This is a genomic window from Vibrio sp. (genome assembly GCF_984391705.1).
The window spans coordinates 1-41,781 of sequence record NZ_CFHWOM010000037.1; the positions used below are offsets into that span (position 1 = coordinate 1).

Below are 41,781 nucleotides of genomic sequence, written 5' to 3' on the forward strand. Positions count from 1 at the left end.
CGTACACGACGGTCTTGGCGAGCGTAACCAAAGTAAGGGATAACTGCTGTAATACGGCCCGCTGAAGCGCGGCGCATTGCGTCAATCATCACTACAAGTTCCATTAGGTTGTCGTTAGTTGGTGCACAAGTCGATTGGATGATGAAAACATCACTACCACGAACGTTTTCGTTGATTTGTACAGCGACTTCGCCGTCAGAAAAACGAGAAACAGTTGCATCACCAAGAGAGATGTATAGACGATCAGCAATACGTTGGGCTAGTTCAGGTGTAGCGTTACCAGCAAATAGCTTCATATCAGGCACGGTGGAAACCTCAGGGTTGCGTCCAGTTTTTAGATAGATTGTGTGTGGGCTAAGCGGTACTTAGCCAAAGTCTCATGTAAAGGTGAAATATTTCGCCCTTTCGCAACAAATGCGGAGACAGTGTCAGGAAGTTTGTCGAAGACTTTTTGTGCGTCTTGTTTGCTGGAAAATTCAGCAAAAATGCACGATCCGGTCCCCGTCAATCTTGACGGCGCGTATTGTAGCAGCCAAGAAAGTTGCTTATCAACCTCTTGGTACAGCATTCGAACAATTTTTTCGCAATCGTTTCCGTAATCGCTATTAAGAAGCGTTGTCAGCTCTCGCTTTGGAGTGTTTCGGGTTAAATTTGGATGAGTGAATATGTCTACTGTTGCTATGCTCACATTTGGTCTAACAACCAGATACCATTTTTCATCCGGTGTCGCTTTGGATAGCTTTTCGCCGACCCCTTCAGCAAAGGCTGCAAAGCCGCGAGTAAATACAGGCACATCGGCCCCAAGTTTTAGACCGATTTCAGCCAATTGGTCGTCTGATAGACCAGTTTTCCAGAGATGATTTAAAGCGACAAGCACGGTTGCTGCGTTAGAAGAACCACCACCAATGCCGCCGCCCATAGGTAACACTTTATTCAATTCGATGTGGGCGCCAAATGAACAACCTGTGGCGTTTTGCAGTGCACGGGCTGCTTTCCATATTAGGTTATCTTCAAGAGCTACGCCTGGAATATCTGGCGTTAAGGTAATGATGCCACTGTCGTTTGCGGTGATGGTAAGGTCGTCCCCATGGTCAAGAAACTGAAATAGGGTTTGTAACTCGTGATAGCCATTGTCACGGCGACCTGTAATGTAAAGAAAGAGGTTGAGCTTAGCTGGTGAAGGCCAATGCGTTGTTTCCGTGATCATTAATTTAAATCCCACTTCGATATAACAATGTTAAGTGTTGTGTCGTTTTGTTTTAGCTTGAGCTTCTGTGGCAGAGGTAAGGCGATGCCATTTACTTGGACATCACGATAATTAAGGTATTCAAGTTGCCATTGTTGGCCATTCATCGTTTTGTTTAGTACTGCTAACGTATTGGTGTCGTTGAGCTGATACCCATCGGCATCGGTTGGTTTTCCTAGTAGCCAATCATTGAGTTGTTTTACTGGGATGGTTAAACCAGTGAGTTGATAGATAAGCGCCTCTGCACTGGGTGATGAATAACTTTGGTCATCGTAAGTATCGACAGATGCTCCGGCAGGTGTGACTTTTAAATTAAGAGCCGTTTGACCAAGAAAAGTCGTTAGGCGCAGTTGGCTCGAAGAAGGAGAGTGCTGCCAGCGAAAATTAAGTGATTGGCGTTGTTCTGGAGAAATATAGCCCAGTTTGCCGTTTGATTGGTATTGTTTGATGGCCGCGAGTCGCTGTTGGTGGGTTTGCCATTCAACATTCGTGGTACTGGTTTCAATACTGGCACAGCCGGATAAAACGACAGCGCTCAGCAAACAAATCCAAAGAGGGCGAAATTTCGTCATCATGCGGGTATTTTGTCCAATTTAAGCCTTGCGTTGGGCGTCACTATATCACTGAAATCACGAACTAATGAAAACATATCCTTAATACCCTTTAATTAAAGTGGGGCATCAAGTAAAATTCCGTCCTTATTTGTCCACATCTGATTCAGAGAACTCGCGATACATGTCTTTGCTTGCTATAGGTATCAATCACAATACGGCCTCGGTAGAACTGCGTGAAAAAGTTGCCTTTGGACCGGAGAAGTTACCTGAAGCGTTAAAGCAGCTCAGTGAAAACCCGGTAGTAAATGGTAGTGTGATCATCTCTACCTGTAACCGCACCGAGATATACTGCGATGTGAAAGGGGCTGGGAAAAGTAAGATCATCGATTGGCTTTCACAGTTTCATGAAGTGAGCCCTGAGTCCCTAAAACCAAGTATTTATACCCATGAAGAGCAAGCGGCGATTCGCCATTTGATGCGTGTCTCATGTGGGTTAGATTCGCTAGTTCTTGGTGAACCGCAAATCCTTGGCCAAGTTAAACAAGCTTACTCCGATGCTCGCGATGGCAAAGCGGTTGACTCAGCGATGGAGAAGTTGTTTCAGAAAACATTCTCAGTAGCAAAACGCGTTCGTACTGAGACTGACATTGGTGGCAATGCTGTATCAGTTGCTTATGCCGCTTGTACGCTAGCAAAACACATTTTTGAGTCGTTAGAAGATTCAACGGTATTGCTTGTTGGTGCTGGTGAGACTATAGAGCTTGTTGCTAAGCACTTATCGGCTAATGGCTGTAATAAGATGATTGTGGCTAACCGTACCAAGGAACGTGCTTTACCTCTTGCAGAGGAGTTTGGCGCCAAGATTATAGGTTTACCGGAAATCCCTGACTATCTATCGCAAGCTGATATTGTGATCAGCTCTACGGCAAGTCCGTTGCCGATAATCGGTAAAGGGATGGTTGAAACGGCACTGAAAGCTCGCCGTTTTCAGCCAATGTTGTTGGTTGATATTGCAGTCCCTCGTGATATTGAATCACAGGTTGGTGAACTGAATGACGCCTACTTATATACGGTGGACGATCTGCAATCGATTGTGGACAACAACATTGAGCAACGAAAGATAGAAGCAATCCAAGCTGAAGCGATTGTCAGCGAAGAAAGTGCTGCCTTTATGTCATGGCTGCGTTCATTGCAGGCAGTGGACAGTATTCGGGATTATCGTAAAAGTGCCAACGATATTCGTGCTGAATTGCTTAATAAAAGTATTCAATCTCTTGCTGCTGGTGGCGACCCTGAAAAGGTGTTGTTGGAATTAAGTAACAAACTCACCAACAAGCTGATCCATGCACCGACACGAGCGTTGCAAACAGCAGCAGAGCAAGGCGAGCCAGCTAAGCTCGCTATCATTAGACAAAGTTTAGGTCTTGAAGACTGATAATTTTTTCAAGACTTTTAATTACGAACCTGAGTTAAATAAAACTATGAAAGCCTCGATTCTAACTAAGCTAGAAACACTGGTTGAGCGTTATGAAGAAGTTCAACACCTGCTTGGTGACCCAGATATTATTGGTGACCAAGACAAATTCCGTGCCTTGTCAAAAGAGTACTCTCAACTAGAGGAAGTGACTAAGTGTTTCCAAGCTTACCAACAAGCTCAAGAGGATCTTGTTGCTGCTGAAGAGATGGCGAAAGAAGACGATGAAGAAATGCGTGAAATGGCGGCTGAAGAAATTAAAGATGCCAAAGAGACCATTGAACGTCTTACTGATGAGCTTCAAATCTTGCTGCTTCCAAAAGATCCTAACGATGATCGCAACTGTTTCCTTGAAATTCGCGCAGGTGCGGGTGGTGATGAAGCAGGTATTTTTGCTGGTGACTTATTCCGTATGTACAGTAAGTTTGCTGAAAAGCAAGGCTGGCGTGTAGAAGTGATGTCTTCAAATGAAGCGGAGCATGGCGGATACAAAGAAATGATCGCTAAAGTGTCTGGTGATGGCGCATATGGCGTACTTAAGTTTGAGTCAGGTGGTCACCGTGTTCAACGTGTACCAGCAACTGAATCTCAAGGTCGAGTGCATACCTCTGCTTGTACGGTTGCTGTTATGGCGGAAATCCCAGAAGCGGAAATCCCAGAAATTAAAGCGGCTGACCTTAAAATTGATACTTTCCGTGCTTCAGGCGCGGGTGGTCAGCACGTTAACACCACCGATTCTGCAATCCGTATTACTCACTTGCCAACAGGTACAGTGGTAGAGTGTCAGGACGAGCGTTCACAGCACAAGAACAAAGCGAAAGCGATGGCGGTTCTTGCTGCCCGTATTATCCAAGCGGAAGAAGCGAAACGTGCGGCAGAAGAGTCTGATACTCGTCGTAACCTACTAGGTTCTGGTGACCGTAGTGACCGTATCCGTACGTACAACTACCCACAAGGTCGTGTGTCTGACCACCGCATTAACTTGACTATTTACCGCCTAAACGAAGTAATGGAAGGTGACTTAGCAAGTTTGACTGATCCTGTCATCCAAGAGCACCAAGCGGATCAGCTAGCGGCACTTGCTGAGAACAACTAATCGATGTCGGCTGAAAACAGTGTTGAAAACACACTAAAGAAAGCCGTCATGCGACTTCAAGAGAGCGGCAGTGATTCGCCCTCTCTTGATGCGGCGGTACTGCTTTGCCATGCCCTCGGCAAACCGCGTTCATTTCTGCTGACATGGCCAGATAAAATCTTAGATACACCCCAATTAGAACAGTTTGATACGATCTTAAATCGTCGTCTTACTGGTGAGCCTGTTGCGTACATTATCGGTGAGCGCGAGTTTTGGTCTTTGCCTCTCGATGTTGCGCCAAGCACTTTGATTCCTCGCCCTGACACTGAGCGGTTAGTTGAAGTAGCTCTAGATAAAGCGCTGAGAAGTCAAGGGGATATTCTCGATCTGGGAACAGGTACAGGCGCGATCGCACTTGCTTTGGCATCAGAGTTACCTGATAGGAAAGTATGGGGTGTCGACCTAAAAGAGGAAGCTCGCCAACTTGCACTTTCCAATGCTAATAAACTCAATATATCAAACTGTGAATTCCGTTCCGGAAGCTGGTTTGAGCCTATTGATGCTGGTACGCAGTTTGCTTTGATCGTTTCCAATCCTCCGTATATTGAGGAAAATGATCCGCACCTTTCCCTAGGTGATGTTCGATTTGAGCCTCTGAGTGCATTGGTAGCGAAAGATAATGGCCTAGCTGATATTAAACATATCTCAACATTAGCAAGGCAGTATTTACAAGCTGATGGTTGGCTAATGTTTGAGCACGGTTACGACCAAGGTTTAGCGGTTAGAGAACTATTAGTGTCGCTTGGTTATAACCAGGTGGAAACATTCAAGGATTACGGTAACAACGACCGAGTGACAATCGGTATGTGGCCGAACGAGAAATAAGAGAAAACAAAAATGTACGAAGGATTAAAGCACTTCCATCTTCTAACTGTTGCGCTCAGTGCGACACTACTGTCAGTACGCTATGCATTGATGATGGCAAACTCAAAATTGCTGGATAAAAAGTTTTTTAAAGTATTCCCACACATCAATGATACGTTTTTGTTGATTTCGGGTATTTACCTAATCGTGATGACAGGTTTTATTCCTTTCACAGCGGCTGCACCTTGGCTGACTGAAAAAATTACTTGTGTACTGGCATACATTGCACTGGGTTTCTTTGCCTTAAAGCTAGGTAAAAATAAGCTGCTGCGTACATTCTCATTCTTTGGTGCGTTAGGTTGGTTGGCGATGGCAGGTAAAATTGCAGTCACCAAAACGCCTATTTTATTTGGCTAATAGGTAGGTTGTCTTTAATGCTTGAGTTGTTTGATGAAGACTTTGATGCAATGGAGCTGGTGGAAGGCGCTTTGGCTTTAAACAAAGCCGTTGATCCTTCGACCGATGTTCATTGGGCTGAAAATGAACTGCATCGATTACTGCAAGAAGCAGAACTAAACCTAGTCCACGAAGTAAATGAGAAACAGCGTTTTGACGCGCTAGTGCGCTTGTTCTACTACGAATGGGGCTTTAAAGGTGATCAAGATGCCTATTACGACTCTGCGAATGGCTTTATTGATAAAGTTCTAGAGCGCCGTAAAGGTATTCCTGTCAGTTTAGGTGCGTTGTTGCTCTATTTTGGTCGAAAATTGGGCTTTCCAGTCAAAGGGATTACCTTTCCCAGTCAATTTTTAATTAAAGTTGACTGGTATGACGAACGTGCACAATACATTAACCCGTTTAATGGCGAGTTTGTTTCTGAACATACCTTAGGCGCTTGGTTAATTGGTCACAGTGGTCCATTAGCGAAGTTAAAATCAAGTCATCTTGAAGAAACGGATAACCCAACAGTGATTGGCAGGTGGTTAGCATTGCTGAAAAGTGCTCTCTTGCGCGAGCAACGCTATACTTTAGCACTAAGATGTACTGACCTGGCTTTAACGTTCGTTCCTGACGACCCGTATGAGATTCGAGACAGAGGTTTTATCTATCAGCAGCTTGATTGCCACCAAATTGCGTTGACTGACTATCAATATTTTATTGATCAATGTCCAGACGATCCTGCGTCTGAATTACTAAAGAATCAAGTAAACGCCATGAGTACTACTCAGGTTGTTTTACACTAAATCTACTTGCTGCGAGTAGAAACAAATTAATTAAGAGAGAAGAACATGGAACAGAAAATTGTTCACGTTGGTGATATTCCAGTAGCGAACGACAAGCCATTCACGCTGTTTGCTGGTATGAACGTACTTGAGTCTCGCGACCTTGCAATGCAAATTTGTGAGCACTACGTAAAAGTAACTGAAAAACTTGGTATCCCATACGTATTTAAAGCTTCTTTCGATAAGGCAAACCGCAGTTCTGTTCACTCTTATCGTGGTCCAGGTCTGGAAGAAGGCATGAAAATCTTCCAAGAGCTGAAAGATACTTTTGGCGTAAAAATCATTACTGACGTTCACACTGAAGCGCAAGCTCAGCCGGTAGCTGATGTTGTTGATGTTATTCAGCTCCCTGCCTTCCTAGCCCGCCAAACAGACCTAGTTGAAGCAATGGCTAAGACAGGCGCGGTGATCAACGTGAAGAAACCTCAGTTCATGAGCCCAGGCCAAGTGGGTAATATCGTTGATAAGTTTAGCGAATGTGGCAATGAAAACATCATCCTATGTGAGCGTGGCTCGTGCCACGGTTACGATAACTTAGTGGTTGATATGCTTGGTTTTGGCGTGATGAAAAAAGCGTCTAACGGCAGCCCAATCATTTTTGATGTAACACACTCACTGCAAATGCGTGATCCATCTGGTGCCGCATCGGGTGGTCGTCGTGAGCAAACGGTAGAGCTTGCAAAAGCCGGTCTAGCAACAGGCATTGCTGGTCTATTTATTGAAGCACACCCGAACCCAGACCAAGCTCGTTGTGATGGTCCATCAGCGTTACCACTAGATAAACTAGAACCGTTCTTAGCTCAGATGAAAGCGCTTGATGAGTTAATCAAAGGTTTTGAACACATCGATATTAAGTAACTCTCATTTATTGATCGAGAAAGCCGGCACTTAGCCGGTTTTTTTATACCTAAAGCAGACTGACATAGGTGAGTAGAGGGCAAATTAGGCTTTTTATTGGTACGTTATAACATACCAATAAGTCGTTGAAAGTGAAGAGGATTTTATTGGCGTTATCATAATCTGTTGAATGGTTAACCAACTTCACAAACGATTCGAAAGCACATGAAAACGTTTGCTTGTGATCGTTTGATAAAGGCAGTGCAAGTTTGGCGATTTGTTACACATTTAAACGTTTAATTAGGTGATCGATACGACATAAATATGAAAACGCTCTGTTAGGTTATTTCTGTTAATTTAAACTAGTTCAAGTTTTGCTGCTCTTGCGGTGCATTTTCACCGACCGAGTCTATTCATTAAGAGCAGCATGAAAAAGCAGTGGAAATCCCCAAAAAAGTTCAAAAGGTATGACAATGAAGCAAGGCCTGATCGTAAAAAGCGCAATTAGCGCAGCAATCCTGGCGACTCTAGCTGGTTGTGCAACAGCACCTCAGCATGAGTGGGAAGCAGATAAAACCTATAAGCTGACAGTTCTTCACACTAACGACCATCACGGTCGCTTCTGGCAGAACAAATATGGCGAGTACGGCATGGCTGCTCGTAAGACGCTAATTGACCAGCTACGTGCTGAGATCGCAGCAGAAGGTGGTAGCTCGCTACTACTATCTGGTGGTGACATCAACACGGGTGTGCCTGAGTCAGACCTTCAAGATGCTGAACCTGATTTCAAAGGTATGAGCAAAATTGGTTACGATGCTATGGCACTAGGTAACCACGAATTTGATAACCCTCTAGAAGTTCTAGAAAAGCAAATCGATTGGGCTAACTTCCCAATGCTGTCTGCAAACATCTACGATAAAGAGACTGGTGAGCGTATGTTCCAGGCTTACGAGATGTTTAACAAGCAAGGCATTAAGATTGCTGTTATCGGTCTAACAACTGAAGATACAGCTAAAATCGGTAACCCAGAGTTTATCGGTGGTGTTGATTTCCGTGACCCTAAAGAAGAAGCGAAGAAGCTGATCGCTGAACTTGAGAAAACAGAAAAACCAGATCTTATCTTTGCAGTGACGCACATGGGCCACTATGAAGATGGTAACCGTGGCGTAAACGCGCCTGGTGATGTTGCTCTAGCTCGCTACCTAGACGAAGGTTCTCTAGATATGATCGTTGGTGGTCACTCTCAAGAGCCTGTTTGTATGGAAGCGCCAAACGTTGTTAAGAAGAACTTCAAGCCTTCTGATGAGTGTAAGCCTGACGTACAAAACGGCACTTACATCGTTCAAGCACACGAGTGGGGTAAGTACGTAGGTCGTGCAGATTACGAATTCCGTAACGGCGAACTTGAAATGGTAAGCTACGACCTGATCCCTGTGAACCTGAAGAAGAAAGTTAAGATCGACGGTAAGAAACAACGTGTTCTAATCGAAGATGAAATCAAACAAGACGAAGAACTACTTGAGTTCCTACGTCCTTACCAAGAGCAAGGTCAAGCTCAGCTGAACGTTAAGATCTCTGAGACTAACGGCAAGCTTGAAGGTGACCGTAACGTAGTTCGTTTCCAACAGACTAACTTGGGTCGCCTAATCGCAACTGCTCACATGGAGCGTGCAAAAGCTGACTTTGCTGTAATGAACTCTGGTGGTGTACGTGACTCTATCGAAGCGGGCGACGTAACATACAAAGATGTACTAACAGTACAACCATTTGCAAACATCCTGACTTACACAGACATGTCTGGCCAAGAAGTTCTAGATTACCTAAATGTAGTAGCGACTAAGCCTGTTGATTCTGGTGCATACGCTCAGTTTGCGGGTATCTCTATGACAGTAGCAAACGGTGAAGTATCTAACGTGTTCATCGGTGGTAAGCAGCTTCGTCTAGACGAAACGTACCGCTTCACAGTACCTAGCTACAACGCAGCTGGTGGTGACGGTTACCCTAAACTGACTGGCCACCCTGGTCACGTTAACACTGGTTTCGTAGACGCTGAAGTACTAAAAGAGTACCTAGAAGCTAACAGCCCAGTAGACGTAAACAAATACGCACCATCTGGTGAAATGGTTTACAAGTAAGTTGACTCAAACTTATAAATCTCATTAAGCTAAGGCGCTACTCTTCGGAGTGGCGCTTTTTGTTTCTATTACCTTTATTTGTTGTGCAATCAGGAGGGAGCATGACTCCTGCTATCAATCTCGCTAAAAAGAAAAAAATCACCCACACTATCCACCAATATGAACATGACCCACGCGCTGAAAGCTATGGGTTAGAGGCTGCCGAAGTGCTCGGCCAAGATCCGGCGAAAGTATTTAAGACGCTACTATTTAGTCTAAATGGTGAGCCGAAAAATCTAGCCGTTGCGATTATTCCTGTTGACCACAAGCTTAACCTTAAGCAAGCCGCAAAAGCCGCTAAGGCGAAAAAGGCAGAGATGGCCAACCCTGACATCGCGCAGAAGACGACGGGTTATGTGGTGGGTGGAATTAGTCCACTTGGACAGAAGAAGGCATTACCCACTTTTATTCACAAAAGTGCGGAAGCGCTAGAGACCGTTTGTGTTAGTGCCGGTAAACGGGGATTAGAGATTGAGCTGGCGCCAGCGGATTTAGCGATGCTGACTCGCGGCCAGTTCTACGAGTTGTGCATTGACTGATAACAATAGCCATCGCTAATTATGCAAACAAAAAAGGCTGGTGTTGCAACACCAGCCCTCAATAAAAAGCGCGAACCTGACTATTTCGCTTCTTCTTCTATTTGAGCATTATCTACTACGTGGTTTTCACCTAAGTCTTTTGGTAAGACAAGGTTGAGTATGATTGCCACAATACCACATAGGCTGACACCTTGTAGGCTGAACTCACCAATACCAAATGCCATACCACCTATTCCAAATACTAGCGTAATCGCCACAATGACTAGATTGCGTGATTTGTGTAGGTCGACATGATTCTTAATTAATGTGTTCAAACCAACCGTAGCGATGGAACCAAACAGTAGGATCATGATGCCGCCCATGACAGGCATAGGAATAGTTTGTAGAACTGCACCAAGCTTCCCAACAAGCGCAAGTACAATTGCTGTTACCGCCGCCCAAGTCATAATTACAGGGTTGAACGCTTTGGTTAACATTACCGCCCCAGTGACTTCTGAGTAGGTAGTATTCGGTGGAGCACCAACCATTGATGCCGCGATAGTCGCCACACCGTCACCTGTAATTGTACGATGTAAGCCCGGTTTCTTGAGATAGTTTTTGCCTGTTACATTCGAGATAGCAAGCATATCACCCACGTGTTCAACGGCAGGCGCTATCGCTACTGGGATCATGAATAGAATCGCATTAATATTAAACTCAGGCATAGTGAAATTTGGTAGGGCAAACCAAGCAGCCTCTTTGACTGGGGTAAAGTCAACAATGCCATAGCCGAGACTTAAGCAGTAACCAACAACTATACCACCTAAAATTGGTGTTAGTTTTAGGAAGCCTTTAGCAAATACGCTAAGAACAATGGTAGTAAGCAGTGATGCGGCAGAAATTACCAGAGATGCATCGGCATCAATCACTTGAGCACCATCTACTTTTCCGAGTGCCATGTTGACTGCTACAGGTGCTAAACCAAGCCCGATCACCATAATCACCGGGCCAACTACGACTGGTGGAAGCAACTTATGAATGATTTCAACGCCGCGAACTTTGATGAGCGCGCCCATTGCCACATAGACAAAGCCTGCAGCCATTAAGCCACCCATGGTCGCAGGGATACCCCAAGTTTGCACGCCGTAAAGAATAGGTGCGATAAATGCAAAAGAAGAGGCTAGGAAAATTGGGACAGTGCGGCGAGTAACAAATTGGAATAAAAGGGTACCAACACCGGCGCCGAATAAAGCGACGCTTGGATCTAGACCAGTTAACAATGGCACTAGAACGAGGGCGCCAAAAGCTACAAATAGCATTTGAGCACCTTGGATGGCATTTTTCATATTGTTATTCCTTTAGGTGGCGGTGAGTGTAAGTAGTAAATACTCTACAAAAATAAAATTCGCGGGATTTTATCACCAAGCCAAACGATTGCAATCTGAACTGGATCAAATAATTGGGTTTTTATCTATAGGTGGCAAAAATGCATAGCAGGAAAAGTGGGCGATCTCGATCGGTTTCAATAGTCCTTTAGTTGCTCCATTATCAATAGTTGCTTATCATCGACGTTTAACGTGAAAACTGAATCCTAGGAAGAGTATGCGCCATTTAGCTTTATTGGCATTAGGTTTAGTAGGACTACCTGCTATGGCATTAACCAATGTTGATTTGTACCGTTCAGAAGTAGCTCTAGACCAAACGATAGATAATGCCGACGCTAAAGCAAGAGTCGAAGGCATGAAAGAAGTGATTGTTCGAGCTTCTGGCGATCGTAATGCCGTATCTAACCAGGTTGTACAAAAGGCACTAAAGCAAAATGGGCAGTACCTGACGCAAATTAGTTATGGTCAGCAAGAAGGCAATCAAACGTTAAGAATGGGTTTTAGTGCTCCTCATATTCGTTTATTGCTTAGCCAAGCTCAGTTACCTGTTTGGCCTGCAGCTCGCGCAAACTTACTTGTTTGGTTAGTTGAAGAAGGGCAAGCTGATCGTAATATTGTCTGGGAACATGCGGACTCCGCAGTGTTGGCTCAGATGAAACGAGAAGCCGAGGTACGAGGCTTACCATTAACAGTTCCAGTTGGTGATTTTGACGACATTACTGGTTTATCAGTTTCAGATCTTTGGGGTGGTTTTGCTTTGCCTGTTGGTCAAGCAAGTCAGCGCTATCCTGTCGACGCAGTGCTGGTGGTTAAAGCTCAGGCTAACGGGCTGCGCTGGACTTTGTATGATCAAAAGCCAGAGACAGTGGGAGTGACACGTCAAGCCCCAATTTCTGGGTCCAATAGTGGTGCAGATGCTGCGAGTAAGATGGTCAATCAGATAAGCGATTACTATGCGAAAAAAAGCGCAGTAGTTGTGGCTAGTGAATCGTCTGAAACTATCAAAGTTCGTTTTACAGAACTGAATGATGCCGTTGGTTTTTTCACGCTAGAGAATAAACTAAAGAAACTGAGCTCAGTTGCTTCACTTGATATTGTTAAAATTCAAGGCAACGAGGTGACGTTCAATGTTCATTTGCTCTCCTCACAAGCAGAGTTTGAACAAGAAGTTCGACGAGTTGCTCCCGTGACTCAACTAGAAAGCGTGGTTGAGCAGCCTGTTATTCAGCCTGAACCAACAATCGAAGAGCTTGTCTCCGAAACCTCAGCGGATCTGGCGGACTCTACACAAGAAGTTGCCGTTATAGAGCCTATCTCTATTGAAACATTACCAGAAGTCAATCCAGCAGAAACTATTCTACTGTTTGAGTGGCAGGGTAAGCCCTATGTTTATGTCGCTCCAGTTGAAGAGACTCAAATTGAAGAGCCTACAACAGGGCAAGGTGATGCAGAAGCTTCAGAATCGACTAATGTTGAAGGCTAATTTGAATTTCACGAAAAAGGGCTGCCAATTGGCAGCCCTTTTTATATCAATTCACCATATTAAGGCTTAGATTCAAAGCGCGCTTTTTCTTCTTTTTCTACTTTAGATAGGCGTTGAAGTTTTAAGCCGAGCTCTTTACCTCGCGCTCTGGCGTAAAGGATATTGCCGAAGAATGCAGTTGTTGCGAGTAACAGTTCAACTGCCGCTAACCAACGCTCACCCCCGTCAATATATAGAATGGTCAAGCCATGCAAAAAATAGAACATCAAAATGAAATTTGCCCAGGCATGAGTGTATGGCTTACCCGCTAAGATACCAGGTAGTGGTAGTAGCAAAGGGATCGCCCAAGCGATTGCAAGTGTCGTACTGCTAATATGAGGGTGGGGCGATAAGCTTAGTTGCCACAAGGCTATCCATACGAGCAGAGCAAGATTGCCAAACAGTGCGAGCAGACGAAACAGTTTAGTTTGAGGCTGCATCTCATCCATCTTTATGATTCCTTCATTTTGAGTGCGGTTGCTGCTAGGCGCTTACCTAGATTTTGAGCAAGTTCTATTTCATCCAAGCTGAGCTTAGTGTTAGCAGAGCTCACGGTCGTTGCACCATAGGGCGTTCCACCGCTGGTGGTCGTGTGAAGCTTAGGCTCTGAATAAGGAATACCCAAAATCATCATGCCATGATGAAGAAGTGGCAGCATCATGCTTTGTATGGTTGTTTCTTGCCCACCATGTAGACTTGAAGAAGAACTAAAAAGACAAGCTGGTTTATCGATCAGATCCCCTGATATCCAAATGGCGGTGGTTTTATCCCAAAAGTGTTTTAGTGGGGCAGCCATATTTCCAAACCAAACTGGGCTACCCATTGCTAGGCCACCGCATGTTTTTAATTCATCTAGGGTAATCACGGGATCTTGTGGGGTATTGTTACCGTCTATCTCTTCTACCGTACGGAGTAGAGCTTCACAGCCTTCAACGGTTTCAATACCACGAGCTATCTGCCTCGCCACAGCTCGTGTTGAGCCATGGCGACTGTAGTAAAGGACAATGATCTGACAGGTCATAAGATCTCAAGCACTTGCTCTGGCGGGCGGCCATGACGTGCTTGACCGTTGTTTACTACGATCGGTCGTTCAATAAGTTTTGGATTCTCGGCCATCGCTTTAAATAACGCTTCGTCGTCAGCTTGCGATAGGCTGAGTTCCTTGTAGACATCTTCTTTTGTACGCATCATTGCGCGAACATTATCGACACCTAATTGAGCATAAAGTGTCTTTAGTTCTTCCACACTAAGTGGGGTGTCTAGGTATTTTACAACTTGAGGCTCAATTCCTTTTTCTTCCAATAGAGCAAGGGTTTGGCGACTTTTAGAACAGCGTGGGTTATGGATAATCACGACTGACATAGGTTAACTCCTGTTGTTATTGTAATGCTAAGAAACGTTCTCGCTGAACCATTAACTGGTCAATTCGAGCATCATATCTTGCTTGCTTTAAGCTTCCTAACTCTGCGAGTTGGCTCGCTTGAGTGTAATACTGTATGGCTTTATTCCAGTTCGCTTTGAGAGCCAAAATTTCCGCACGCGCAGCCAGATCTTCATCACTGTGACCTAAATGAATATTGGCTTCTGATAACAGGTGCCAACCGTTGACATCGTTCGGGTATTCGTGGGTGTAGCGCTGAAGCACTCGAATGGCATCTTCATTCTTCTCTTGTTTGATCAGGACATTCGCGTAGTTAATAGTAATGACGGCGTTGTTCGGCGTTGCGGCCATTGCCTTCTCGAGCATTGATTTCGCGAGCTCCGGTTTGTTTTGCGCAATGTAAAGGTCGGACATTGCATCAAGATAGAAGTGGTTGTTACGATCGTTTTTAATCAACTCTTGTAAGATTTGATCGGCTTGTTCTAACTCTTTATTGTCTAGGTGAACAAGAGCACGACCATACTGAAATGCAGCTTTAATGTTTGGCGACGCTTTTTTCTCTGTGCGGTCAAACCAATCATGAGCCGCTTTGGCTTGAATGCCAGCATAACGAGCGACAATTCTTGCTCGAGCGAGGTTGTACTCAAGAGATGGTTGAACTCGTGGTGCAGGGTAGTTTTGCGCCCTAGCACGGCTGTCTGTAATGCGGTCTTCAGGAAGAGGGTGAGTGAGCAGCATAGGAGGCGGCTTACTCGCATAGCGATATTCATCAGCCAATCGACCAAAAAAGCGCGGCATCGCTTTGGGTTCAAATCCAGCTTTAGCAAGAGTTGCAATGCCAAAACGGTCGGCTTCCTTTTCGTTGCTACGAGTGTAGTTAATGCCACTTTGCATACTTCCAGCTGTAGTGGCAGTAATGGCCGCCATACCAGCTTGCGGAGAAGCAATTGCGAGCAACAAAGAGCCAGCAAGGGCTGCTAATGTTGCAGGAGATCGGCGCGCTTGATCTTCCATGCTGCGGGCAAGGTGACGCTGAGTCACGTGAGCAATTTCGTGCGCGACTACAGAAGCGAGTTCACTCTCACTTTGTGCATGTAGAAACAGCCCTGAGTGAAGCGCGACATAGCCACCAAAAAATGCAAACGCATTGATGTTTCTGTCGCGGATCATGAAGAAGGTGAATGGTGTTTTTACATCATCCGCGTTGGCAACCAAACGGTGACCTAAACTACTAATGTATTCGTTTAAAACGGGGTCATTAACGATCGGCTGACTAGAGCGAAGCATGCGCATGTATGCATCGCCATAAATAAGTTCCTGATCGATGGTTAGAGTACTACTTGCTGTCGTGCCGATGTCGGGCAACTCTAGTGTGTTTGCGCTAACAGAAGGGGCGCTTATTGCTGCTGCGACACACAGACAAACCATTGAACGCGTGCGTTTAAACATAGATTTCAGATGATACTCCATTGATAACATTGCCAGATTTGAGAGTTATAGCCCGGCAGGTACACTCTTTGACAATTCATCGTTAAGATGGTTTCTTAAGATATTCCATATCTTAAAGTTGCCAACAGGGTGGAAAAGTCAACGGCGTGTGAAAGATCATTCGCCTTAACTTTTTAACACTGACGCGTTTAAAAAAACACTATACAATACCCCCATGATAAGCATCGAGCGAAAGAATGGAACCTAATATTTTGGATTTACGCCAACAGCGTTGTCCATTGGCGCTGTTACTTGCTAAGCGTCACACTAATCAACTAAAGATTGGTGAGGAATGCTGCATTTTAATTCGCGAACATAGCTCTATGAGTGATATTCAAAACTTTCTTCATAAGCAAGCATTTGACCTTTCGATTGAAGAAATGGATGACCACTTTCGTATGCACGTAAACAGACCTAAGGAAATTTGTTGAATGTTTGAAATGGTAAGCCGCTGGTATAAGCGACGTTTTTCCGATCCGCATGCGGTGAGTCTGGTTGCAATTCTCCTGTTCGGTTTTATTACGATCTATTTCTTTGGCAACTTAATTGCCCCACTGCTTGTCGCGATTGTGCTTGCTTATCTCTTGGAATGGCCAGTCTCTCAATTATCGCGCTTAGGTGTCCCTCGAACATTAGCTGTCGTTTTGGTTATCTTGGGATTCAGTAGCCTAATGCTAGTGGCAGTCTTTGGTTTGGTACCAACTATCTGGCAGCAAGTCGGCAACCTAATAAATGATATCCCTACCATGTACCTCGGGCTTCAAAGCTTTATTGCAGAGTTACCGCACCGTTATCCGGAGCTAGAAAACTTCCAGATAGTGGAGTCACTTGTTACCAATGCGAAGAACCAAGCGATTGGTATGGGGGAAACGGTACTGAAAGGCTCGCTCGCATCATTAGTGAGTTTGGCTACATTAGCGGTTTATCTGATTTTGGTGCCGTTGCTGGTGTTCTTTTTGTTGAAAGACAAACAAGAAATGATTGAAATGGCGAGTGGGGTTTTACCTCGTAACCGTCGTCTAGCGAACAAAGTATGGCATGAAATGAATGAGCAAATTTCTAACTATATTCGCGGTAAGGTGATGGAGATCCTAATTGTGGGTGGTGTGAGTTATGTGACATTCGCAATCCTAGACTTGCGCTATTCGGTACTGCTTGCTGTGGCTGTTGGTCTTTCAGTGTTGATTCCATATATCGGCGCAGCAGCAGTCACAGTACCTGTTGCTATGGTTGGTCTGTTTCAATGGGGGCTGACACCTCAATTCTATTGGTTACTGATTGCCTACGGTATCATTCAAGCCCTAGATGGTAATGTATTGGTTCCGGTTCTGTTTTCGGAAGCCGTTAATTTGCATCCGGTTGCAATCATAGTTGCTGTTCTTGTGTTTGGTGGGCTTTGGGGATTCTGGGGCGTATTCTTCGCGATTCCGCTTGCTACGTTGGTGAAAGCAGTATGGAACGCACTTCCTAGCCATGATGATGAGATTCTACCCAACAGCTAGGTGAAGCAACTATCAATTATTTCATTAAAAAAGCTCCGAACTAAAAGTTCGGAGCTTTTTTTTGTCGGTTTTCGCAATCTTCTCGTAAAATTACATTTACACACGTAAAAAATTGTAAGAAATTTCTTAAGTAAACGTTAGTCAGGGCGATAACAAGAAGATTACAACAAATATAATAATTACTGACAATTGAGGGAAGATATGAAATTTAGCCAGAAGATCGTTGCGGCTTCGTCTGGATTGCTGCTAGTTACTGTTGCATTGCTGTCTATTCAGCAGCTGAGTACAGTAAAAGAAGAAGTAGAGGCGCTCGTCGATACTAGCTTAAATGAGATGGTTAATGGTGTGAAAAACACTGTTGTGTCTGAGATGGAAAGCAAAAAGTCTTTGGCGAGATCCACCACAGAAGTCATCGAACTGGATCCAAATAACCAATCTCAGGTAAAGAACATTCTTGAAAAGCCAAATCTGAAGGGCAGTTTCCTTGCCGTTGGTTTTGGTTATGAAAGTAATGGTTTCGTGATCGAAAATGATGATGGTTGGGAGGCAGGGCCGGACTACGACCCGCGTGTACGTCCTTGGTTTATTGACGCTAAGTCAAAAGGCCAACTCGTCGTGACTGACCCTTACGTTGACGTATCATCGAAGAAAGTGATTATCTCTATCGGCACGCCGGTTAAAGAAAATGGTCGCTTTATGGCAGGCATGTTCTACGATCTTGAGTTAGGCGGCCTGGCGGACCTCGTCAACAGTGTGAACTTATTGGATGCCGGTTACCTATTTATTGTGACGGCAGATGGCACAACGATCGCGCACCCGGACGCAAAAAATAATGGTGAGAACCTTTCATCATATTTGCCACAAGCTCAAGTCAAAGAGGGTAATCAACGCTTTGAACAAGATGGCGTAAACTACCTAGTCCACTTTACTAAAGTTCCTTCTGAGAATTGGTACATCGGCGCTATTGTTGATGAAGACATCGCATTTGCTGCCATTGACCACATGCGCAGCAGTTCCATTGTTTATGGTGTTATTGGTGTGATTCTGAGTGTACTTATTCTTACCTTCCTGATTCGAGTGCTCATGCGTCCATTGGATGTGTTGAACGCAGCTATTCAAGATGTTGCGTCTGGACAAGGTGATTTGACTAAGCGTCTAGATACCAATACAGATAAAGAGTTTGCGCAGCTAGCGGAAGGTTTTAACACTTTCACAGAAACGCTTCAAAAGCAGATCCAACAGTCTAAAGCGATTGGTGGTGAAATCTTGCGCGGTACAGAAATGACAGTGCAGGGCTCCCATGAATCAGCGGAAGCAATGCGCAGCCAGTTACAAGAACTTGAGCAGCTAGCAACGGCTATGAACGAAATGGCGGTAACTGCGACTGAAGTTGCTAACAATGCCCAGGGTGCTGCAGGAGCGGCTCGTGAAGCGGATGAAGCAACGCAAGACGGTTCATCGGTCGTGAGTGAGACGACTGCGTCAATTGATACCTTGTCTGCACGTATTGACCAAGCTGTTGAAGAAGTTCAAGGGTTGGAATCTGCTACCGCTAACATTGAAACCATCTTGAAAGTAATCAATGATATTGCAGATCAAACTAACCTACTTGCTCTGAATGCGGCTATTGAAGCAGCGCGTGCAGGGGAGTCTGGTCGAGGTTTTGCTGTTGTTGCAGATGAAGTTCGTACACTGGCGCAACGTACTCAAGAATCAACCACTGAGATTCGTAGTATGATTGAGCAACTGCAAGCAGGTGCAAGCTCTGTATCAGCAGCGATGAATGAAAGTAAGAACACTGCGGTAGATGCAGTGGATAAAGCTCAAGCAGCAGATGGTGCATTGCAACGTATTCGTGATGCAATTCAACGTATTACGGACATGAATATGCAGATCGCATCAGCGGCAGAAGAGCAGAGCCTTGTTGCTGAAGAGATCAATGCCAATACAGTGAAAATCAAAGATCTGTCTACTCAAGTTGCGGACGCGGCAGAAAATGCCAACATCGCGATGCAAGTTCAAACTGAGAATGTTCGAGAGCAAGACGACATCCTAAACAAGTTCATCGTTTAAGATGGTTCAATCGAAAACGCCAGCGATATCGCTGGCGTTTTTTTATGTTCAGAATGACTTATTTTCCTATTGAATCGGGAGGTTAATATCAACTTCGAAATATTGATCTTCGGGATTGACTACTCTATATGAATCAAACCTAATTCTATTATCTAAGCTGTAGCCACTGTTAGGTAACCAAACATTAAAAACGCCTTTATAGTCATGTGCAATATCACTTGGGTTGCCTCTCGCAGTATAAGAGGCAAATTTCCCGCCTCTGATGGTACGGGTGTCTGTGGTTATATGTGGCGGTAAAACAGTATCACTACCTATTTTTATACAAATATCATAAACACACCGACTTTTGTCTGTGATATTCGGGTCGCTGTAACACACATCAATTAACTGTGAATCATCTTGGATAAGACTCTTATGCTCGTCGATGAACTTTGGCCAATGATGAACAAGATCGCCATAGTCACCAATGTAGCGTCGGTAGAGTACTCGTATATCTTTTAGCTCTCGAATCACAGTGTTTTTATTATAGTATTCAAACTCTTGGTATATGATTTTGGTTCCGTCGAAATGACTTACCAAGTCAAATTTCTTATCTTTCTTGAGTTTTCTAAACTTTGCTGGCGAGATCCCAAGGTGCTTAGTAAATGCTGAGCTGTAGTTGGATGAACTGTATCCGTAGCCCAAGCCAATATTGGTAATACTATTGTTGGTATTAGTGCCTAGCACAATGGCACTGTCTTCCATTTTCAAACGCTTTATTAACGAGTAAATGCTTTCGCCAGTAGACTTTTTAAATAATCGACTAAAGTGAAATTTTGATAAATTGCAATGACTTGCAACTTCTTCTACTCCTAGGTCACTGGTTAGGTTGTTGAAAATGTACTCAATGGCATTGTTAATGGTCTTATTTGTTATTTCCATATAAAAGTCGTTTGTATATCAATAACTTGTTTGTTTTCGAATAAAACACTTCACCCTAGTACTCTCAATACTGTTTAAATTTGGAAAGAAGAAAGCACAAATTCAGAAGTAAAGAGCTCTAAAACTTCGTATTATCGTCTATTTGGTAATGATAATGATTATCATATCAAAAAGAAAGGACATTGAGAGAACAGCTTTGAGATCATCAAATGGATTCGTTTGTTGTTTAAATTAGTTGTGGGCAAGTGTCGGGAAATCACGTGTTTTAGGATCAAAAATAGCATGACTCAGTTTTCTCAGTCTGTTCCAGAGAGCAAAACGTTAGCCTATGAAAACATGGGGAAATTTGACCAAGTGGAGATCGTTTGGAGCGACATGGACGTGCCGCGTATCCAAGCTGATAACTATGAAAGCTTAGGGTTTGGTTATGGATATGCTCATGCCCGAGATAGGTTGGTTGAGCTCGTTGGGCAGGCGATCGCAATGCGTGGTCAGCGATCGAAATATTATGGGCCAGAGGCCTTCTCAACCTTAGGTTTTCTCAAAACGACTAATCTCAACTCTGACTTAATGTTCAAACTTAGGGTTCCAGAAGAATGGGTAAAAGAAGAGCTTGAACGATTAAACCCAGAAACCCAAGATTACATTTTGGGCTATGTAAATGGCCTAAATTACTTTGTTGATAACCTCTCTAAGACACAATACCAGCAGATCGTCGGTCAAGAACCCATGGTTCGATTTGAGGTTGATGACGTTGTGCGTTTTACCATGCGTTTTGGAGTAATGAAGGAGTTGATTGAAATTGGCCCGCATTTAGTCACCACCGCCAAAGGTATCAATGTTAGGACGTCAAGCAACGGTGTATCGCCTCATGACGCGCCAGTAGAAGTCGAAGGAGGTTTTGGCAGCAATGCTTGGGCTTATGGTGGCGATGTGGTTGAAGGTGGCGGTGCTATCTTGGTGGGTAACCCCCATTCGGCTTGGCAAAGAAACCCACATCAATTACGCATTTACATGCATCAGTGTCACCTGACGATCCCAGGTGAACTTGATGTAGCAGGCTCTACTTTTTTAGGCTTTCCGCTACCACTGACTGGGTATAATGCCGATGTCTCTTGGAGCATCTTGGATGCAGCGACAGTCACACCTTACGTTCTGCAGCGAATGGAGGTTAAACATGCACGAGACTCGATTCGGTACTTGATGGATGGTGATTATCAGTCTGCGACTATGCGCAGCATCGACATTGAAATCTTGCAAGAATCTGGTGAAATTGCGACGAAGTCTTTCCAGTTTGCGCAATCTCATTTAGGGACACTTTTCAAGCTTCCTCAATCTCCAAACAAACCAGCAGGCTGGTATGCCATCACCAATCCTGGTGAGAAGAATGCGAAGGGTTTGGATCAATTTTTGTCGGCGGCTAAGGCTCGTTCGACTCGAGAGTTTATCGAGCAGATAGAACATAACCGCGGCGTACTTTGCCAACTTGTTGTAGCAGACAAGCATGGCGATGTGGGTTACGTGGTCGCGGGCAATGTTCCACCAGTCACCGACGAAGAGATGAAAGACGCTCACGTCGGTATTGAAGGCGTGGCGTTTAACGTTTTGGATGGAAGCCAAACAAAAAACTCGTTCCGTGATCAAAACCAGAGACCATTACAAGCGGGTAAGTCGTTTTATCCCAACATTGTCTCTCGAGGCATCATTCACAATACCAACAATAGCTATAAGTTCAGCGAATTTGGTCATAAGCAGCCAGACTACCCATCGGTATTTGGCCAGCATAAACAGCAACGTACATTAGCCGCTGCTAGGCTCGACTATGATCCTCGCTTGATAATGTCATATAAGCGAATGGCAGAGATCAGTTCGAACGGCAAGATAAGTGCCTTTCAGGCTCTACAGGTAGTGTTTGATAACCGCAACTACGCTGCTGAGACGTTCCTTGACTGGATTTTGACTCTAGAGCCGAGTGATTGCTCAGAGGCAACAAAGCATGCATTTCAGGTATTAGCAAACTGGGATCGAAGGAACAACGCGGAGAGTCGTGGCGCACTATTGTTCCATCAGCTTTGGAGTAAGCTAGTTCAGGCCAAGCTGGTTAGGGTGACGGGATTTGGTGACCCAGAAGTGGACTCAGAGATCTCAACTACATCACAAAGCCAGAAAGTGATATTGGGAGCACTGGCACAGTCAGTGACAGAGTTAGAGCAACTGGGTTTTGCTCTAGATTCTGAGTGGGGAAGCGTCCTCTATCAGAACGCAGATAAACACCCAATAGCCATGCACGGTGGATCTTACGAGCAAGGTATTCTCAACGGAGAAATGCCTGCGGAATTAACTCGTGACGGCTTCGCCTACATCTTGTTTGGCACTGCCTATCTTCAGCTAACTCAATGGCAGGATGGTGCGATTTCCCCACAGGTGTTATTAGCACATGGTCAGCGTGACGGTGTAGATTCAAAAGCGCGCACACGTCAGTTAAAAATGTTCCTTGATAAAGAGCTATACCCAATGCCGTATAGCTCAACGGAGTGGGAGAGCGTCAACATTGCCAATAAAGTTACGATCACAGGAGCAGACCAAGCTCGCTAATCTAATCCAATTAACTCGTTATGTTTAACGTATCTACTTATGAGTTTACATTATTGATGAAAAATACAATTTTAGTTTTGGTCGCTTTGCTCTCTGTGACCACTTCAACAATCGCACTCGCATGGCCCAAGAGCTTTGTTAATGCAGATGGAAGTACCACAACGATTCCAAGCAAGCCGATTAGGGTGCTATCGACCTCAGTCACTGTCACGGGGACCTTACTCGCCATTGATGCACCTTTAATTGCAACGGCTACGGATACGACTGGCAGATATTTTGGACAATGGCGGTCAGTTGCTAATCAACGTGCTGTAAAGAAATTGTGGCCTGCTGGTAGCGTGGATTTGGAATTAGCCTACCTTGAGCAGCCGGATCTGATAGTTGTATCTAAATCTGGAGCTGACTCGGCGCTTAATCAAGTTGAAGATCTTCGCTCTATTGCCCCAACCATTATTGTCGATTACAGCACTCAATCGTGGCAGGAATTAGCCAAGCAACTGGGTGTTGCCTTGGGTAATGAAAAGCATGTTGAAAAGACGGTCGCTGACTTTGACCAGCTGGTTGCAGATGCTAAGGCTCAATTAAATTTGCCTGATGGGAGAGCGAACATTATTAGCTACCATGGCCCGGGGGTGACCAGTGCAGTAGCAAAAACAGAAGGGGCGCATGGACTATTACTTTCGGCACTGGGGTTTGAGATCGAATCACCGGATGATGGTTGGCATACCGGACCAACCTTTCATAGCGATTTTGTACTGGTTAACTATGAAAAGTTGACCGAACTTAGCGCTGAAACAAGCTTTTTACTTGAAGCTTCTGATGAGCGAGCTCAGAGTTTGATGTCGGATGTGGTATTGGCAAATTTACCTTCGGTGAAAAAACAGCAAGTTTATGGACTAGGGGAGAGTACGTTTCGAGTGGATCTCTATAGCTCCAGAGAGATCATCAAAAATATGCTTGGGCGATTTGGTCGTTAGGTCAACAGCCTCGAGAGTGTCAGAAACGGTATTTCTATTGAAATGAATCAACTAGTTCAACCTGTTGCTCGAAGAAATCAACGACCAGTAAACATGGGGTTAGTTGCTGCTCTTATCAGTTTGCCAGCTTTAATGCTAATCAGCATATTTGTTGGATCCCGAGATATTGCAGTGGCAACAACTCTAGAAGCGCTTGTTCATTTTGATGGCAACAACTCTCAACACCTCATTGTTCATCATTTGCGTATTCCAAGAACCTTGTTAGCCGTAGTTGTGGGCGCAGCGCTGGGTGTTTCAGGCGTCATCATGCAAGCGCTCACTCGAAACCCTTTATCTGATCCAGGGATCCTTGGGGTGAATGCAGGGGCGATGACCATGATTGTGCTGGGCATCTCTCTATTCGGGCTGACAAGCTTATCAACTTATGTGTGGTTAGGATTGTTAGGTGCGGCAATTACTGGGTCTATGGTCTACCTCATTGCTGGCAAAGGGCGAAAGGTCGATACAGTGCGAGTTGTCCTATCAGGCACGGCCTTAACGATTATGCTATTAGCCATTACTAGCCTAATCACCATTAACAGCCATCAAGAAGTCTTTCACCAGTATCGACATTGGTCGGTTGGCTCATTGCAAGGGCGAGGCTATGACGTGCTGTCTCCCGTTTCTCTATTTATTGCGGTAGGTCTGCTGTTGTCATTGGCGTTAGCTAAGCCTCTAAATTCAATTGTATTGGGCTTTGAAAAAGGCGTGACGCTGGGTGTTAACCCGACATTTGTTTGGGTGGGTGCATTTATTGTTGTGACAATATTGGCGGGCAGTGCGACGGCAGCGGCGGGCCCCATCAGCTTTCTTGGTTTGACAGCACCTCATATTACCAAGTTAATTGTTGGCACCGATCATAAAAAACTCCTACCTGCCTGTATGCTGATTTCAGCTTTATTGCTACTTATTGCCGATATATTGGGCCGTCTTGTCGGTTATCCGGATGAAATAAGCGCAGGCATCATGGTGGCATTAATCGGCGGACCATTCTTCTTGTACTTAATTAGGCGTTAGTGTGTTTACTGTTACTAAGGTACTTTCCTCTCAATATTTGTACGCCTTGCGATACAAATCAGCGTCGGTTGTCGTAAACATAAAGAATGTATCGATAGCAGCGATCATGGTTTTAAGTTTATGTGTTCTTACTTTGTTCGCTCTCAGTGTGGGTAAACTACCGATTACTGTTCATCAGGTGCTGGCGGTTTTATGGTCTTCGGAGGGCGCTGAGGCAGGCTTTCAAGCCAAAATACTGTGGGATATCCGTTTGCCGAGAGTGATCACTGCTGTATTTGCAGGCGCAGCACTCGGGGGGGCTGGCGCGATTTTTCAATCTATCTCGCGTAACCCATTAGGTTCTCCCGACATTATCGGGTTTACCTCAGGAGCGGCAGCTGGTGCTCTCATCCAAATCATCTATTTTGCTGGTGGCTCTGTTCAAATAGCGCTTGGAGCGATTGTCGGCGGTCTAGCAACTGCTTTGGTAGTGCTGCTTCTATCTTATCAAGGCGGCACCATCAAGCGACAAAATCTGGTGTTAACGGGTATTGGTGTTGGTGCGATACTCAGTGCATTTAACGGCCTACTGTTGGTTAAAGGAGAGATAGATAGTGCGATTACGGGTAACTTATGGTTGGCTGGGTCGCTTCATGCCAGAACATGGGATCATGCAGTTGCAGTGTTTGCTGGAGTGATCTTGTTGTTGCCGTTAGCCAAGCTCTTTACAGCGGAAATGGCCGGATTAGAGCTCGGTGAGTTACGTGCCCAGTCGATAGGTGTTCGGGTCTTAAAATTACGCCTGATAATGACGTTAATCGGTGTCGCACTCGCGGCATTAGCAACTGCTGCTACTGGACCAATTGCATTTATCGCTTTAGCTGCTCCGCAGCTGATGGTTCGGTTAAGAAACACCTCAGGCTTACCCATAATTTCTTCGGCGCTGATGGGCGCGTTGATACTGCTGATTTCCGACCTTATTACTCAACTAATTCCAATTGATGTGAACTTACCAATAGGAAGAGTGTGCGGAATTATTGGTGGGTTTTATTTACTTTGGCTTATCACCAGAAGCCGATAATTAATAACGTGTTATGACTATTTTGGATTCTGTAATGGATGGACACCCAACACTTCGTGCTGAAAATCTCACGCTTGGATATGGCTCAAAAATCATATGTGAAGCTCTCGATGTGACTATACCAACTGGGCAGTTAACGGTCATTGTTGGACCAAATGGCTGTGGAAAGTCGACTCTTCTAAAAAGTCTATGCCGCTTATTGAACCCAAAGCAGGGTAATGTCATTCTCAATGGCGATCAGATCCAGCGCATGCCAAGCAAAGAGGTCGCTAAACTATTAGGTTTCCTGCCTCAAAGCTCACCCACTCCAGAACGGGTGACGATTGAAGAGTTAGTTTCACGTGGTCGCTATGCGCATCAAGGGCTGTTTAGCCAGTGGAGCATAGAAGACGAGCAAGCGGTTAAACAAGCGATGCAAGTAACACGTATTGAAGAGTTTGCCGAGCATACGGTTGATGCTTTATCTGGCGGCCAACGGCAGCGGGTCTGGATTGCAATGCTACTGGCACAGCAAACTCCCATTCTAATGTTAGATGAGCCGACGACCTATTTAGATATCTCTCATCAATTAGAGTTGCTTGAGCTATTTAAAAAGCTCAAACAACAGCTAGGGCATACAGTCGTTGCTGTGCTGCATGATCTGAACCAAGCTTGCCGTTACGCCGATAACCTGATTGTATTGAGTTGCGGGGAGATTGTTGCTCAAGGTCCACCAGATGAAGTTATGACCGAGTCTTTGGTTAAGCATGTGTTCGGTCTAGACAGCGTAATTATTCCTGATCCAGTCACAAGCTCGCCTATGATCGTCCCCAAAGCTCCCTTGATAGCAGATGTCGTATGAGCCGAATTTAATGGGGTTCTGAACTTCTGTGCCCATATAAAAAGATAGCATCCTAATTTGGCCTGATGAGTGTTCTTTGAATCATCGGGTTTTTCGCCATTCTACCTACTGTAAAACTCTCAAAGTTCACCAACGTAGTAGCTTTTCGCCACTCAATGCGCTTACCCGTACAAAAAGCACAAATTCAGAAGTATGTACTGGAGACCCTTAGTAATATACGGCTCACCAATGAGAATGATTATCAAAATCACAAGTTCTATAACAAGATAATTAGGCCATAAAAATCAGAGGAATGGATGACCAGTAGTAATCCCTAATCTGGGTTAACCACTTGTTTAATGCATGACCTTATTACAATTGTCACGTGACTCACGTGTCGGAAAATTAATAAAGCAGTGCGACGACGTGCCCTCACGAATTAAAAATCGAGGCAACGCAAGCCATCAGTGCTCGTAAAACGGCGTCCTACAAACTCTAGGAGAATGACCAAATGGAATCATCACGCATGGAGCGCTTAGCTAAAAGCCAACAGAACGGACTCCCTCTTAATGCCTTAGCAGCATCAATTGCTGTTGCCTGTGTTGGTATGCCGGCAGGGTTTGCCATTGCCGCTGAAGAGATCAAAGACAGTACAGTACCTATTATGGTGGTATACGGCGACAAATCTGAACGTTCACTCCAAGAAACCAGCGCTAGTGTTGTCGTTTATGACCAAGACTCAATGGAGGAAAAGGGCATTAGTACGACTCAGGACTTACTGAGAATGAGCCCAAACATTGTTGATACTGGCTATGGTAACCAGATTGCGACAGTACGAGGGGTTGATGGCTCCGGACCTGGGGTGGGGGCTGCTGCTTTCATTTCAGGTTCAAAACCGAGGCTAAATGTCTCTTTAGATGGACGAGCACTTACCTACAATGAACTTGCTTATGGGCAAAACTCAATGTGGGATATGCAGCAGGCAGAGGTTTATCTTGGCCCCCAAAGTTATATTCAGGGCCGAAACTCCATTGCCGGTACGGTAGTATTGAAATCCAACGCCCCTGTTTTTGAGCGTCAGTTTTCAGCTAAAGGCGGTGTAGGAAACAATAGCTTCAAGCAGACCGCCATCATGTATAACGATGTTCTAGTGGATGATCAGGTCGCATTTCGTATTAGTGCTGATAGGCAGTATCAAGAAAGTTCAGTCGCACTGGTTAGTTACGAGCCTGCGGGTGATTCCAAAGAAATAGAATCAAATGTTGTTCGAGCTAAGTTACTGGTTGAGCCAAGTAAAATCTCAGATCTGTCTTCAACGCTGAGCATTTCATACAATGACCATCGTGCTCCACAGGGGGAGTATGAGCCTGATGACTCGCCGTTTGCCCCGTTCCCTTCGAAGCGTCCGGTGTCTGAAGGAAATACGAATAGCTATGTTTGGGATGTGACTTATGGTTTGACACCTAACGTTGAACTTGCATTTAACACCAACTATAGCGACTTTGAAATCAAACGTATTGTTCCGACAGGTGATAGATTCACTGCAGAAATTCAAGGTAAGGAATACCATATCGAGCCAACGCTTAGATATGTCTCTGATTCAGAGCAACTGGATCTTCTAGTTGGGGCGAGATATTTCAGTAATAGCCAAGATGACTTTATTGATGGCATGGGTTCCTACGAGGATCAAACCAAGACTCAATCGGCTTACTTACAAGCCATTTATAACCTCACCCCAAGCTTGGTACTAACAGCGGTCGGGCGCTACGAAAGTGAGAAACGTTTTAGGAAGGGGGGGGATGGCCCGTTTGCTTTAGAGCTTGATAAGACCTATGACGATTTCTTACCTAAGTTAGCTTTGGCGTGGCACTCAAATAAAAACAATACCTTTGGTGTGAGCGCCTCAAAAGGGTTTAGCACAGGTGGTGCTGGCGTTGATTTCATTGCACGGTCTACGTACATGTTTGAAGAAGAGTCCGTTTGGAACTATGAATTCTTTACGCGTCATCGCTTAATGGATCAAAGCCTGCAGCTGACAACTAATGTGTTCTATAACGATTACGACAATTTGCAACAGTTAACTGGCGCAGAGATCTCGAATTTGGATGATGCCAAATCTTATGGCGTTGAGGCCACAATGGATTGGTATGCAACACAAGCATTGAGTGTTTTTGCCAACATGGGCCTATTGAAAACTGAAATCAGCGATAACACGCAGAGTATCTATGATGGCAAAGAGTTTTCTCGTGCGCCAGGATTTACAGGAGTCGCTGGACTGAACTATTGGATCGGTGATTTTGAGTTTAATGGTAACGTTCAGTACGTTGGTGATTACTACTCAACGACGGACAATGATGAAATAGGAAAGATCTCTGGTTACACCACAGCAAATGCTTCGATTTCTTATTTCTTCGATTACGGTCATGCCAAGTTATTTGCGAATAACCTATTTGATTCTGACGACGTGATCCTCTATGAAGCTAGAGGCGTGGTATATACAGATTCTCCGTTACTACAAAAAGCGCGCACAGTAGGCTTATTAGTGCAGCTTGATTTTTAAATCCAAACTCAGGCCAGCATTGAAGATGTTGGCCTTTTTTGAGTGTTCATTTATGTTTCAAACTCCACTTTTTGCTGACGCACATGACAAAAAAATTGAAACAGAGAGCGGTACGCTATTAGGAAGCGTTAACCGCGGTACCAATATCTCAGTGTTTAAGGGTATTCCTTTTGCTGCGCCACCAGTCGGTAATCTACGCTGGGCTGCACCTGAACCTGTTAAAAAGTGGCAAGGTGTCCGCAGTGCCAAGGAATACGGCGCGTCAAGTATTCAAACGCTGCCTGAAAAAGGGTCTTTCTATCAAAAAGAGTTTCTGCCTAAACCTCATGTGTATAGCGAGGATTGTTTGTATCTCAATGTTTGGGCGCCAGAAGCAATTGATAACGAATCGTTACCGGTTTTGGTGTGGTTTTACCCAGGCGGTTTTGTTTGGGGGTCGGGCAGTGATGACTCCATTGATGGTACAGCGCTTGCCCAAAAAGGCGTGGTGGTGGTTACCATTAACTACCGAGTCGGTGTAATGGGGTTTATGGCGCATCCGGAATTAACACAGGAATCGCCAAATCACACATCAGGAAATTATGGCTTACTTGATCAAATCGCAGCGTTGAAATGGGTGCAGCGCAATATCGGTCAGTTTGGTGGTGATAAGGGTAACGTCACTATTTCAGGACTTTCAGCGGGTGCAATCAGCGCACATTTATTGTCCGCATCGCCGAAAGCAAAAGGGCTATTCCACAAGATTATTGCACAAAGTGGCTCAGTATTTGCGATGAAAGGTCATGCAACGCTTGAAAGTAATGAAGCATCAGGAATTCGATATGCGAACAGTTTAGGCGTGACTTCTATTCGCCAACTTAGAAAGCTCTCACCTGAAGAGTTGATGGCACAACCCTATAAAGCGTGGCCAGTTGTTGATGGCTGGCTGCTTACCGAGAGCGTATCTAACGTATACGATAAAGGGCAGCAACTTGATGTGCCTATGCTGATAGGTGGTACTTCAGAGGAAGCGGCGACAATTCCTTATGATGTCGTCAAGTTAGACTCATTTGAATGCTGGGCGAAAAGCTTATTTGGTGACTATGCACAAGAGTATTTAAAGCTATATCCAGCCAAAACAGACGGTCAAGCATGGGCTAACTTTGTTTCGATAAAAACAGAGTCAATCCACTGGGGGACGCGAAAGTGGGCATTTCAGCAAAATAAGTCGGGCACTGAACCTATTTATCTTTATTCATTTAGTAAGGCCCCTCCTGGTGAGTTTAGCTCGCAGCACGGAGCGTACCACATGGGCGATTTAGTCTATGCCTTTAATAATCTTGATACCGTTGATAGACCTTGGGCTAAAGAGGATAGGGAGCTGGCTGAATTGATGTCGAGCGCTTGGGTCAACTTTGCTAAAACAGGTAATCCGAATGGCGGTCAATTGCCTTTATGGCCTGCGTACTCGAGTAAAGATGATGTGATCATGGTATTTGACAGTACGACCGAAGCAAAAGTTGATATGCGAAATAAGGTATTGCACCGATTGTTCGACAAAGAGTTTGCAATGAACAAAGGATATTTGAAGTTGTAACGTTAAAGCCAAGTGGTATTAAATTGGATGTGGTGGTAAGTGCAATCAGCTGGTGTTATGTCAAATATTTAAAGCAGAGCCGGTAGCACCGGCTCCTTTTACAAGTAAAGAGTTACTTGTTTTCGTTTAAGTAATCTAATACAACTTCATGGTGAGTCTTGGTCTTGAACTTATTGAAGACGTGCTCAATAACACCTTCTTCATTAATCAAGAAGCTAATACGGTGTAGGCCATCGTATATTTTGCCCATAAACTTCTTCTCGCCCCAAACGCCAAACTGTTCAGCGACAGCATGGTCTTCATCAGATAGCAACGTGAAGTTTAGGTCATCGCGCTCAATGAATTTCCCTAAGCGCTTAACAGGATCGATACTCACACCTAGTACCACAACATTGTGCGCATCAAGCTCGGCTTTTACATCGCGCAGACCTTGCGCTTGGACGGTACAACCTGGCGTCATGGCTTTAGGGTAAAAGTAAAATAACACCTTTTTACCGGCAAAATCATTGAGTGACACAGTATTGCCATCTTGGTCCAATAGCGAAAAAGCCGGTGCTGGCGAGCCTGCAGTTAACGTGTTCATTTAGATTCCTTTTTATAGACTGTTTTTTATGAAGTTAAGTGAGCCTTGTACGGCTAATCGCTGGCAAAGTTCATCAAATTCTTCTTGCAGTTGCATTATGTTTCGCTCGGAGTCAACACTTGCAGTGATCGCAATATGGAACTGGTCTGACTCTGCGCCGACCTTGTCTTTGTTGATAGTCTGCGCACTAAGCGATGACATACCAATCTCTTTGTCAGCAAAGAACTGAGTAAAATACTCAGTTAAGCCAGGTTTGTCGTCAGACTCAACAAACACTTCCATAGTGTAAGAAGTATCTAGAGGCGCATGGGTTGAGGTGCGCTTCATGATTGTAATGAGGTTGTGCTCTTGGCCAAGCAGCGGAAGAGTTGTCTCAACACGTGTGACGGCTGCGTTATTGCCAGAAAGTAGCATTATCAGGGTGAATTCATTGCCAAAGAGAGCAATGCGACTGTCAACAATGTTGCATCCAGACTGAGTGACCAGGTGAACAACTTGGTTGCACACACCTGGGCGATCGGTTCCGACCGCAGTAATCACCAAATGTTGAGTCATAGTCTCACTTATTATCTTGTTAGGATTATTAATTCGTTAGCTTAGCACAGATGACGGTGATAAAAATGGTATGAGCACGCTTTAGAATCATTTTTGTACAATTGAAATTGCGTCCTGATTTTCCTTACTCGGTACTGACAAAGCTTCAAATAAAAGGCGTAACTTGCCAAATATCTAACATATGATAAATATTCATTCATTTAGGCGGTTTAAGCGCAGTTAATCGCTTGTCTTTTTCAATCGCCTTACAGTACCATGCAGAAAGTAACAAATGAGGGAGAAGGACATGTTTTCAGGAAGTATCGTAGCGTTAATTACACCGTTTAATCATGATGGCGAAGTAGACTATGTTAGCTTGAAGAAGCTTGTCGACTATCATGTAGCCGCGGGCACAGATGGTATCGTTGCTGTCGGCACCACGGGTGAGTCTGCAACGTTAACTATTGAAGAGCATGTCAAGGTTGTCTTAAAAACCGTGGAATTTGCAGAAGGCCGTATTCCTGTGATTGCGGGTACAGGTGCAAATGCAACACATGAATCAGTAACGTTTAGCCGTTTGTTGAATAACTCTGGCATTGTAGGTTGCCTGAGTGTGACGCCTTACTATAACAAACCAACTCAGGAAGGTTTGTTCCAACACTATAAAGCCATTGCTGAAGAGAGTGATGTGCCTCAGATCCTTTACAATGTCCCAGGGCGTACAGCCGTTGACTTGTTGCCTGAAACCGTAGCGCGTTTATCTGAAATTGACAGCATTGTTGCTTTGAAAGATGCGACGGGTGATTTAGGAAGAATTGCGATTCATCGTGAACTTTGTGGCGAAGATTTTATCTTACTAAGTGGCGATGATGCGACAGGCCTTGAATTTGTAAAACAAGGCGGTCAAGGTGTGATCTCTGTAACAAACAACATTGCTGCTGAAGATATGGCGAAAATGTTCAGACTTGCAAAAGAAGGCAAGTTTGAAGAAGCGGAAATTATTAACCAACGCTTGATGCCTCTGCACAAAAACTTGTTCATTGAGTCGAGCCCAATTCCAGTGAAATGGGCAGCACACAAGATGGGGTTAATTGCAAATGGTGACCTTCGCCTGCCGCTGACAGAGTTGTCAGAGAGTGCTCGCCCTATCGTGGCGCAAGCGATGACAGAAGCCTGCATCTACTAATTTAGGAAGAATTGCCGAAGAACACTCTTCGGCATTTACTTATCAGGAGTTTCAATGAAATTGTCTCACCAGCTAGTTCTCAGTTCGCTAGCTGTTTTTGTTTTAACAGCATGTTCTGGTAACGCAACTCAGCGCCGTCAGGCGAAAGATGACTTTGAGTATCTAGATACCCCAGCGCTAGAAGAGTGGAAGATCCCTGAGGATGCAACACCTCAGTTTTACACCAATTACAAAATCCCTCAGGGAGAGTTTGCAGGCGGAATCGGTAAAGAAGTTGATATTCGCCCACCACAGCAAGTTCTGGAGTTGATCCCAGGGGCGCGAGCAGAGCGCAAACAGGGTGAAACCACACTGTGGCTGTTGCGCGAAAGTGAACTTGATACGGTTTGGGCTACCGCACTTAAGATGTTGGAAGAGCAAAACATAGCGATTCGCGAACAAACAGCAACTCGTGTTGAGACGGATTGGGTCATTTGGAAATCAGAAGACGAAGATAACGAGCTAGGCGCTCGTTACGAAATCGATCGTGTGAAAGCTGGTGGTCGACATGGCTTTAAAATCTCTTTGATTGATTGGAAAGAAGCCGGTAAAGAGATGGCTGTGACCCAGACCAACAAAGAACGTTACAATGCGCTGATGACTAACTTGGTAACTGCACGCTACGATCTGGACTTGCGTGAAGAAGCGGCAAGAAAAGCGCAAGAGTTGGTAAAACACATCCCAATCACCATGGGCTCAGACCGCAGTGGCTTCCCTGTGATTATTGCGCGTACACCATACAACGTACTTTGGCAGCGCTTGCCTAGATTGCTACCAAATATGGGCTTTACCATTGAGGAGCGTAATCAATCTCAAGGTACTGTTAAAGCGAAATACGCATCACCAGATGATGAGTTTTGGACAGAAATCGGCGTTAAGCCAATTGGTTTAAGTTCAGGTACTTACACCTTCTTGTTTGGTGACTTGGGTAACCGTACGTCAATTAACGTAACGGATTCCTCAGGTAAGCCAGTGGAAGAAGAATTACTGAAAGATATGGTGCCAGTATTGAGCGCTGTAGCGGGTAAAAACAACCAAGAGTAATTTACCGTTACGCTGAGATAATAAAAAAGCTGACTTAGTTTCCTAAGTCAGCTTTTTTTGTGTTTCTATTGGCCTAAAGGGTCATAGCTGCAATCCAACCAAAGATGATCAGTGGGATATTGTAGTGAACAAAAGTAGGGACTACCGTTTCCCAAATGTGTTCATGTTGACCATCAGCGTTTAGGCCTGACGTTGGGCCCAAAGTAGAATCAGAAGCTGGTGAGCCCGCATCACCGAGTGCAGCAGCGGTACCAACAAGTGCGATAGTAGCCATTGGCGAAAATCCAAATGCAGCGGCAAGTGGTACGTAGATGGTCGCAAGAATTGGAATTGTCGAGAATGATGAACCAATCCCCATAGTAACCAGAAGACCAACGACTAGCATCAGCAAAGCGGCCATAGGCTTGTTGTCGCCAATGCTAGTTGAAAGGGCTTCTACCAGAGACTCTACTCCGCCGGTTTGCTTCATTACCGCTGCGAAGCCTGCTGCTGCAATCATGATGAAACCGATCATCGCCATCATATGAACACCTTTGGTAAAGACATCGTGTGTTTCTTTCCACGCGATCACGCCACCGAAGGTAAATACCATAAATCCAGCAAGGCCACCGATAATCATTGAGCCCGTTGACAGTTGAACTGACAAAGCAGCAACAATACCCGCAGCGGCAACCCAAATATTCTTTTTATTAATGCCTTTAGGCGTTTCTTCAATATGAGTCAACTCAGTTTCTTTATATTCACGTGGCTTACGGTAGCTGAAGAAAATGGCTGTAAGTAAGCCAAAAATCATGCCCGCCGCAGGTAGTAGCATTGCGACAGGAACCTGACTAGCAACGACATTTTCTAGACCATTGTCATGCAAGTTCTTTAACAGGATATTGTTTAAGAAAATGCCACCAAATCCGACTGGTAAAACCATGTAAGGAGTGACGAGACCAAAGGTCAACACACAAGCGATCATGCGTCGATCAAGTTTCAGCTTAGCGAATACGCCCAGTAGAGGTGGGATTAAAATTGGAATAAAGGCGATATGTACAGGCACAATGTTTTGTGACGACATCGTTACGAGCACTAGTGCAATAAGTACAGCATACTTAAGGCCTGTAGAGGCTGTACCATTTTCTTGGCCGTGGATGCGTTTGATAACGCTGTTGGCAAGAAGGTCGGTAATACCAGATTTTGAGATAGCGACGGCAAAAGTACCAAGCATGGCGTAGCTTAGTGCGATCGTTGCACCGCCCCCGAGACCGCTTTCAAAAGCAGCAATAGCGTCGTTAAGGCTCATGCCTGCAACTAAACCACCAACGATGGCACTGAATGTGAGGGCGACCACGACATTCACGCGCATCAGTGCTAGTAACAGCATGATACATACGGAAATAACAACAGGATTCATAGTTCTCTCATTTGTTGTGTTTACTTATTCATTATTATTGTCAGCATCAGACTCAACGAGTGGCCAGCCGCCAAGGGCTTTCCACTTGTTAACGATGCCGCAAAAAAGCTCTGCCGTTTTTTGAGTATCATAGAGAGCAGAGTGGGCTTCTTTGTTGTCAAATTCCATCCCCGCGGTTTTACACGCTTTAGCTAAAACAGTTTGGCCATAAGCCAGACCGCTTAAAGTCGCGGTGTCGAATGTTGCGAAGGGATGGAAAGGGACTCGTTTAAGCTTGCTACGTTCACTGGCTTCCATAACGAAGCTATGATCAAATTGAGCGTTATGGGCGACAATGATTGCTCGGCTGCAGTCTGCCGCTTTTTGCTCTTTGCGTACCAGCTTGTATATTTCTTTGAGGGCTTCTGATTCAGGAATAGCGCCACGAAGTGGGCTATATGGGTCGCGCAGACCAATAAAATCCAGCGCTTCTTTTTCAATATTTGCGCCTTCAAATGGCTCAACATGGAAGTGAATAGTGGAAGCAGGCTGGAGATCACCGTTTTCGTCCATTTTTAGGGTGACGGCGCAGATTTCTAATAGTGCATCGGTTTTGGCGTTAAACCCTGCGGTCTCAACGTCAATGACTACCGGGAAATAGCCTCGAAATCGTTTTTTTAGCGTCAGTGCTTCGTTTTCTACAGTCATGTTGGTCTAATATTATGTGACAAGGGCAGCATTATTGCAGATTCTTTAAGCAAGCAAAACCGCATTGTCGAATTAATCACGAAGCTTTATTGATGGATTTGTTTGTTCTTTCTTTAGGCATAGTTACAGGGAGATTGGCGAGCTTCTTGCATTAACACTAACGTATCTATTGAGTGCGGCAAAATTACGCCTCAAATCATGCTGTATAAGAGAATCAACACACTATGAAAAAGCTGTTTGCTACCGGACTGACATTGACATTAGCCTCTATTGCTAATCATAGCTTTGCGATGGACGTACGTTACGTGGCGTCCCCACAACAGTCTCAATGGCAAATGATAGCGAACACGCCGTTGGAGTGTCGTATGGTTCACCCCATTCCAAATTATGGCGATGCCGTATTCTCATCCCACGCGAGCAAAAAGATAAATTTGGATTTCGAGCTCAAGATGAAGCGCCCTATGGGTAAAACTCGAGATGTTTCGCTAACATCAATGCCGCCAGCTTGGCGACCAGGCGAAGGGGCAAATCGCATTACCAATATCCGATTTTTCCAACAGTTTGATGGTTATGTCGGAGGTCAAACCGCGTGGAGCATCTTAAGTGAGCTAGAAAAAGGGCGTTACCCAACATTTAGCTACCAAGAGTGGCAAAGTCGTGATGAACGAGTTGAAGTCGCTCTATCGTCTGTTTTGTTCCAGAGCTCCTACAATGTGTTTAGTGACTGTATTGCTAACTTACTGCCATATAGCTTTGAAGACATTGCTTTTACGATACTTCACTACGATAGAACCAGCGTCGAACTGAACAAACAGTCCCAGAAGCGATTGGCTCAGATAGCTGAGTATATTCGCCACAATCAGGATATCGACTTAGTACTGGTTTCAACCTACACCGATGCAGAAGATACAAAGAGCGCAAGTCAAAACTTATCAGAAAGACGAGCTGAAGTGCTGCAAAATTACTTTAAATCATTAGGGCTGCCAGAAGATCGCATTCAAGTGCAGGGGTATGGTAAGCGCCGGCCAATTGATGACAATGCCTCACCGATAGGAAAAGATAGAAACCGACGAGTGGTGATTTCGTTAGGCAGAACACAGGTATAGATATTCACAAAAAGAGCCAGCAAATGCTGGCTCTTTTACATTTTGATGTGTTGTTTAGTTTAGACGGAATTTGGCGATTAGATTACAGTTGGTCGCAGTGTCGATGTCTTGAACTAGCTGGGCTATCTTTGGATTTGGGTGACGCTTCATAAATTCTATTAGCGCTTTCTTACAGCAACCCATCGAGTCGATGAACGCGTCGCAATCACTATTTGGACATTGAGGTACCAGAGTGAGGACTTTTTCTGAAGCGAGTTGCAGATACTTGAGTTCATATTTTACATCACCCATCTGGCGCCAGAACATCGCCATGTTGTGACAAGAAATCACTGAAATCATTAGTCGGTCTTCAACGTCGACTTCGTTTGCTTCGCCAATACGTTCACTTAGCGTCAAAGCTTGTTGGTAGTGAAGGATACTTCGCAAGTGATCCTCATCATTCATTGCCATATCTGCAAGCAATGTATGTTTCTCCCACTCTGCAATTCCCATGTTCTCAACCTCCTCGATATGAATAGATTGAGATTAAATGATAATTATTATCAAGTAAAGACTAAAAAATAAGACAGCGCATTGCTGTCTTATAGAATTGTCGGCTTGGAAGGCTTAGCCTTCTAGCCCAGCAGAAGCTGATTTGTTTTGAATGAGCTCGATCATGTAGCCATCTGGGTCTTTCACGAAAGCAATATGAGTCGAACCGCCTTTTACTGGTCCTGGCTCTCGAGTGACATTACCACCGGCTGCTTTAATCGCGTCACACGTTGTATAGATATCGTCAACACCAATCGCAATGTGACCAAAGGCGGTGCCTAAATCGTATTCGCTTGTGCCCCAGTTGTAGGTCAACTCAATGACTGCGCCTTGAGATTCATCTCCGTAGCCAAGGAATGCGAGCGTGTACTCATATTGCTTATTTTCATTGGTTCGAAGTAAGTTCATACCCATAACTTCAGTGTAGAACTTGATCGACTTATCGAGATCTCCCACTCGTAGCATGGTGTGTAGAATGCGTCCGTTTGACATTGCTGACTCTCCTAGTTTTCTGGATAGACTTTTTCTTTAAATTCGCATAAATCTTCAATAATACAGCTACCGCAGCGAGGCTTGCGCGCGACGCACGTGTAGCGGCCATGAAGAATTAACCAGTGATGGACATCCAATTTGAATTCTTTCGGCACAACTTTAAGCAGTTTCTCTTCCACTTGGTCGACATTTTTGCCCATGGCAAACTTAGTACGATTGGAGACTCGATAAATATGAGTATCAACAGCGATAGTCGGCCAGCCAAATGCAGTATTGAGTACCACGTTCGCCGTTTTACGACCAACGCCAGGAAGCGCTTCGAGTGCTTCACGGTTTTCAGGTACTTCGCCACCATGTTGGTCTATTAAGATCTTACAGGTCTTAATGACGTTCTCGGCTTTTGAGTTAAATAATCCAATCGTCTTGATGTACTCTTTGACGCCATCAACATCTAGGTCCAACAAGCCTTGTGGTGTATTGGCGACCGGATACAACTTATCGGTCGCTTTGTTGACGCTTACATCGGTTGCTTGAGCAGAAAGTAGTACCGCAATCAAGAGTTCAAAAGGGGTGCTCCAGTTAAGCTCAGTTTGTGGATTTGGATTATCTGCTCTCAACCGTTCTAAGATTTGACGGCGTTTATCTTTATTCATGTGAGGCTGCTTTCCAGTGTACTTTTATTATTAGTTTGTTACTCGCGCTCGCTCAATCGTCGGTTTTTCTTGTTTTGGTTGACGTGCGGCAAGCTGCTTATCAATGATGTTCTTCAATGCGATCAGTAATCCTACACCAATGAATGCGCCTGGCGGGAGTAGAGCAAGTAAGAAGCTATTGTCGAATTGGAAGACTTCAATTCGCAGCGCCTTGGCCCAATCTCCAAGTAACAGATCTGCGCCATCAAATAGGGTGCCAATACCAATTAACTCACGCATCGCGCCCAGTAGTACCAAGACACTTGTCATGCCCATGCCCATCCAGAAACCATCTTGCGCGGAAGGTAGCACATCGTTTTTTGAGGCAAAAGCTTCGGCGCGGCCGATGATGATGCAGTTAGTCACGATTAACGGAATGAATATACCCAGTGACAGATAAAGCCCATAAGCGTATGCATTCATTAAAAGTTGAACGCAGGTTACCAACGCGGCGATGATCATAACAAATACAGGAATACGAACCTCTTTTGGTACGTAATCGCGAACCAGTGAAACAGTTACATTTGAACCAACCAGAACGAGTAGAGTCGCGATCCCAAGACCAAGTGCGTTGGTTACAGTAGAAGAAACCGCCAGCAGGGGACATAATCCTAGCAGCTGTACCAAGGCAGGGTTGTTGTCCCACATGCCATTTTTGATCAGAGTTTTATGCTCACTCATTGTTGCCTCCACAGTTTAGAGGTTGGCTGAGAATTTGTTCACGGTGTTCATTTACGTATTGAAGCGTATTTTTTACCGCTTTGACCACCGCACGCGGGGTGATGGTTGCTCCGGTAAATTGATCAAACTGGCCACCGTCTTTACGAACTTTCCAAGTGGATTCGTTTTCATCGGTCAAGGTTTTTCCGGCAAAACCTAAAATCCAATCACTGACTCGTAGATCTATTTTGTCACCCAGTCCTGGTGTTTCTTGGTGGCTCAAGATGCGCGATCCTAATACGCTACCATCTTGCTTGATGCCTACAATCAGCTTAATAGCACCATTATAGCCATCAGGCGCAATTGCTTCGATAGCAAGCGCAGAAGGTTGACCTGCAATAGTTGCCATGTAGACAGGCATCGGCTTATCAGTCCCTAAGGCTGAGTCAGAAACCAAAGTACAGGCTTGATATAAATCGTTGTCATGTAATTCGTGCGGAATCACTTGATTAAGCACGGACAACAGCTGAGCCTGCTCTTGCTGGTGGATTTGATCTTTAGTTAAGTAGTGGGTCAAGGCTACCAAGCCTGTAGAAGCACAGGCAAATACAGCAAGCACGACACCATTTTTACGAATTGCGTTTAACATGCTGCTCCTTAGTGACCGTAGGTACGAGGCTTGGTGTAGTAATCAATCAAAGGTACACACATGTTGCCCAGCAAGACAGCGAAAGCGACACCATCAGGGAAGCCACCCCAGCTACGAATAATGAATACCATAGCTCCAATAAAGGCGCCAAAAATTAACCGGCCTTTGACTGTGGTGGAGGCTGATACCGGATCTGTAGCAATAAAGAAGGCACCGAGCATGGTTGCGCCAGAGAGCAGGTGTACTATTGGTGATGCCGTTTCACCTGGGGTGAAGAGCATAAATAGGCCACTCATGACTGATAAGCCAACTAGGAAGCTAACTGGAATGTGCCAGTTGATAACTCGTAGCTTAATTAACGCCAAGCCACCAATGAGGTAAGCAAGGTTGACCCACTCCCAGCCAATTCCTGCTAGCGCGCCAAATTGAGGTTGAGAGAGTGCTTCACTTGTTGTACTACCTGTATGTAAGGCTGTCTTAAATGCATCGAGTGGCGTTGCCATGGTGATGCCATCAATCCCCGTTCTTATCTGCTGGAGTGATAGTCCATCAAGGTTAAAACCTGAAAAAATCAGCGAAAAAGCGTCTCCGACCGAGATAGAAGTGGCTTGAAGTTCACTGGGTGAAATCCAGCTCGTCATCTGAACGGGGAAGGAGATCAGCAATACGACGTAAGCAACCATTGCTGGATTAAATAGGTTTTGACCGATACCGCCGTACAAGTGTTTAGCGATCAAAATGGCGAAAATTAAGCCGATAACAACAACCCACCACGGAGAAAGAGGTGGAATAGCAATCGCAAGTAACCATGCAGTAACAAGCGCACTGTTATCTCTTAATGCGGACATAGGTGGACGTTTGCGCATTACCATGACGAGAGCTTCTAAGCTCAGTCCAACAATGATAGCGAGCCCCAATTGAATGAAAGTACCCCAGCCAAAAAAGTAGGTTTGGGCAAACAAGCCGGGTAGCGCACACAAGGCTACCCACTTCATTAGGTCAGGAGTGCTTCGACGACTGTGCGCGTGTGGTGAGCTGGCAATAAAGAAGGCCACTACTCTTTCTCCTCAAATTGTTTCTGTTCTTTTTCTTGCTGCTGAGCGGCTTTACGTGATTTAGCACGGGCAATGGCAGCTGCAACAGCCGCTTTCTTTGGATCGTCAGATTGTCCCGTTTCTTCGGCAGTCTCTTCAGTTTGAGAGTTTTCCTCTTGCTGAGCAGCTTTGCGCGCTTTAGCG

41 protein-coding genes and 1 pseudogene are annotated in these 41,781 nt (G+C 44.9%); 22 read left to right on the plus strand and 20 right to left on the minus strand.

What is annotated here, in order from left to right; genetic code table 11:
* The 3 genes from prs to lolB all read right to left on the minus strand — a co-directional run.
* On the minus strand, positions 1–305 hold a 305-nt coding region (gene prs / locus AC4MRV_RS15900; RefSeq protein ID WP_491188303.1), incomplete at its 3' end, for a ribose-phosphate diphosphokinase.
* A 29-nt stretch (positions 306–334) separates the two neighbouring features.
* Positions 335–1,207, minus strand: coding sequence for a 4-(cytidine 5'-diphospho)-2-C-methyl-D-erythritol kinase (ispE, locus tag AC4MRV_RS15905; protein WP_491188304.1), 873 nt, complete (start codon positions 1,205–1,207; stop codon positions 335–337).
* A complete protein-coding gene (lolB, locus tag AC4MRV_RS15910) occupies positions 1,207–1,821 on the minus strand; it encodes a lipoprotein insertase outer membrane protein LolB (protein ID WP_491188305.1) in 615 nt (204 codons plus the stop codon). Before lolB ends, ispE begins: the two co-directional genes overlap by 1 nt.
* A 160-nt stretch (positions 1,822–1,981) precedes the next feature.
* Here lolB and hemA point away from each other — a divergent pair, with 160 nt between their 5' ends.
* The 8 genes from hemA to ybaK all read left to right on the plus strand — a co-directional run bounded on the left by hemA (position 1,982) and on the right by ybaK (position 10,046).
* Positions 1,982–3,235: a glutamyl-tRNA reductase gene (gene hemA, locus AC4MRV_RS15915; protein ID WP_491188306.1), complete on the plus strand. Its 1,254-nt coding sequence runs from the start codon at positions 1,982–1,984 to the stop codon at positions 3,233–3,235.
* A gap of 46 nt (positions 3,236–3,281) precedes the next feature.
* The gene (gene prfA, locus AC4MRV_RS15920; protein ID WP_491188307.1) at positions 3,282–4,370 is read left to right on the plus strand and encodes a peptide chain release factor 1; all 1,089 of its coding nucleotides are present in this window, start codon (positions 3,282–3,284) and stop codon (positions 4,368–4,370) included.
* A gap of 3 nt (positions 4,371–4,373) precedes the next feature.
* Positions 4,374–5,234 (plus strand): peptide chain release factor N(5)-glutamine methyltransferase, encoded by an 861-nt coding sequence (prmC, locus tag AC4MRV_RS15925; RefSeq protein ID WP_491188308.1) that lies wholly within the window; start codon positions 4,374–4,376, stop codon positions 5,232–5,234.
* A gap of 12 nt (positions 5,235–5,246) precedes the next feature.
* Positions 5,247–5,630 carry a SirB2 family protein gene (locus tag AC4MRV_RS15930; protein WP_491188309.1) on the plus strand — a complete coding sequence of 128 codons (384 nt, stop codon included), beginning with the start codon at positions 5,247–5,249 and terminating at the stop codon, positions 5,628–5,630.
* 17 nt (positions 5,631–5,647) lie between these two features.
* Positions 5,648–6,457 (plus strand): SirB1 family protein, encoded by an 810-nt coding sequence (locus AC4MRV_RS15935; RefSeq protein WP_491188310.1) that lies wholly within the window; start codon positions 5,648–5,650, stop codon positions 6,455–6,457.
* 45 nt (positions 6,458–6,502) lie between these two features.
* Positions 6,503–7,354, plus strand: a complete 852-nt coding sequence (gene kdsA / locus AC4MRV_RS15940; RefSeq protein ID WP_491188311.1) for a 3-deoxy-8-phosphooctulonate synthase — start codon at positions 6,503–6,505, stop codon at positions 7,352–7,354.
* 452 nt (positions 7,355–7,806) lie between these two features.
* Positions 7,807–9,468 carry a bifunctional UDP-sugar hydrolase/5'-nucleotidase UshA gene (ushA, locus tag AC4MRV_RS15945; protein WP_491188312.1) on the plus strand — a complete coding sequence of 554 codons (1,662 nt, stop codon included), beginning with the start codon at positions 7,807–7,809 and terminating at the stop codon, positions 9,466–9,468.
* A 101-nt stretch (positions 9,469–9,569) separates the two neighbouring features.
* Positions 9,570–10,046 carry a Cys-tRNA(Pro) deacylase gene (gene ybaK, locus AC4MRV_RS15950; protein ID WP_491188313.1) on the plus strand — a complete coding sequence of 159 codons (477 nt, stop codon included), beginning with the start codon at positions 9,570–9,572 and terminating at the stop codon, positions 10,044–10,046.
* Between the two features lie 80 nt (positions 10,047–10,126).
* On the opposite strand, the gene AC4MRV_RS15955 is transcribed toward ybaK, so the two are convergent.
* On the minus strand, positions 10,127–11,371 hold the full coding sequence (locus AC4MRV_RS15955) for a uracil-xanthine permease family protein (protein WP_491188314.1): 1,245 nt from the start codon (positions 11,369–11,371) through the stop codon (positions 10,127–10,129).
* A gap of 256 nt (positions 11,372–11,627) precedes the next feature.
* Between AC4MRV_RS15955 and AC4MRV_RS15960 the strand changes: the two genes are divergently transcribed.
* Positions 11,628–12,893, plus strand: coding sequence for a DUF2066 domain-containing protein (locus AC4MRV_RS15960; RefSeq protein WP_491188315.1), 1,266 nt, complete (start codon positions 11,628–11,630; stop codon positions 12,891–12,893).
* A 59-nt stretch (positions 12,894–12,952) separates the two neighbouring features.
* Here AC4MRV_RS15960 and AC4MRV_RS15965 read toward each other — a convergent pair whose 3' ends face one another.
* From AC4MRV_RS15965 to bepA, 4 genes are read right to left on the minus strand one after another with little or no spacing between them, the layout of a single operon-like run.
* On the minus strand, positions 12,953–13,381 hold the full coding sequence (locus AC4MRV_RS15965) for a DUF2069 domain-containing protein (protein ID WP_491188316.1): 429 nt from the start codon (positions 13,379–13,381) through the stop codon (positions 12,953–12,955).
* 2 nt (positions 13,382–13,383) lie between these two features.
* A complete protein-coding gene (wrbA, locus tag AC4MRV_RS15970; RefSeq protein ID WP_491188317.1) occupies positions 13,384–13,953 on the minus strand; it encodes an NAD(P)H:quinone oxidoreductase in 570 nt (189 codons plus the stop codon).
* Positions 13,950–14,294 carry an arsenate reductase (glutaredoxin) gene (gene arsC / locus AC4MRV_RS15975; protein WP_491188318.1) on the minus strand — a complete coding sequence of 115 codons (345 nt, stop codon included), beginning with the start codon at positions 14,292–14,294 and terminating at the stop codon, positions 13,950–13,952. Before arsC ends, wrbA begins: the two co-directional genes overlap by 4 nt.
* A gap of 16 nt (positions 14,295–14,310) precedes the next feature.
* Entirely contained in the window at positions 14,311–15,762 is a 1,452-nt protein-coding gene (gene bepA, locus AC4MRV_RS15980; RefSeq protein WP_491188319.1) for a beta-barrel assembly-enhancing protease, read from the minus strand.
* 236 nt (positions 15,763–15,998) lie between these two features.
* Here bepA and AC4MRV_RS15985 point away from each other — a divergent pair, with 236 nt between their 5' ends.
* The 3 genes from AC4MRV_RS15985 (at position 15,999) to AC4MRV_RS15995 (ending at position 19,376) form a co-directional block, all read left to right on the plus strand.
* Entirely contained in the window at positions 15,999–16,232 is a 234-nt protein-coding gene (locus AC4MRV_RS15985; RefSeq protein ID WP_491188320.1) for a sulfurtransferase TusA family protein, read from the plus strand.
* Positions 16,233–17,303, plus strand: coding sequence for an AI-2E family transporter (locus AC4MRV_RS15990; protein ID WP_491188321.1), 1,071 nt, complete (start codon positions 16,233–16,235; stop codon positions 17,301–17,303).
* Between the two features lie 201 nt (positions 17,304–17,504).
* Positions 17,505–19,376, plus strand: coding sequence for a methyl-accepting chemotaxis protein (locus AC4MRV_RS15995; protein ID WP_491188322.1), 1,872 nt, complete (start codon positions 17,505–17,507; stop codon positions 19,374–19,376).
* A 66-nt stretch (positions 19,377–19,442) separates the two neighbouring features.
* Here AC4MRV_RS15995 and AC4MRV_RS16000 read toward each other — a convergent pair whose 3' ends face one another.
* Positions 19,443–20,297, minus strand: a complete 855-nt coding sequence (locus AC4MRV_RS16000) for an AraC family transcriptional regulator (protein WP_491188323.1) — start codon at positions 20,295–20,297, stop codon at positions 19,443–19,445.
* Between the two features lie 282 nt (positions 20,298–20,579).
* On the opposite strand from AC4MRV_RS16000, the gene AC4MRV_RS16005 reads away from it, so the two are divergent.
* The 7 genes from AC4MRV_RS16005 to AC4MRV_RS16035 all read left to right on the plus strand — a co-directional run bounded on the left by AC4MRV_RS16005 (position 20,580) and on the right by AC4MRV_RS16035 (position 30,941).
* Complete coding sequence (locus tag AC4MRV_RS16005) at positions 20,580–22,892, plus strand: penicillin acylase family protein (RefSeq protein ID WP_491188324.1); 2,313 nt, start codon at positions 20,580–20,582, stop codon at positions 22,890–22,892.
* A gap of 56 nt (positions 22,893–22,948) precedes the next feature.
* Positions 22,949–23,869: a Fe2+-enterobactin ABC transporter substrate-binding protein gene (fepB, locus tag AC4MRV_RS16010; RefSeq protein WP_491188325.1), complete on the plus strand. Its 921-nt coding sequence runs from the start codon at positions 22,949–22,951 to the stop codon at positions 23,867–23,869.
* Positions 23,870–23,911: 42 nt separating this feature from the next.
* A complete protein-coding gene (locus tag AC4MRV_RS16015; protein WP_491188326.1) occupies positions 23,912–24,925 on the plus strand; it encodes a FecCD family ABC transporter permease in 1,014 nt (337 codons plus the stop codon).
* Between the two features lies 1 nt (position 24,926).
* On the plus strand, positions 24,927–25,985 hold the full coding sequence (locus AC4MRV_RS16020) for a FecCD family ABC transporter permease (RefSeq protein WP_491188327.1): 1,059 nt from the start codon (positions 24,927–24,929) through the stop codon (positions 25,983–25,985).
* A 34-nt stretch (positions 25,986–26,019) separates the two neighbouring features.
* Positions 26,020–26,826 (plus strand): ABC transporter ATP-binding protein, encoded by an 807-nt coding sequence (locus AC4MRV_RS16025; RefSeq protein WP_491188343.1) that lies wholly within the window; start codon positions 26,020–26,022, stop codon positions 26,824–26,826.
* 490 nt (positions 26,827–27,316) lie between these two features.
* Positions 27,317–29,365, plus strand: a complete 2,049-nt coding sequence (locus tag AC4MRV_RS16030; RefSeq protein WP_491188328.1) for a TonB-dependent receptor — start codon at positions 27,317–27,319, stop codon at positions 29,363–29,365.
* 52 nt (positions 29,366–29,417) lie between these two features.
* Entirely contained in the window at positions 29,418–30,941 is a 1,524-nt protein-coding gene (locus AC4MRV_RS16035) for a carboxylesterase/lipase family protein (RefSeq protein ID WP_491188329.1), read from the plus strand.
* A gap of 112 nt (positions 30,942–31,053) precedes the next feature.
* On the opposite strand, the gene bcp is transcribed toward AC4MRV_RS16035, so the two are convergent.
* Together bcp and AC4MRV_RS16045 are read right to left on the minus strand one after the other, a co-directional pair.
* Entirely contained in the window at positions 31,054–31,524 is a 471-nt protein-coding gene (bcp, locus tag AC4MRV_RS16040) for a thioredoxin-dependent thiol peroxidase (RefSeq protein WP_491188330.1), read from the minus strand.
* A 12-nt stretch (positions 31,525–31,536) separates the two neighbouring features.
* Positions 31,537–32,079 carry a glycine cleavage system transcriptional repressor gene (locus tag AC4MRV_RS16045; RefSeq protein WP_491188331.1) on the minus strand — a complete coding sequence of 181 codons (543 nt, stop codon included), beginning with the start codon at positions 32,077–32,079 and terminating at the stop codon, positions 31,537–31,539.
* Between the two features lie 286 nt (positions 32,080–32,365).
* On the opposite strand from AC4MRV_RS16045, the gene dapA reads away from it, so the two are divergent.
* Positions 32,366–33,244 carry a 4-hydroxy-tetrahydrodipicolinate synthase gene (gene dapA, locus AC4MRV_RS16050; RefSeq protein WP_491188332.1) on the plus strand — a complete coding sequence of 293 codons (879 nt, stop codon included), beginning with the start codon at positions 32,366–32,368 and terminating at the stop codon, positions 33,242–33,244.
* A gap of 54 nt (positions 33,245–33,298) precedes the next feature.
* Positions 33,299–34,327, plus strand: a complete 1,029-nt coding sequence (gene bamC, locus AC4MRV_RS16055) for an outer membrane protein assembly factor BamC (protein WP_491188333.1) — start codon at positions 33,299–33,301, stop codon at positions 34,325–34,327.
* Positions 34,328–34,400: 73 nt separating this feature from the next.
* On the opposite strand, the gene AC4MRV_RS16060 is transcribed toward bamC, so the two are convergent.
* Entirely contained in the window at positions 34,401–35,726 is a 1,326-nt protein-coding gene (locus AC4MRV_RS16060) for a Na+/H+ antiporter family protein (protein ID WP_491188334.1), read from the minus strand.
* 24 nt (positions 35,727–35,750) lie between these two features.
* Positions 35,751–36,413, minus strand: a complete 663-nt coding sequence (gene rnt, locus AC4MRV_RS16065; RefSeq protein WP_491188335.1) for a ribonuclease T — start codon at positions 36,411–36,413, stop codon at positions 35,751–35,753.
* Positions 36,414–36,637: 224 nt separating this feature from the next.
* Here rnt and motY point away from each other — a divergent pair, with 224 nt between their 5' ends.
* Positions 36,638–37,519, plus strand: a complete 882-nt coding sequence (gene motY / locus AC4MRV_RS16070) for a flagellar protein MotY (RefSeq protein WP_491188336.1) — start codon at positions 36,638–36,640, stop codon at positions 37,517–37,519.
* A 54-nt stretch (positions 37,520–37,573) separates the two neighbouring features.
* On the opposite strand, the gene AC4MRV_RS16075 is transcribed toward motY, so the two are convergent.
* The 7 genes and pseudogenes from AC4MRV_RS16075 to AC4MRV_RS16105 all read right to left on the minus strand — a co-directional run.
* Positions 37,574–38,011 carry a DUF2753 domain-containing protein gene (locus AC4MRV_RS16075; protein ID WP_491188337.1) on the minus strand — a complete coding sequence of 146 codons (438 nt, stop codon included), beginning with the start codon at positions 38,009–38,011 and terminating at the stop codon, positions 37,574–37,576.
* Between the two features lie 114 nt (positions 38,012–38,125).
* The gene (gene gloA, locus AC4MRV_RS16080) at positions 38,126–38,542 is read right to left on the minus strand and encodes a lactoylglutathione lyase (RefSeq protein ID WP_491188338.1); all 417 of its coding nucleotides are present in this window, start codon (positions 38,540–38,542) and stop codon (positions 38,126–38,128) included.
* 11 nt (positions 38,543–38,553) lie between these two features.
* A complete protein-coding gene (gene nth / locus AC4MRV_RS16085; RefSeq protein ID WP_491188339.1) occupies positions 38,554–39,195 on the minus strand; it encodes an endonuclease III in 642 nt (213 codons plus the stop codon).
* A gap of 30 nt (positions 39,196–39,225) precedes the next feature.
* Entirely contained in the window at positions 39,226–39,915 is a 690-nt protein-coding gene (locus tag AC4MRV_RS16090; RefSeq protein ID WP_491188340.1) for an electron transport complex subunit E, read from the minus strand.
* Positions 39,908–40,543: an electron transport complex subunit RsxG gene (rsxG, locus tag AC4MRV_RS16095; RefSeq protein WP_491188341.1), complete on the minus strand. Its 636-nt coding sequence runs from the start codon at positions 40,541–40,543 to the stop codon at positions 39,908–39,910. The genes AC4MRV_RS16090 and rsxG overlap by 8 nt, the downstream gene beginning before the upstream one ends.
* A gap of 8 nt (positions 40,544–40,551) precedes the next feature.
* Positions 40,552–41,598, minus strand: a complete 1,047-nt coding sequence (gene rsxD / locus AC4MRV_RS16100) for an electron transport complex subunit RsxD (RefSeq protein ID WP_491188342.1) — start codon at positions 41,596–41,598, stop codon at positions 40,552–40,554.
* Positions 41,598–41,781, minus strand: a pseudogene (locus AC4MRV_RS16105) (4Fe-4S binding protein); the annotation flags it as partial. The pseudogene AC4MRV_RS16105 and the gene rsxD, both read right to left, overlap by 1 nt.

Coding starts and splice junctions, on each gene's coding strand:
- AC4MRV_RS16015 (WP_491188326.1), top strand. CDS start 23,912: ATGAATCAACTAGTTCAACCTGTTGCTCGAAGAAATCAACGACCAGTA.
- AC4MRV_RS15990 (WP_491188321.1), top strand. CDS start 16,233: ATGTTTGAAATGGTAAGCCGCTGGTATAAGCGACGTTTTTCCGATCCG.
- AC4MRV_RS15955 (WP_491188314.1), bottom strand. CDS start 11,371: ATGAAAAATGCCATCCAAGGTGCTCAAATGCTATTTGTAGCTTTTGGC.
- AC4MRV_RS15960 (WP_491188315.1), top strand. CDS start 11,628: ATGCGCCATTTAGCTTTATTGGCATTAGGTTTAGTAGGACTACCTGCT.
- AC4MRV_RS16025 (WP_491188343.1), top strand. CDS start 26,020: ATGGATGGACACCCAACACTTCGTGCTGAAAATCTCACGCTTGGATAT.
- AC4MRV_RS16090 (WP_491188340.1), bottom strand. CDS start 39,915: ATGAGTGAGCATAAAACTCTGATCAAAAATGGCATGTGGGACAACAAC.
- AC4MRV_RS16035 (WP_491188329.1), top strand. CDS start 29,418: ATGTTTCAAACTCCACTTTTTGCTGACGCACATGACAAAAAAATTGAA.
- rnt (WP_491188335.1), bottom strand. CDS start 36,413: ATGACTGTAGAAAACGAAGCACTGACGCTAAAAAAACGATTTCGAGGC.
- AC4MRV_RS16030 (WP_491188328.1), top strand. CDS start 27,317: ATGGAATCATCACGCATGGAGCGCTTAGCTAAAAGCCAACAGAACGGA.
- AC4MRV_RS16075 (WP_491188337.1), bottom strand. CDS start 38,011: ATGGGAATTGCAGAGTGGGAGAAACATACATTGCTTGCAGATATGGCA.
- nth (WP_491188339.1), bottom strand. CDS start 39,195: ATGAATAAAGATAAACGCCGTCAAATCTTAGAACGGTTGAGAGCAGAT.
- ybaK (WP_491188313.1), top strand. CDS start 9,570: ATGACTCCTGCTATCAATCTCGCTAAAAAGAAAAAAATCACCCACACT.
- bcp (WP_491188330.1), bottom strand. CDS start 31,524: ATGAACACGTTAACTGCAGGCTCGCCAGCACCGGCTTTTTCGCTATTG.
- AC4MRV_RS16000 (WP_491188323.1), bottom strand. CDS start 20,297: ATGGAAATAACAAATAAGACCATTAACAATGCCATTGAGTACATTTTC.
- AC4MRV_RS15935 (WP_491188310.1), top strand. CDS start 5,648: ATGCTTGAGTTGTTTGATGAAGACTTTGATGCAATGGAGCTGGTGGAA.
- wrbA (WP_491188317.1), bottom strand. CDS start 13,953: ATGACCTGTCAGATCATTGTCCTTTACTACAGTCGCCATGGCTCAACA.
- AC4MRV_RS15995 (WP_491188322.1), top strand. CDS start 17,505: ATGAAATTTAGCCAGAAGATCGTTGCGGCTTCGTCTGGATTGCTGCTA.
- ispE (WP_491188304.1), bottom strand. CDS start 1,207: ATGATCACGGAAACAACGCATTGGCCTTCACCAGCTAAGCTCAACCTC.
- prmC (WP_491188308.1), top strand. CDS start 4,374: ATGTCGGCTGAAAACAGTGTTGAAAACACACTAAAGAAAGCCGTCATG.
- dapA (WP_491188332.1), top strand. CDS start 32,366: ATGTTTTCAGGAAGTATCGTAGCGTTAATTACACCGTTTAATCATGAT.
- gloA (WP_491188338.1), bottom strand. CDS start 38,542: ATGTCAAACGGACGCATTCTACACACCATGCTACGAGTGGGAGATCTC.
- AC4MRV_RS16060 (WP_491188334.1), bottom strand. CDS start 35,726: ATGAATCCTGTTGTTATTTCCGTATGTATCATGCTGTTACTAGCACTG.
- lolB (WP_491188305.1), bottom strand. CDS start 1,821: ATGATGACGAAATTTCGCCCTCTTTGGATTTGTTTGCTGAGCGCTGTC.
- AC4MRV_RS16005 (WP_491188324.1), top strand. CDS start 20,580: ATGACTCAGTTTTCTCAGTCTGTTCCAGAGAGCAAAACGTTAGCCTAT.
- bamC (WP_491188333.1), top strand. CDS start 33,299: ATGAAATTGTCTCACCAGCTAGTTCTCAGTTCGCTAGCTGTTTTTGTT.
- arsC (WP_491188318.1), bottom strand. CDS start 14,294: ATGTCAGTCGTGATTATCCATAACCCACGCTGTTCTAAAAGTCGCCAA.
- fepB (WP_491188325.1), top strand. CDS start 22,949: ATGAAAAATACAATTTTAGTTTTGGTCGCTTTGCTCTCTGTGACCACT.
- AC4MRV_RS15965 (WP_491188316.1), bottom strand. CDS start 13,381: ATGGATGAGATGCAGCCTCAAACTAAACTGTTTCGTCTGCTCGCACTG.
- kdsA (WP_491188311.1), top strand. CDS start 6,503: ATGGAACAGAAAATTGTTCACGTTGGTGATATTCCAGTAGCGAACGAC.
- motY (WP_491188336.1), top strand. CDS start 36,638: ATGAAAAAGCTGTTTGCTACCGGACTGACATTGACATTAGCCTCTATT.
- ushA (WP_491188312.1), top strand. CDS start 7,807: ATGAAGCAAGGCCTGATCGTAAAAAGCGCAATTAGCGCAGCAATCCTG.
- AC4MRV_RS15930 (WP_491188309.1), top strand. CDS start 5,247: ATGTACGAAGGATTAAAGCACTTCCATCTTCTAACTGTTGCGCTCAGT.
- AC4MRV_RS16045 (WP_491188331.1), bottom strand. CDS start 32,079: ATGACTCAACATTTGGTGATTACTGCGGTCGGAACCGATCGCCCAGGT.
- rsxG (WP_491188341.1), bottom strand. CDS start 40,543: ATGTTAAACGCAATTCGTAAAAATGGTGTCGTGCTTGCTGTATTTGCC.
- AC4MRV_RS15985 (WP_491188320.1), top strand. CDS start 15,999: ATGGAACCTAATATTTTGGATTTACGCCAACAGCGTTGTCCATTGGCG.
- prfA (WP_491188307.1), top strand. CDS start 3,282: ATGAAAGCCTCGATTCTAACTAAGCTAGAAACACTGGTTGAGCGTTAT.
- hemA (WP_491188306.1), top strand. CDS start 1,982: ATGTCTTTGCTTGCTATAGGTATCAATCACAATACGGCCTCGGTAGAA.
- bepA (WP_491188319.1), bottom strand. CDS start 15,762: ATGTTTAAACGCACGCGTTCAATGGTTTGTCTGTGTGTCGCAGCAGCA.